The sequence below is a fragment of the Chitinophaga sp. 180180018-3 genome (genome assembly GCF_037893185.1).
GTDB lineage: Bacteria > Bacteroidota > Bacteroidia > Chitinophagales > Chitinophagaceae > Chitinophaga.
Window position 1 is genome coordinate 1,326,441 of the sequence record NZ_CP140772.1, and the last position, 56,738, is coordinate 1,383,178.

A 56,738-nucleotide genomic window follows, 5' to 3' on the forward strand; every position below is an offset into this window, starting at 1 on the left:
TTCCTTTGCAAGCCCCACAGTGAACATTGCCAGCGGAAAAAAGATCACCATAATACAAACTGTTGCCAGCGTCAAGGGACGGAGAAGTAAATACGCCGATTTCCATGCAGCGGCAGATATACCGTATCCCCTTGCACGAAGGTCCAGGAAATTATCTGCTACTACAATAGCATCATCTACCACAAGGCCCAGCGAAAGAATCAGCCCGGCAATTACGACCTGCTGTAGCGGTAACCCGATCATACTTATAATTGCAATGGCTATAAATACTGAAATTGGCGCGGCTATCGATGCAACGATCGCAGTACGAAAAGGAAGGCTTACTATGAGTACAAATGTTACTACCAGTAACACCACGAAAAACTCACCATTGAATTGCCGGATAGTATAATCAACATATGCTGGTTCACTTACTACCGTTTTAATAATTATATCATTGGGTAAATCGTTGCGGAGAGCGTCCAGTTGCCGGGTAAGCTGCTTGCCCACAGCTACCTCGTTGATATGACTTTTTAAAGTGACACCAAGCATGATAGCATTTCCCTGCGTACCGATAGCCATTTTTTGCTTTCCGTATCCTTTGCTAACCGATGCCACAGCCGAAAGAGGAATATTTTTACCCTGGCTGATTGGAATGGAGATATTTTTAATCGATTCTATCGTGTGCAACCTCCCGGTTACACTGAAAGGTAGGCTGTATGCTTGTTGTGTTAATGTGCCTCCTGCCAACGCCTGATGGTTGCTTGTAATGCCCTGTATGACCGTTTCTATGTCAAGCTGGTACATCTTTAATTGCTGCGGGTTCACCGTAATCCCAATTTCCTCCGGCTGTTCACCCATCTGGCGAACGCCCGCAACGCCATCCTGCTCTAACAACAGATGGCGTACAGAATCAGTAAACATCTTTATTTCCCGTGGTGAACGGGTTGGAGAAGATACTACCAATATTATCTGTGTAATTTCGGCCCAATCTGTTTGAATGGTGGCGCCGCTTACTGGCAATTGATTGAGGCCGTGCTGTAACTTGCTCCAAAACTCTGTCGGGTTGTCAACATCGGCTGTTAATTCGGCTTTTATATAGGAAACTCCCGGCGCAGATACGGACTGCGTTTTTTCCCGGTTGATTTGCTTAAACGTAAATAGGTAATCTTCAATCCGGTTGGTTACTTCCTTTTCTACTTCCTGTTCCGTACCTGGGGGATAGGTAGTAACAATGCTCCCTTGCAATACCCGGATATTCGGGTCTGCCTGCCGGTCCATCACAAAAAACTGGTAGATACCATACGCTACGACAAGCGAAAAAATGCTGATGACGATGCCGCGTTGACGTATTGCCCACAATGGAATGTTATTCTGTATGCGCATACTCAATATGGGTTAAGTATAGGAATGATAGGCTTGTTGTCCAGGTTATCCGCACCGGCTACCACAACGCTGTCACCTGCGGCGAGGCCCTGAATAATAAGGGCGTCTTTTTGGCCGCTGCCACCTTTTACCTCAATAAACGTTTTCTTGCAGGTGTTTTTACGAATAGCAAAAACAAACGGGCGTCCACTGTCGTCTATTCGCACGGCGGCTTGGGATACAGTAAGTCCCGACGTAAATTGTCCGGGAAAACTAACCGAAACGGCGGTAGCGGGTGGCAATGCAGTTTGCGGTATATCCATATGGATCTTTATGCGGAATTGTTTATCGATAGGGTCCGGAACGGGGTTAATGAAGGCGATCTTTCCCGCTAGTCGGGTACTGTCACCAGCCGCGATAATTTCGCACACCATGCCTTCCTTTAGTTGCCGCCGCAACCCGCTGGGCACCATGCAAACTATTTTTGGAGCAGCTTTTTTCAGGAACATAAAGGCCCTTGCACCTGGTTGTACAAGCGAGCCTATATCTACATAACGGGCAATGATAATACCGTCTGCAGGCGCCAACAAATTACATTGTTCCTGTTGCACCGTTGCCAATTTTTCAGATGCAAGTGCCGATTCCAGTTGGTGGAAGTCTTCCAGGTATTTTGCACGGGCGATGCTGCCCGTACTATCTAACTGCCGGGAGGCTGCAAAACGGTCTTTCGTTGCATCCGTTGCTTTCACAGCAATTGCCTTGGTGGCCGCAGACACGGATTGTTCCAATTCCGCCAGGCGTTGTCCACGTTTCACCAAAGCACCTTCATCTACATACAAATGTTGAATTCTACCTGGTACCGTAAATCCAAGCTCGGTGGTAAAAGGTGATTCTACTTCACCGGGTAAGGTTATTGTAGCGGCTGCGCTTTGCTGCCTAACTACGGCAACACTAACGCGGTCACCGGTAACTTTGGCAGCCTGTTCTGTTGTGGCCTTGCAGGCAGGCAAAAGAAATGCAGACAGAGCATAGCAGGAACAGATAATTAGATGAAAGCGTTTAAACATGCTTTTGGAATTTACAACATGGGTTATTGGGATCGTGGGGCCAACTATTAACGCCCCGGTATTAAGTACAATGGGGTAGAACTATTTGGGTATAAGCTGATATTTAATTCTTACAAATTATCCAACAAAATAGCAATGCTGTTAAAATAGCAGCAATCAGTATAATGATTAATAAAAATTTACGGTCCTTGCGTCTATTCTTTACTGTAGAAATTACTTCCTGCCAGCCATCAGCGCGGGACTTAGGGGTGAAGTATCCCTTTGACATGTTGCGTTGCATCCGTTCCAACTGTTCCGCCCACAAGGCAGCAACCTCCGTATCCGAAGAAATCAATTCATCTACTATGGCTTCGTCTTTTTCACTGATAACACCCGCTGCCTTTTGCATAAGCAGATCCAGTACTACTTCTCTAGTAAGTTTCATTGGAGGGTACCTGCGTTTTGATACAGCTAATCGCTTTTTGGATATATTGTTTTACGGAATGCACATTCATATGAAGCGTAGCGGCGATCTGTTTGTACTTGAAATGGTTAAAATAGGCCTCGGTGACACTTCTTAATTTTTGCGGCATGTGCAGTACAATTTCATCCATCTTTTCAAACACCTGGTCTGAAAAATGGGGTAACTCCTGTTGCCGGTGATATGCCGTGTATTCTAGCAGGTTATCGGTTTCGGTTTTCTTTTGGCGAAGAAAGTTTATCGCCCGTTGGCGGCACATCATTTTTAATAAATGTACTAAAGATGTTGAATTTTCATAATACTTTTTTGTAAAAAGAGCAATAAAAACCGTCTGCACAATGTCGGCAACGTCATCTCTATCGTCAACGAGTGCATTTACGCACTGGAAGCAATAAATATAGTACTTATCGTATATGTCTTTGAACACAGCATCCAGATCTTCACCTTTTTGAAGCCGGGCTAAAAGTTCGTTTTCTTTGGAGAACACGGGATTCAGGATTGGTTGACCAACGGAAATATACCATTAATTTTACATTGTTAACGAAAAAACTGCCGCCCGGTGTACCAACTTTTATGCCTTTGCCCCACTATAGGGAAAACGGTTAAATGAAATTTGTGCTTTTTTCCTGTATGTTGCTGCTCGCAACGGCGAGCTTCGGCCAATCCACTGCTGTAAAATTATCCGGTCACATTGAAGGGCTGGCAGATTCGGATTCAGTAGAACTATTGCTATGGACATACCTGCCCGAAATAAGCCAGGCTGTCAACCTCCCTCATGTACGCCAGGCAGTTCCTGCTAAAACCGGTGCCTTCCGGTTTACTGTTCCCGGTTTTTCTAAACCCCGTTATTTTACGCTGAATATTCTTACCCCCGAAAAGAAAACAGTCCTGCTGAATTATTATTTATTAACGCCCGGCAGTAACATTGACCTCTATTTTGCATCGAAAAGCGCCGCCTTTCGGCGCGAAGATTATCCCACCTACATGCAACAATTACCCTACGCGCTTACTGCAAAAGGAAACGGTGCCGCCGTTATAGCCGCCCAGTGGCAACTGGAAAAGCAAACCGGTAGCATGCTGTTGTCCAATAATGCAGCCGAAGTTCCTTCCATCTTCAACCCTGCCTATACAACATCCCTTTCTGAGCTTGGAAATTTTGAAAAAAAACTGCAAATGCTCGATTCCTTAAAACACCTGTCACTGGAAAATTTGCGTTCGCTAAAGAACACTACCACAAACGAAGTTTTTAAAATCACTAGTCTGAATGTCATTACTCATTTTGATTATTCAAAATTGCGGGAATATGTTACCAAAGCATGGCTTTTACGCTTGCAACAAAGGGATACACTACTTCCGGCGCTTCAAGGCATATACCGGCGCATGATCCAGACGGATACTATCACCGGTACGCTAACAGAGTATTTCCCATTTTCGCCACTATGGCAGAGTTATACGGTTGAACGAACCTATCAGAATGAAAAGCTAAGAAACCCTTCCTTTAAAATAGACAGTTTAACGGTTTTACTGCAACGCGTTCAAGACAAAGACCTACAGGAATACCTTACAACCAATCACCTTGTAACCATGTATGGTACTGGTGGATTCAAAAGGTTGGATTCGGTAGCGCTTACGTTTATGGATCGCCTGCAAAATCCTTTCCTCAAAGAAATTCTGCATCCTTACGTGCAGCTTTCCAAAGGATCATCCGCCTTTGTGTTTTCCTTACCGGATAGTTCCAATACTTACCATAAGCTGGACGACTACCGCGGAAAAGTGGTTTTCATTGATTTTTGGTACACCGGCTGCGGCGCCTGTATATCCTACTATAAAAACACGTTAAAGGAGATCGAAGCCCAATACGCCGGTAATGAGCATATTGTTTTTTTTACTGTCAGTATTGATCGCCAGGCGGCGCTTTGGAAGAAATCCCTGCAAACCGGCAATTTTACCGGCGAACATGCCATTAACCTGATTACAGAGCAAAAGGGTACAGAACATCCTATCATCAATTATTACAAAATCCAAGGGTATCCGGCCCCACTGCTGATCGATAAAAGAGGAAAGATATTTGCCAAAGGCCAGGAACTCCGTACCAAAGAAGGGCTTACAGCGAGTATCGATGCAGCATTGCAGCAGTGAGCAAGGTAAATACTACTTAATAGGTATTTTCAATTTTAGGGAAAATCTGTACTTTTAAAAAAACGCCCCAATGAAATTTACCTATACCTTATTTCCTTGCATGCTTGCCATGCTGCTATTCACACATTCAGGCAATGCGCAATCGTCTTTTTGGACAGCTCTATCCAGTAATGCAAATGTTTATAAAACAAATACTAAACTGGAAGTAAAAAAAGTGTATAAAATACAAACGAGAGAAAACGTATCAGATACAACTGTTTACACCATTGATCCCAATCCGAACGGCGGGGTGAAAAACTTTCTTCGATATGTGCTGATTGATCATGACGAAGACATTATCAGGATATTGCCACAAGTCAAAGACACTATTATTGAAGGCGAAAAGCACATTATTTACCGGCGGGATAACCAGCAACAAACGGACGATCCCGCTGATTTTTATTACAAAATCGTGGATGAAGAAACTACGCCAGCAAAGAAGTATTTGGCAAGTGAAAGGTTAATGGCAATACCTGTTACAATTCCCTTTAAAGTGCGCTTTGGCGTCTATGAAGGTGATGATAATCCGACTTTCGATGCTAACATTTCTTATGCCTTCGGTTATAGAGTACGGGTAAATAACAATCCTTATAAAAAACGATATATCAGATACCTTTTATCCTTTGGTATCAGCTCCCAAAAGTACATGCCCAAAGATTCAGTGGATTCTAAAACCTTTGAACCTTCAAATAAAGTGGCATTGACAGATGCACTCGGCGTCACCTACGAATTCGCAGATAAACTCAACTTTGGTGTATTCATCGGCCAGGACTGGATGTTTGGGGCCAATAAAAACTGGTACTACCAGGGTAAACCCTGGATCGGCATAGGCATTGGTTTCAAATTTGAATGAGTACCTCATTACCGGCCATCCGCCCGCTGCGTTATTGCCGCAGTTAAAATAGGTAACTTACTGTAAGACTTTGAAAATCACTTTGGCATATAAATGGGCTGCTTCTTTAAGCGCCCTTTTTGCTTTCTACTACATCAAAACCCCATCAGGATAAGATGGTAAGTTCGGAACAGTTTATATGTTTCCATTGCGCTCCTAAGTAGGAGTGCTTATACTGTTATGAATATATGTATATAATTGGTAACTAGATAATTATAATAAATCTGTTGTATATTTCTGATACCGAAAATGAACTAAATACGTTATATTAGCTCACCACCTTAGTAAACAGGGGAAAAGTTTTAACCAGTCTTTGTTTGTTTGTTTAGCCTAAAAACGGAATATTCCATGATAATGAACGAGTTATCTAATGTAGAAAAATGGCTTACGACGATAGTTCCCGACCAGCTAATTTCCCTGCCCGCCAATCAGCAAAGGCTGAAAGATGAATTGGCCTGGCTTGGAGCGGAGAGTTACCGCATTAAGGGGGATTTTCAGTGGCGTTTTCATGATTATAAGATCCGGCATGCTCAGGATTATATCCGTAAAAACCAAATGAGCGTACTGCGACTACTTGACCAAATAGAAGATTTTTTACAGTTAACCGAAACCACCATCGGGCCGGAATTGATGGCTTTCTACCAGGACGTGTACCTGCATCTGGAAAAGATCCTGCTGCATCTTACCCGTTATTACAACAAAGCCATTGACGATGCGCTCCCTATGCCGGCACGTTACGCCCAACACGAAAAGGCAAAGCTCTTACCTGATTTTGAGCAGTTGCTTCAACTCTATGAACATGCCGGTATTCAAAAGCAACTACTCGACGTTGCTTTCCGGCCCCTGAAAGCCTTTTTTCATCAGCATTCTTTAGTATTCACCTTCCGGCAATGGAATTACTTTAAAATATTTATAGCTGAACTGCTGCCCCTGCTGGATATTGCTTCCCGTTTTCCGGGAACAGCCAGCGGGAACCCCAAGCCTTTAAACGGACATTCCCTAACAACCGGCGAACACTTGAATGGTCACGACTTGCCTGAAATGGACGATCTTAACTGGCAATTGCACTACAAATTGCACTTTCTGAACTTCAATAACCTGGAATACCGCAACTTTTGCACCCGGCAACTGCATGCCAAACTAGAGGTAATGCCTTCACTCACCCAAAGGGTGGAACGGGTCAACTGGTACATTAGTACCGAACGCCGACAGCATACCAAGCCAGGTGTTGCCCTGGAACCCGGACTTCCAGTTATCAGCGAACAAATTTTACGGGTGATTGAAGAAGAATATAAGTACCTGCTGGAACAAGAAAGTTTATTGGGTGCCAAACCCTCACGCCCCTACGAAAATGAATATACCAAACTGAAATTGAAATTATCCTCCCTGGAACTCGCACAATTCGCTGCTGCCTGCGAGGAAGCTGGTATGCTCGAAGGAAAAAAAGTAGATATAATCAGTTACCTGGCGCGCAATTTCATTTCAGAAAATGGGGAGGAACTGAATGAAGCCTCCTTGCGTACACAGTACTATACATCCCGTACTAACCCGGCAGCCTACCAGCACATCATTGACTGGATGCAAAAAATACAGGACATATTAAGCTCTAAGATCAACAAAACTGCTTTAACGTTATTTTGGGTAATTACTGGTAATTGCCTGTGGTGGTAATCAACGGGTAACATTGCATAGGACTTTCTTTTGCGGTTATAAAGCAAACATAACCCATAAAAAGAAAAGCTATGCAAATGACCCATCCTATTTGGAATGCCCTCCAAGTAAATCTTAACCATGAACAGACCACCGAACAGGCAACCATCAACCGCATTAACCGCTGCCTCTACCTGGTACAAAACGCCCTCACTGAATTAAAAAACCTGGTCTTAGCCACAGGCTTCAAAGACCCTGCCGAAGAAATCGAGTTTTTCAAAGAGGACCTTCCCCGGTTTTATGCGCTATTCCTCCATTTTACCCGCATCCACCAGCTTGAAACCCGCATGCCGCCAGGGAAAGAAAACCAGTTGAAATTTCTGGAAAAAGAAATGAAACGACTGTCCTTTTATTTTGAGCAGCATGCTGATTGGGTACTTTATTACCGTAGCGGCGCCACCCACCAGGACGAGCGGTATTTTCTTCGCCAAACCAGCAACGGGCTGCCCACCGTATTTTGCCCGGTAGTACTCGATCTTCGTTTTACCACTTACGGTAGCTATCCCTTTTCAAAAATCCAGTCGCTGGAACTTACCCATGCGTATATCGATCAAAAGATCGCAGTGCTGCGCCATTTCCCGGTACGCACCGATGCCACCAAGCCCAAAGCCTTGCTGCGCTGGACAGGTTCTAAGTCCGACCTGATCGAGCTGCTGTATGCACTCCACTCTTCCCGGTTGTTCAACAATGATGAATTCCTTGATGTGCGCCAGATTGCCACCTGGCTTGAAACTACACTGAACATAGACCTGGGCAACTACTACCGCGTTTTCCAGGGTATCCGTATCCGTAAGAAAAACCGTACACAGTTTCTTGATACGCTTAAAGAAAACCTGATACGGCGAATGGACGATGCCGATGAAAACCCGCGTAACTAAATCTTACACCTAACAGTTCTGGTGTAAGAAACCCCCTCTCCGGCACCCCCATATTTGTGATGTAATCAGACAAAACATTGTTACATCAAATATGATCGTTATGCTGGAAAATATTTCATGGTCCCAATTCATACTTTTTACAGGAGCTGCCCTAGCCGTTTATTATGTATTGCTCGTTGTAGTGTTTGGCAAGAAAGCGGGGAAGGGCAATTCATCGGCCGGGCAGCTTCCTGTTCTATCGACCCGCAAACGTGTATGGCAACCACTCGACAATCCTGAACCCGCTGCCGAACCCTTACCGGTAGAGCAACCCACCGTCCAAACAAAGCAGGTCATTTCCGCAGAGGATGAACTCTTTGACCTGTTGGAACAATTGGCCGATGAAATTCAGGATAAGGTGAGCCAGGCCAACCGCAACGACTGGCACGCACTGCGACCGCAGTTACAACAATTGGTAGCCAGTTATCCTGCGTTACACGGGGAACCGTATCGCAAAGCCATTATCACCCACACAGAAAAGTGTGTCAAAGACTATCTCGACATGGAATTGCCTGCCGATACCCTCACGGCTGTATGGCAGCAAGACTGATACCGCTAGATCCCCATTGAAATTCTGAAAATTAAAAATAGTGTAGAATGAAAAGTGATGTTGGAAAATTTTTGAGAAGGAAAAACTTCTCCAGGGAGAATATTGCCCTAACTGTTCTGGTGATGGCTCTTTTAGTGAATTGTGCTGATGTGTATGCACAAGCCGGTGGAAACGGAAACGCGGGGATCACCGCCGCTGAAACACAGGTAAAAGGGTATTTCAGCACCGCCGTCAATTTGGTGTATGCGATAGGCGCTATTGTTGGCCTGGTGGGGGCCGTCAAAGTGTTCAACAAATGGAATTCCGGCGACCAGGATACCGGAAAAGTAGCGAGTGCCTGGTTCGGGTCCTGCATTTTCCTGGTTGTGGTAGCAACGGTGCTGAAAGGATTTTTTGGCGTGTAACCGCCACCGTTACTATCACCGATCGTAAAATGTGCGTATGCAAAACGAACGAACAATTCCGGTAGTGCATATTGAGCAAGGAAGTTTTAAAGCAACGTTTGCCGTTGATATACCAAACAACCAGATAAAAAATGTAGCGCCTCCTTTTAACACCATAGCGTTTACGCAAATGGACTATGCAATGAATTATGAGGACTATATTTTTTTGATCGACAAACAAACCGGTGAGCAATTTCATCCGCCAAAAGGCAGTCATTGTCTGCCAGATCAGGTGATCGCTGTAAAAATTCCAAATGAGCGTGTACTCGATCCCGAAGGTATGAAGCTCCATCACAACAGTTGGCCGGATTGGTTAAGCGAATATCAACAACGCGGCGAGCATAAAGCTGTAATTGTTCCGGTAGCTAAATTAGGTTATAAGCGTTTCAAACCGCGAAACATCCGGCTACCGACAAAGAATACTGGTAACGTGAAAAAGAAAACGTGATGACGGGAGTGTTTACCATCAACAAAGGCATCAACAAAGCATTAGAATTCAAGGGCATCAAGGCGCAGTACCTTGCCTACCTCCTGATTGGGTTAATCAGCTTGTTGATTGTTTTTGCGGTGTGCTATATGGCAGGAGTGCCGACGTATGTGTTAATTCCGGGTGTGTTGCTGTTGGGTATTGTGCTTTTCTCATGGGTATCCCGGTTTTCACATAAATACGGCCAGCATGGGCTGATGAAGCTAGCTGGCTACCGCCAGGTTACTCCTGCCATTACATGCCGAACTAGAAAAATGTTCTTTGAAATACTGAAAAATAGGAAGTGATGATTGTAGTTGTAGCGTGTGCGTTAGTGGCGCTTGCCGCCCTTATTTTGCATTTAAAAGAAGAGAAATCAAAAACGCTGGCACTTGAAAAAGTGCTGCCGGTATATAAAGTGGAAAGTGACCTTATACTTTCCAAACATGGTGATGTAACCTGTGCCTATAAACTTGACCTGCCGGAGATCTTCACCCTCTCCAATTCCGAGTATGATACCATTCACCAGATTTGGTTAAAAGCGATGAAGGTACTTCCGGCAGGCACTATTATTCATAAACAAGATTGGTTTTGCAAGCAGGCATACCAACCACCCCAGGATCAGCCTTCCCAAACTTTTCTGGCGCAAAAAAGCAATGCGTATTTCACGGGAAGGCCCTTCCTGGCTCATTCCTGCTACCTGATGCTAACCCGCAAAGCCGCCAACCGCAAGCCGGCCAGCTCCGTGTTTTCCAACCTACTGCGCCCTTTGCTGCATGCGCAACCTGCGAACCTCAAAGCACTGGGCGATTTTGTAGATAAGGCAGGCCAATTTCAAAAGTTACTTTCGGAAGGCGGCTTTATAAAAGTCGAACGCATGAAAGATGATGCACTCGCGGGTACAGAAGCTAGTCCTGGTTTACTGGAAAGGTATTGCTTTTTGCTTTCTGAAACCGAAGAACCCATGATCCGTGATATTGGTTTTAAACCTGAATGGAAAATCGGTGACCGCTATTGTAATATGTATGCGTTGAGCGACGTGGAAGACATGCCTGCCGTGTGCGGCAGCAAAATGGTGTATGATAAGTATTCAACCGACAAGACACGCTTTCCTATTGGATTTGCGGCACCCATCGGCCAGTTGCTTACCTGCGACCATATATACAACCAGGTAATCATTATCGAGGATACGCAAAAAACGATAAAATTGCTGGAGAGCAAAAGACGCCGCCTGCAATCATTAGCCGCTTACAGCCGGGAAAATACCTACAGCATGGAAGCCACCAATGCCTTTCTCAATGAAGCAGTCAGCGAACAACGCCAGCCAGTAAAAGCGCATTTTAATTTAATTGTTTGGACAGAGGACAGGGAACAGTTGGGCGAGCTGCGTAACCAGGTATCTGCTGCCATCGCACAGATGGATGGTACACCCAGGCAGGAAGTTCATGGAGCCCCACAGGTTTTTTGGGCTTGCCTGCCGGGCAACGCAGCAGACTGCCCCGTGAATGATACCTTCGATACGTTTGCCGAGCAGGCCATTTGCTTCCTGAATATGGAAACTGCTTACCGTTCTGCTTCCCCCCAAGACGGCATCCGTTTTTCAGACAGGCTTTCCGGTCGTCCCGTATTTGTAGACCTATACAACGGGCCGCGTAAAGCCGGGATCACCAGCAACATGGGAACGCTTGTATGTGGTACCAGCGGAGGCGGTAAAAGCATGACGGTAAACCACATTCTTCGTACCCTGTTCGACCAGGGCGCACATTGCGTAACCGTGGACATTGGCGGAAGCTATAAGGGTTTGTGTGAACTTTTGAAGGGCTATTATTTTACTTACGAAGAAAGCAACCCGATAAAGTTCAACCCCTTTTATCTTTCCGAGGGAGCTACCCTGGACACCGAGAAAAAAGAAAGCCTTAAAAGCCTGCTGGTAGCGCTTTGGAAACAGGACAATGAAAACTTTAACCGCAGTGAATATGTAGCGTTGTCCAATGCCTTGCAAGGCTATTACCTGCACCTTGAAAAGTTCCCTGAAATATTCCCCTGCTTTAACAGCTTTTATGAATACCTGGAAACCATTTACACCCAGGAGCTGAAAGCCTTCAATGTTAAGGACCGCGATTTTGACGTCAACAATTTCCTGTATGTTCTGCGGCCATTTTACAAGGGTGGGGAATTTGACTACCTATTGAATGCCACAGAAAAGCTCGATGCGTTCAACCAGCCCTTCGTTGTATTTGAGCTGGACAATGTGAAAGATCATCCTATACTTTTCCCGGTCATTACATTAATAATCATGGAATTGTTTATTAGTAAAATGCGTAAACTAAAAGGTGTACGCAAGGTGCTAACCATCGATGAAGCCTGGAAAGCCATCGCCAAATCAGGTATGGCAGAGTTCTTAAAATATGCGTTTAAAACCATCCGTAAGTTTAACGGTGTTCCAATTGTGATTACGCAAGAATTAGATGACTTGATAAGTTCACCCATTATCAAAGACGCCATCATCAACAACGCCGACATTAAAATCTTGATGGACATGCGCAAGTTTGTAAACAAATTTGACAAGCTGCAAGACGTACTGGGCATGAGTGAAAAAGGAAAAAACATTCTACTGTCCGTTAATAAAGATAACCGGGAAATATTTATCGACATTGGCGGGCAAATTATGAAAGTGTATAAAAATGAATTGTGTCCGGAAGAATATTTCTCCTATACGACCGAAGGCAGGGAACGTGTTATGGTACTGGATTATGCGGAACGGATGGGTAGCATGGAAGCGGGCATTGAACAATTGATAAAAGACAGGAAAAGCGCGTAAAAAATCGGGCGATTTTCGTTAAATTCAGGGATAAACAATTATACTATGAAGAAATCATTTTTAGCTATTGTTTTTGTTGCCACATGTACCGTCACTTTTTTTGGATGCGCCGGTAAAGGAGATCTGAAAGCCATCGAAGGTGAATATGTCCGTTACAACAAAACGGAACGGTCGGTCGTAAAAGATCAGTATTTTATTAAGCTGTTTAATGAAGAAACAGGACAGGTCAGCATTCAAAAGATTGCCAACATTACAAGAATTGTAGACGGTCAAATGCAAACGCCTTATGTCACGACGGATAAGTTTACGGGCTTTTATTTTCCCAACGAAAACAAATTAACGATAGCAGAGCGTGGACTGGACTTCAAGGTGGATTTAAAGGATAGCACCCTGTCCGTACCCAATGAAGTGTTTAAAAAAGTAAGCACCGCCACCGCTCCCTAAAGTGATCTGCTTGCCCCAACCCATGTACGCATGTAGAATGCCCCTATAGGTATCCTGCATGCGTGCATGGATCAAGCGATACCTTTCTGTTTTGTTAACCACCTCCTCTAAGCCCACACTACATCAATTTCCCCCTTCTTATTTTTTAGTATTTGACCGCACTGCGGCCAACAAGGTACCTATTGTGTCAAATGAAAATGTGTGCGAAATGAAAAAGTGTATCTGGTTATCCGTGATTGTCTGCCTGTTTACTATCATGCCCACGAAACGCAGCCATGCTATTGTTTGGGTAGTAGTAAAAGCCGCAGCAAAGAAAATTATCAAGGCCATTGACTTACAGGTGCAACGCTTGCAAAACAAAACCATCGGCTTACAAAACGCGCAGCGTGCCGTTGAAAATACGCTGTCCAAACTCAAACTCAATGAAATCGGGGATTGGATGGACAAGCAACGCGAGCAATATGCAAAGTATTACGATGAACTGCAAAAAGTGCGCAATACGATTGCCTATTACCGGCGCGTGAAAGCAATCATCCAGCGACAGATCGACCTGGTAGATGAATACAAACGCGCTTATGCACTGTTTAAGCGTGACAAGAATTTCACCCCGCAAGAGATCGAGCAAATGGGCTTTATCTACCAGGGCATTTTTGATGAAAGCATGAAGAACATCGATGAACTGTTGCTCGTAGTAAATGCGCTGTCCACCAGAATGTCAGATGCCAAACGCCTGGAACTAATTTCCGCAGCAGGCGAACGTGTTGATCGCAATTTTAGCCACCTGCTGGAATTCAACCGCAATAACGCTTTATTAAGCATGCAACGGGCAAAAGATCAAACAGAAGTAATGGGATTAAAAGCCCTGTACGGAATAAAATAGTGTAGTATGAAAATGTGTGTATTATTTCTGATCGCCCTTTGCATGGCTACGGCATCGTATGCCCAGGGCGTAGATGAATGGTTACGGCAAAAGGCCACGCAACGCAAATATCTTATCCAGCAAATTGTTGCCTTGCAGGCGCAGATTGCCCAAATAAAAAAAGGATATGAGATTGCGAAACAAGGTTACAATACCATCCATGCCATTAAGAACGGTGAATTCTCCCTTCACACCGCTTTTTTTACTGGACTGAAAACTGTCAATCCGAAAGTGAAAAAATATGCACGGGTGGCCGATATTATTGCCAACCAGGTCACCATTGTGCAGGTAGCCCATCAAAGTATCCGCCAGGCCAGAAGCAGCCCCCGTTTCGCCAGCGGAGAACTGGCAGCAGTATCTGAAATCACTGATGCCTTACTTAGTGAAGTGGCTAAAACCATCGATCAGTTATCCGCTGTTGTACTCAACGGTAAGTATGAAATGAGCGATGACGAACGCCTGCGGCGCATTGACAATTTATACCTCACCAGTACACAGCAGGCAAAAACAGCCTACACACTTTCCCAACACGTCGGATTCATTGACCGCAGCCGTTTGCAGGAACTTTCCGAGAACCGCGCTATGCGGGAACTCTACAACCTTCCTGCGCAGTAAATAAATTTTAATCAGGAAAAAATGATTTCCATGAAACGCATATGTAGTGTAATGCTTTTGTTGCTGGTGGCATCCTTTCCCTATCGTGCCAACGCACAAGCGGCAGAACTGGCGCAACTGGCGCTCAATATCGAAAAGCTCACGCAGTTTAAACAGATCCTGGAGCAGATGTATAAGGGATATAAAGTACTTACCGAAGGATACAACAAGGTCAAAGACGTTGCCTCTGGTAATTACAAACTGCACCAGGCATTTCTTGATGGCCTTTACCTGGTATCCCCGGAAGTGCGCAAGTACCAACGCATACCGGATATTGTAAATTATCAAATCGACATTCTGAACGAATACAAAGCTGCTTTTCGTCACTTCAAAAATTCCGGTGCTTTTACCGAAAGTAACCTCGCTTATCTGGAAGCAGTGTATAACAACCTGTTCCAGCGAAGTCTTGCCAACCTGGAAGAATTAACAATGGTCATCACTACCAACCAGCTACGCATGTCCGATGAAGAACGCCTAAGCGCCATAGACCGGATTTACAAAGAAATGAAGGAGAAAAGAACCTTCCTGCGGCAATTCAATGAAGAAGCGAAAATGCTTTATCTGCAAAAGCGCAAGGAGAAAGTGGAAGTTGATAACCTCAACGGCCTTTACAATTTTAAAAATTAATTCAATCGTAGGGTATGAAATATTGTGTGGGCGCCAGCTTATTGCTGCTGGCAGTGTGCTGTCCATTTCTTTCCCAGGCACAGGGAATGGCGGGTGATATTAAAAGTTTCCAGTCCGTCCTGGAAACACTGTACAAAGATATGCTGCCCAAAGTCGGCAGCCTGATAAACGTAGGGCGCGCTGTCGCTGGGTTTGCGGCTATATGGTACATTGCTTACCGCGTATGGGGGCATATTGCCCGCGCCGAAAGCATTGACTTCTATCCGCTTTTTCGACCGTTCGCCCTCGGCCTTGCCATCACGCTGTTTCCCCAGGTACTAGCGGTTATCAACGGGGCTTTGAATCCCATTGTTACCGGCACTGCGCAACTGGTGGATAATTCCGATAAAGCTATTGCCGAATTATTTAAAAAGAAGGAGGCGGAAATGCGTAAAAGTGACCAGTGGAAGGCACTCGTCGGTGAAAGCGGAACCGGTGACCGTTCACTCTGGATGGAGTATGCACACCCTGATGTGCAACAAGAAGGGTGGGTAGAAAAGATCGGTAACTCGATGGAATTTGTAATGGCAAAAATGGCCTACAACTTCACCAATGATATAAAGCGCATCATCAGTATCATCCTGCAAATTATCTATGCCGCTGCCGCCCTTTGTATAAATACGCTACGAACGTTTAACCTGATAATTTTAGCCATGCTCGGCCCACTGGTGCTCGGCATCAGCGTATTTGATGGCTTCCAACACACGCTCAACATGTACCTGGCACGCTACATCAATATCTACCTCTGGCTACCGGTTGCCAATATCCTGGGTGCTGTACTGGGCACCATTCAGGAAAACATACTAAAAATGGATTTGAAAAATCTCGCGGAAACCGGTACCACTTTTTTTAGCACCTACGACCTGGGGTATATCATATTCATGCTGATCGGCATCATTGCCTACACGACTGTACCCAGTATTGCCGACCAGATCGTACATGTGGGAGGTGGTGGCGCCCTTCAACAGAAAGCCACCCAAACTTTTAGCGGTGTAGCTTTTGGCGCACCGACTGCGGTGGCAACTGGCAAGGTTTCTTTTTAACATGAAAATTATTGTGTGACCGATAAAGTGAAGAAGATATGTTTCATCAATTAAAGAACCTGGATACCGCATTCAAGCATGTGCGCTTGTTCAGTCTTGTACTTATCCTGGCAAACATCATCATCAGTTGCTATGCACTGTTCTATGCCATGAATTTTGCCACCGCAGCCCAACAGCGCGTGTATATCATTTCAGATGGTAAAGCTATCGAAGCCTTTGCCAGTAATAAGAAGGACAACATCGCTGTAGAAGCCCGCGACCATATCAAAGTATTTCACCATCTTTTTTTCAGTTTATCGCCTGATGATAAGGCCATCACTGAAAACTTGAAAAAGGCGCTCTACCTCGCCGACAACAGTGCTAAAGCGCAGTATGACAATTTGCTGGAAAAGGGATATTACATGCAAGTGGTGAGTGCCAATATCAGCCAGGACGTAACACCGGATAGTATTGCCGTCAATACCACCAACTACCCATACTATTTCCGCTACTACGGCAAGCAACGCATAGTCCGTTCAACCTCCATCGTCACCCGTAGCCTTATAACCGAAGGGTATATACGGGATCTCCAGGAACGCAGCGACAACAACCCGCACGGCTTTCTGATCGAACGCTGGTCCACCCTTGAAAACCGCGATTTAGAAATCACCAAACGATAAGGTTATGTGGAAAAGGAAACAAAACAGACCTCCATCAGTGCTTGCCATCCGTACCTCGCAAATGTTTGCCTGGTTGCAAAAGAAATGGGTGAACTGGATGCAGCAGCGGGAAGCGCGTCTTACGATGGCTCAAAAAAAATGGAGCCTTGCCATCTTCATGCTTTGCTCCTGTAGCGGCTGCGTACTCATTTTCCTGGCGGGAATAACACCTGGCATTAACAGCTTCTCGGCACCGGTAGCAGTACAGCCTTTAAGGATGCCAGCTATTCAACCGAATACCAACGCTAACGTACAAACGCCCATCACTAGGGAGGATACGCTAACCATTCGCCGCTACCTGCAAACCATTGATAGTATGAGCCAGACCCAGGAAGGTAAAGCGCAATTAGATGCGTACTTCCGGCAACGCCCCGGTTTGTCTGATAGTATCGCTGTACTTAGAAAAATATTTTATCATCAATAACAATGTGAACATGGAACAGTGGGAAAGAAAAAAGAGATTCTTGATGGTAGTGCCGGTACTGGTACTTCCTTTTGTTGCCTTCCTTTTTTGGTCGCTTGGTGGAGGCAAAGGAAAAGTCGCACCGGTAGCAAATGCGCAAGGTATCAATGCCAGCCTGCCGTCGGCGCAGCTTCTTAAAGATGGCCCGGCAGACAAAATGAGCTTATACCAGCAGGCAGATAAAGATTCCCTGGAACTGCGAGAACAGATGCGCAACGATCCTTTCCGTCAGGATAGTGAACATGACCCGGCGGAAATCAGTCCCTTTGCCAGTCAGCCCGGCGCTTCACCCGCTCCGTATGAAAGCGATGATGCCAATGAGCGAAAAGTGCGCGAGAAGCTCACAGAACTGGAACAGCAGCTACGTACGGAGCCTCCCAAACCTGTAGCCACAGCAGCAACGGCCACCGAATCCGTCTATCAACAAAAGGACGAAGATATGGCGCGACTGGAAGCTATGATGCAAAGCCTTAGCGGTTCTACCGCCACAGCCGGGAGTGATCCTGAATTGGCGCAGTTGAACGGTATGCTCGAAAAAGTGCTGGATATTCAACATCCCGAAAGAGTGCGTGATAAACTGAAAGCTAATTCCAGCAAAGACAAGGATAAGGTCTTTCCAATACAGAACCAGGAAGAAAGCCAGCTCGATGACTTACTGGCAGAAGATTCCACCCGTAAAAAAATGCTATCCCGTATCAGCGCCGCAAGCGCATCTATTACCGGGTTTTATGGCCTTGAAGAAACAACCCCCGACTTTTCCAATAACGGCATCACCGCTGTTATCCACGAAAACCAAACTCTTGTGAGCGGTGCCAACGTAAAACTGCGCACGACGCAAGACTTGTTCCTGCAAGGTAAGCTGATTCCCACGGGCACATTCGTGGCCGGAGTAGCTACCCTGAACGGCGAACGTCTGCAAATTCATATTGAGCATATCCGCTACCAGGATGCCGTGTTCCCGGTGGACTTGACGGTTTTCTCGCTCGATGGTATCGAAGGTATTCATATTCCGGGGGCCATTTCCCGTGACGCAGCCAAGCAAGGTGCCGACGATGCTTTGCAAACGCTTCAAATGTCCTCTTTAGATCCGTCGATCACCGCACAGGCGGCATCCGCAGGGATCGAAACGGTAAAATCCTTTTTGTCTAAAAAAACAAAACTCGTGCGGGTGACGGTGAAAGCCGACCATCCCGTATTACTCATGAATTCCAATAACAATTAATCATTAAACGTGAAAAAGATGAAAGTGCTGTTTGTATTAATGATCCTGGTTTCCGGTTTTTTTAACGCGCAGGCGCAAGTGCCGGCATATCCGCAATCTATCCAGGTGGGAAAAAATACTACTACTATGCTGGTATTTCCTACTGCCATTAAAGATGCTGATCGCGGCAGTGCCGATATTATCATCCAGCCGGTGAAAAACGCCCGGCACGTATTAAAGGTAAAAGCCGTCAAAGATGGTTTTCAACAGACAAATCTTACCGTATTCACCGAGGACGATAAAATTTATACCGTCAGCGTTTCCTATAACCCATCGCCCTTTGAACTGGCGTATAATTTTACCCAGGCGCCACTGAATTTGCCGCCAGCTACAGAACGGCCGCTCAACGACCCGGAAGTACAGGCACAGTCTGAACTGATCGCCGGTTTGCTACCTATAACCCGCCATCCGGCTAAAAGATCATATGCGATGGAAATGCGCCTCGATGGTATTTATGCAAAAGGCGGTGTATTGTTTTTCCAGTTTTCTTTAACGAACCATTCCAATATACCTTTTTCACTGGCCTTTCTTCGTACCTATCACCGCGATAAGACCAAAGCCAAACGTTCTTCGCGTATGGAAAAGGAAGTATTGCCACGCTACTTCGCCCAGCGACCGGTTATAGACCCGCACACCAGTGGCCACTTCGTAGTAGCGATGGATCAGTTTACGATTGCCGACAACAAATTGTTTGTCATGGAATGCTTCGAGAAGAACGGCGACCGCCACATGGCTCTGAAAATTAAAGGCAAGCATATACTTCGCGCCCGATCCCTGCGGTAAAATCGATTTTCTCATTTTTAAATGTATTCATTATGAGCCGTATTGATGCTGCTATGGCGTCCTGGCAAGACCGCGAAAAGCATTACCGACAACGCTATGGTGAAGGTCTTGAAAACAGCCGTGCCTTCGCCAAAGTGAAACTCAAAGCCTGGAAACGAACCTTGCGCGAAACACGCGGGCTGAAACTAACGGAACAGGAGAAGGACGACCGTAACATCCTGAAATCGCAAACCCGCGACCTGGAAAGAAAACTTACACCCAATCCCGTGCTTCGATTTGTAAAACGGGTAGTAGAACGCACCCAAGAAGTTGCTGTTGCGGCCTGGGGACTTGCTGTTCGTGCTATCGAGAACCGCAGAAACAAGAATACCGCTGATGTATTGAACACCGCACAGGTAGATTATGCGCAGGGCCGTAACAATGGTACGCCTTCGCCTTCTGCGTCCAATGCTCAAACGCAAGACCAGGCGCCCAGGGAATTACCTGCTCCGGCACCAGCGCAGCATCAACGGTCAACGCCTATCACCGGATCAGATAATCCGCAGGTATCCTTTACCAATACTCACCAGAACCGCCTGGCGCTAAGAAAAACACACCGCCAACGCACCGTTCTGGCTGCGAGTACAGGTAAATCACAATCACTGTAAAAAAATAGCTTTATGGAACAGAACAGGGAAGAAAACGTGGAAAAGCTCTTGCAGGAATTTGACCGTATGGGCATTCCCCGTGCAAAATTTGAAAAAGATATACGTACAGCCATTGACGATGGCCTCGGTCAATTTGCCATGTATGAAACCTTTGAGCGCGGTGACAAATACATGGATATGGAAATCCGTGTAGACTACAATAAAAAATTGGAACGGCATAGCCTTTCCGCGGTGGAAGCGTCCATTACGGATGTTAAAGTGCCTTCGGAAATCGCTAATTCAACTCATTTCAAAGAGGTGGAATTTTTGTTGCAATACCCGCCGTCTGTTGACATGACACAACCAAACGCGCAGGAGCTCTACAATGAGCGTGCGGCTGAACATGGCCGACAGATCGCCTCTACGATGCAGATGCTGCACAACGAGGCGCCGGAAATCTTTGATGTAATTGTTGCAAAATACAATCCCATTACGCCGTTTGAAATCAGTCCCGAAAGAGCAGCAGGCATTGAAAAGGTGATCCAGGATAATACCGTAACAGCCACGTTTAGCTCATACTATAAACTACAGCCGGACGAAATGTTCAACCTGTTAACGGTGGAAAATTCCTACGTGCAAAAGCGGTTGTATAAAAAGGCACCGGAAGGCCAACCATCGAACTTCATCGGTTGGGTACAGCCCATATTGAACCAGGTGCATGAAAGCGGGGTAACACAGATGAAACTGGCAAATGATTTTCCAATTACCGAGAAACTTTTGAGCCTGAACCTGGTGGAAGTGGTGGATGCCGCGAAGTTCAAGTTCCTGGATACAGAATTGCGTAGGGGCGGCACCGTAGTGGTGAACAATCTCAATAAAACGGGCGATGCAAGAATCCTTATTAAAGCTGATCCTGATAATGGAAGCATTCAACTAACCTCTTTGAAAACCGGTAAGATCCTTCCGCATAATGATTACCGTAAAGACCAAATGGTTATAATTCAAACTGCGGAAGGAAGCGTGGTAGTGGGTAAGAAAGAAGCGCCTGAACATTTTGAGCCCAAAGCGTCAGTTACCGTACCGCGTGAAAATACCCTGCAAAAAAAAAGAGAACAACCGGCTGGCACAGCACAAAAAACTGAACCGGATGTTACTGCTAATCCCGCAGTAGGGAAGGAAGGGCCAGCGGTGGGGGCCGAAAATTCTGTAAAAACGACACCCGTGGAACAACCTCACCAGGAAGGGCAAAAAGGAGCAAAGGAACTTAATGGCCGTTCCGGCAAAAAGGTACGCGAGGTAAAAGCAGACACCGGTAGAAGCCAGCGAAAACATGCTTGATTTTTTTGGTGTCAGCGTTTACTGGCTGTTCAGCCCCCGTTGCGACGCTCCGTTCATCGTCTGCCCGCTGTTTTGCGGCGGGCAGACATTTTTTACTATTTTCCGTTTGTTGTATGTACACTTTAGCTATTCAGTTCTATCCGCATAAACCAGAAATGCCCCCGGCTACGGAAACCACGGCGCCAACGGAAACCTTCACACAATACCGCTCCCTGCATAAAGCAATGGGCGCCGTACAGGCTTTCGATATGCGTGAGTTTATTCCTGAACTTTCCCAGGAACTACGCCTTGCGCGGCAACTAAAAACGGCTGCCATCCTCGATGAAAGTGCCAACGTTCTACTTACTGTACGCTATTTTGACCAGTACGAGAATATCGGGATGCCACCCGGTATCTACCTGAACATGCGGCCTTCAATGTATTCCCTGGAGAGCTTTGAAAAACTTTCCCGTTTTCCCCTTTCTTCCTATAAGGCAATGGGGCCACGGGAAGAACATTTTCTGCTGCATACCAAAGAGGAGCTGGTAAAAAAACAGCACTCCATAATTGATAAGCATTATCATCATACGCCCCGCAAAGTAAAGTCGGATCGCAATTCGCATTTAAAACCCTAAAATGCCAGTGATGAAATATGATGTGGTATGTTCAGTGAGGAACCTGGAAAAGATGTGGTATAATGAAAAGGGTATGCCTTCACAAACCATCATTGTAGACAGCTTTCATAATTTAAAACATGCGGCTGCCTGGATGGAAAAAATTGACATGCGTATGCTGGTGCCGCAACTTGCACTCAACTTTAAACTGCCCGCTTTTATTCAGGAACTGGCACTGGCAAAACACCGTCAGGAGCTGCTGGCTACAAAACTGTATATGCCGGAAAACAAATGGCGCCACCTGCCGGAAGGAATTTACCTGAACATCAATACAAATGCTATCAGCGTAAAGGATTTTGAAAAAAAAAGCGGCCTGTATCTTTCCCGTGAGCGTAACCTGCACGGCGATGAAAAAACATTTTTAGCTACTACCACCAAAGACCTGATCCAACAGGAAATTGAAACACTTAGGAAACACCTGTTTGTGCGGCTTATACGGCCAGATGAAAATAAAGGTATAACGTTGAACTAAACTATTAGGCTCGAAGAGGACCCCGGCTCTGCAGGAGTGCAACCGGTGAAGCAATACAGCCTAATCAGGGATAAGTAAGGGCGCGTCCGAAAGGATAGCGCCCTTTTTTTATGCCTTTTATTTCACAAATGAAGATGCCAGTACCAATATATTCTAAAATGGCCTTTCACTCACCCTTTTCGCGAAGTTAATGCACGGTGGATGCCTCCGAACAAGGAGTCTTAAAAAAAATCTCCACCCCTTTCTCTCGCTCTCTTCCCATCTCTTTCACTGCGGTTGTCGCACCTCATGATGGCCCGGCGCCTTCGCCGGGTAGTATTTTTTTTAAAGTCCTCGTTCTCCAGCATCCCCCGTGAATTGGCTGGTCGCTACGGGTATGTGGAAGGCGGCAGGCGTTCACTACGGCTTTAAAAAACTTTAAAAACATCATTATGAAACGACACACTTTTTCACTCGTCGCGCTCATGCAAACAAGCTGGCAGATCCAGCGCGCGAAACATGTTTCCCGCGCTAAGGCCCTCACCAGCGCATGGGCCATTTTTCAGAATGCGGATATAATGGTTTATCACCTGGCGCGCAAGCACTCGCGCAAAGGCATTGACCCGGCCCGCACTGCTCAACACCTCACTTTGTTCACCGCATAAACCGCCCACCTCATGCAGTACTTTAAAAATTGCTCCACGATCGACGAAATAAAAGCCCTTTACAGGGAACTGGCAAAAACGCACCACCCCGACAGGGGCGGAGATACCGCCACCATGCAGGCCATTAATAGGGAATACGCGGAAGCCTGCGCCGCCATTTACCGGGGCGCTGATCTTTCCGACGCCGAGCAGGAAGAAGCGATCACCGAAACAGAGCGTTACCGCGAAACGCTCGAAAAAATTATTCACCTGGAAGGCGTCATCATTGAACTGGTGGGCCTTTGGATTTGGGTATCCGGCAACACCTACGCCGTACGCAAAGAGCTAAAAGCCGCCGGGCTTTTTTATGCTTCCAAAAAACAATGCTGGTACTACCGGCCGGAAGAATACAAATGTTTACACGGCGGTAACCTCACACTAGAGCAGATTAAAAACCGCTATGGCAGCCAAACCATCGCCCGCAACACGCGCCCGCTGCTAACCCATTAAAAACACCCTTCCATTTTTTCACTTCAAAATAATACACGATGAAAAATTTGAATCAATCCGCTACAAAAGTGTTTTGCACCCTCCTGGACAAAGCAAACAACAGTTTCCACGAATTTAAAAGCGAGGGGTTTATGCCCCTCATTCTTTCCAAAGTCGGCCCCCTGCATGGCGACGGCGAAACACACACCGCCGACATTTACCAGCTCGCGCACACCTTCTTACAATACGGCGATACAATGCACGATCCCGCTATGGATTTTATTGTTATGGGCTATGCAAAAGGCTGCAACCCTAAAACGGTAATTATCTGCCCCGCATCCTTTCGCCAGGATACTACCGGCCATTACCGCGAAAGTGTGCGCTTTAACGGCAGCAGCTTTGGCGGTTTCTATCCGCGTGAACAAGCCGACCAAACCTATTTCGCCAATATCTGGCTGCGCAACATCAAGCAACAAGGCTTTTTACAATAACAGATCCGGGGGCGCCCCGGCGCCCTCTCATTTTCTCACACTAAATAATGTAAACCATGATTACCATTTATGTAAATGCAGAACTGCAATTACCGGATAACGACCAATGGCAAAACCGGTTCAACATCAGGAGCGCCAGCTCTAACCGCCTCTATATAATCGCTCAAAACATCAAAAAAAGACATTGGGTATGTAGCTGCCCCGGCTGGAAGGCGCACCGCCATTGCAAGCACCTGGACGCTCTCAACTTACCCGGTAAAGAAATCCTTTTGAAGTCAACATTATAAACCACTAACACCATGGCAAAATCATTTTTAGACGGTTACCAAACCTACGACACCGGCGACGGCTACGGCGATGCAAACCAGTGGAAAGGGGCATTTAAAGACCGCATGAGCAAAGAAGATGCCACCGCCTTTTTTCAGGGCCAAGCGCAAACACCCCACGAAGTACTGAACATACCATCAGACGCCAGCCCCGCGGCCATAAAAAAAGCATTTCGGCAACTGATGATGCAGTGGCACCCCGACCGCAACCCGGACCGCGCAGCAGAGGCGGAAGAAATGAGCAAAAAGATCATTGCTGCTTACACCCTCTTAACCAGTTAATCCACCCGCTATGCAGAAAAACAAACAAGTCAAGCACACCCACGGGATGGAATGGTTCCGCTTCACCCTCCGCCACGACCGCGGCACGACCCGCCTAACCATCGGCCCATCTTCGGGCCTGATGGCGGCCATTGCACAACTGCTTTGCCTCGAAGGCTGCCCGCTTTGCGCCATTGAGCGCATCCGCCAAGTTCGCTCACCTAAAAAAAGGAAATGGTAACACTTAAAGCGGCCGCGCCTCCGCCGCCTACTGGCGCACTTCTTCCATGCAAACATATCATTTTCAAATAATCGTACTCGGTTACCGGACGCCCTCGGCCTTTATCCCTGCGTATTCCCGGCGCTTTAAAAGTCGCAAAAAAGCCGAAGCGCTCGCCCTTCGCACCGCGTGCTTTTACAAAGCAGAGGTAAGGCTAACGACCGGCAAACAGCCGAGCAGCGGCACTTCCCATTATTTCCGCCATCCCAATTTTTAAAACAAAAACATACATATATGAAACACAATTATCACGAAAGAAAACAACGGCGCATAGACTACGCCAGAGAGCAAGCCGCCAAAAGCGAACAGGAATCTACCCGCCGTTACAATACGGCTGATGAAATCAGTAGTTTCATTCCTCCCGGTCAGCCGATACTGGTAGGCCATCACTCCGAAAAGCGCCACCGCCGCGACCTGGAGAAGATCAACAACAACATGCGCAAAAGCATCGAAGCGACACAAAAAGCTGCCTACTATGAGGATAAAGCGGAATCCATCGAAAAAAATACCGCTATATCTTCCGACAACCCGGACGCGCTGGACCTGCTGAAAAATAAGTTAGAACGGCTTACCGCTATGCAGGAATTCATGAAGCTAACCAATAAGTATATTAAGAAAGGCGATAAAGCTGCATTCCTGCAACTCCCCGGTGCCACAGAGGCCCTTTGGACAGAGCTTACCAGTGCCACCAGCCGGTGGGATATAGGCTATCCGCGCTACCGGTTAAGTAATAACAATGCCGTGATACGCACTACCAAACAGCGTATTGCCCAATTGGAAAAACTGGCAGCCCTCACCACGCAGGAATTTACTTTTAAGGGCGTGCGCATCGTGCAGAATGTAGAAGTCAACCGCCTGCAATTGATCTTTCCCGGCAAACCCGCCGAAGCGGTGCGCGAGGCGCTTCGCCATAGTGGCTTTATATTTTGCCGGGAGGAAATGGCCTGGCAGCGCCAACTGAACAATGCCGGTTTTTATGCTGCCAAATCTTTTTTACGGGAATATAACCCCGAATAATCCAACAGCGGGCGCCGCTGCCGGTGCCCGCTGTTATTCACCTTTAAACTACATCACTATGTCAATTATACTGATCAGTTTAGCCTATTGGGAGAAAACCGTCTTACAAAAACTGGCGCCCGGCTCTAAAATATTTTTGGTGGTGCCGGTTGAAATGATCCGATCCCATACCACGGCCCCCGCCGTTGAGTTCTTTAAAATCATCAGCACCGACCCTTTGCGCTTCCAGGCCACTGTAATGTGGACCTTTGAAGGCTATGACGATGATCCCCGCGAGGTCTGCGATATTCCCGAAGTGCGGCGCTTTGTGCAATCGGTGGTGCAGGCGTTCCCGGAAATGCTGTTTTTCATGAACCAGGATGAAATTACCGGCCTGCCGGATTTTGACCACCTGTTTATGCTGATGGTGGACAGCAGCCCCGTGATGGATGCAGGACCCGCTGGCATGTACGCCATCGACCTGCTGGGAGTGCGGGAGTTCTGGCAAATGTCATTAAAAGCCATTGCCGCCATGCTGGACAAACAGCAGTTTTCTAAATCAAATATTTATCAATTATTGAGGGGCCTCCGGCAGCGTTACCACGCAACCTTCGGCCAGTGATAACAAAAATGGCGGCGCGCAGCAGATAATTTTCTGTTGCGCGCCTTATTTACGGGTTGCCGGACCGCTTGTTCTCTCTTGGAGACCACTATTTATATGGAACAGCTCTTATCTTTTGAGCAGCTTCTTTCTTGATAGTCCGTCAAGAAAGAAGCAAAGAAGCGGCTTTTGCTCGCTCTTTCATCAATCACTCATTGCCCTGCGGCGCCACCTGCCAAAGTTCAGCAGGTCACGCCCTTCAACTTCCCACAGTACTGCACGAAGTACGACAACACTGCAAACAGAATCTATAAACAGGATGATCGCGAGCCACACCGGTATTTCAGCTCCTATTTTTATGTGTTCAACATCAAAATTGGTTTTGGTGGTCAACCAATACGGGAGCCCGGCCACGATCAACAGATCCAGGAAATAACGAAGAGGTTTCGCCACTCGCAGCTTTATTTTCTGTTGCACCTGGTAAATGAACATACACAGAAGGTAAACACCCGCAATAAATAAGGGGTTCAAAAACAAAACACCACCGCCACCCTGGCGTCCACCATCAGTTTGAGTAAATAGGCAATATCCAGTGAACAAATCCATGTAACAATGTACACGGTGTGAAATACCCTTGAATAGTTCGGCTGTTCCACCTTATGCTGTTGATTGTCCATTCCCATATTTATACTGCCGTAGAGTTGAAATAAGGGCTTTTTTTGCTGTCAATTTGCACCAGTAAACGCAGGCCCCCGGACGCTATAGCAAGGACGATGAAAGCGGCTGTAAAGCCTTTCCAATCAATATTCCAGTGTAAAGGATTCAATGAGTGATAATAAAAGCACATGGCGATGTAAACAGCTATAAATCCAATTATATGCCCTGCGACAATACGCCAGGCAAATGGCCGTTTTCTTTTGCTGTGATGGTCTATTAGACGAACGACCCAAAACATGGCATATAATCCCAACAGCAGCCCAGCCTGGCCGAGCGTGAACAGGCAGTGTTCTTTGAGCGTAGGCCGGAAGTCGAACCACCATATCAAGCCGCAGTTTGCCGATTCCGCAAAGGCAATAATGAGCAAAATATTCAAGCACAACTGTTTTGTCATCTTTCAGATAATTAAGGGAGGTTACTATCTAAGAGAGCAATGGGGTATAAAATTGGGTGAATAATCAAATAAAAATACACACTGTAAATATAAAATGTTACAAGTGTGCAGAAATGCTTACTTTTCCATTTTCATAGGATAAGGTTTCGGTAAGGAACTGATTAGTAGGCCCTGTAAGGGGCCTTATTTTTTACCATACTTACGGAATGCCGCTACAAATTGGAAAATAAAAAAACCTACCACCAATTTGCCAAAAAAATCTACTGCCAGGGTGAAATGACCAAATTCCCCTTTTGTTACCAGGAAGTCATTTCGGTGTGTTAAGTCGATAAAAGCAAAATAGTAGCCGATAAGCGACGGATCAAAATCAGCCTGGCAATTGAAGATCCGCCCCAAAGTCACCAGATACAGGATATAAACAATCCCGGAACTGATCCAAAAACCCCAAAAGGCTCTTTTAAGTGATATACCGTGATTGTTGGAAACCTTGTTAATGCAGAGTATTACATTATCCCACCAGGATAAACGTTTGATCTCCCGCAGGGCATCGTTGGAAACAGCATGCAATTTCAGGGATTCCTGAAAATTGCCCGTCCCTTCCAATGCTTTGCGCAATTGTAGGAAAATCTCGTACATATCCATGTGGTAGTTGTCTTTCTTCTTGTGGGGATAGTGAATGTTTTCTACCGAACGGAAATTGTCGAACTGCCTGTAGTCATCCGGGAAATTGCAGGCCGAAAAAATAGTTTTGGAAAAGCGTGTACGGAAAAGAGAAACGCTACTGTAAGCAGCAAAATCAAAATTATCAAACCAAGCATTATCCAACGTACACTGGTGTATCTCTACCTTTGATACGTCATCCGGTTTTCCCGCCGCATCAGGGCCGGCCAAAACGTCAGCAGGTACTCGTTTTTGCTGCGTACTGATGTAGTAAAAAACCAATTCCCCTTTAGGTACCAATTTGCGCAGGTATAATCGGTCGATGGTGCATTCTTCCACATTTATTTTACCGCTGGCCGTTCCTTGCAGTGAGAGGGTACGCAGGTAAATGTTTTTTACTTCTGTTACCTTCGCCTTATCCGTACCACTGTACTTAATATCCAGATTCAGGCTCATGCTGGCTTTTTCACCAGCGGTTAGCCTGTAACGGTAACGTGAATCCCTTATTTTGTCCAGTTTCGTTTTATAGATTCCTGGCTTACCGGTAGCGTCATGCTGCGCTACAACGTGTAGATTCTCAATATCCTCCACATAGTATGCTATCTTTCGCTCTAATAGCCTATTGAACTGGTCCTTATTTCCCAATTTGCGAAGCAAGGCCCGCCAGCGCAATGGATAAATAGTCGATTCGGTGTATTCAATGCGCACCAGATCGGTGTTTTTGATGAAAAAACCATCGCTAATGCAATTTACCAGTTGAACGCTTTTCAGTTCTCCTTCCCGCATCACACCGCTGTCGATAATAGTATTATGAAAATAAACGCCCAGGTTTTTACCTACTGCGGATCGCACTTCCAGCCGTTCGATGAAGCAGTCAAGAAAAGTAAGGTCTATCAGGTCATATGCCAGGGGCTGATCGTAAATAATGGTCACCTTCTTAAACAGGCAGCGTTCCAGGAAAAGCATGGACTTACCAGGTAATGCGGTCACATGTTGAAACATGGCCGTGGTGAGCTCAATTTCAATGTCACCAAACGCTTTGTCAGCTATTGGCTGATAAGGGGTAATAGGTAGTACAGCCATAAGGAACTAAATTTCATGGTGGTAAAAGTCAATCGAGCACTGTATGTAATCCCACGTGCAACGGGCATAACATGCCACAGGCAAGGGCTTCGAGCAGTACCCGTTCACGGGCATTTGCCACAGGAAGAAACTGGAAGCTGAAACCTGTTCTCACCGTTAGATGTTTTGGTTGAAGATAATTACGTACAAAGGAAGATTGCCCGTAAATATGGTTGTTTAACCGCTGGCAAAGCCCGTCTTTTCCTGTACGGGTATTGCCAACATGCGCAACAATGTTATCCTGATAAATAATATATACGCCCTTTAGACCCGTGATATTTAACCCGCCCCGCTCCGGGAACGGGTGGAGTGGCTCGTTTACCAGCGCGTCAAAAAGCTGTCTTATCCGTAGGGTTTCTTCGCTGTTCATGTATAAGGGTTTATTGGCCCAGTGCCTTTTTTAAGCGGTCGATTTCGGCTTTGTATTCCGCCCGCTCTTTTTCCCAAAACTCCAGCAACTTATCCAAAGGCATTACATAGGTTTGCTGATTATGAATATGCGTTGCAAATTGTTGATGGGAATGATCGTGGTTGGTAAACGTATTATTAAAAACCTGAATGGCAGAATCCAGATCCAGGTGTTTAAGAACTTCCGGCGTTACTTTAAGAATTTCAGCAATATGTTGCAATAGTTCTTCATCTGCTATTTCCGGGCGATCCTCTAAATCGCTAATGAACTGCTGGCTCACCGGGTGGCCGCTTTTTTCTTCCAGCATATGGGCAAGTCCTGCCTGGGAATAATCCCACAGCAGCCGGAACCTTCTGATATTCAAGCCCACATGGGCGGTGGGTTTGGAGCTATTTACCATAAAGCGTTAATTCTGTGTATTCACAAATATATAAAATCCTGAACGTAAGATGACAAGTTGCCGTAAAGTACGGCTGTCGGCGGTAGGTTACGGCATTAATGGGTGCTAACTTGTAAACAGATGATGAAACCAATTTAGTAACCCGACAACTATCCTGTAATGAAAAAACATGACTACCTGGATACCTCGTTGTGGTATAAGGAAAAAATCAAAGATCCCTTTCAGGTGATTGCCGAAGCCTTTAGCTTCGCCGAAATCTCCTTTTACCGCAAACTCATTACGCGGGTATTGCATGCCGCCAGTTCCGAAAAAGTGTATAGCAAATGTTCTCCCTCCAACCTGCTGTTTGAAATGAAAATGCTGGAATCGGTCATCAATGCTGCTTACCTGATTTACAAAGAGAGGCGAAAAAGCCCTTTGCTTATTTCCAGCGCAGATTTACAGAACAGGAACCTTTATTACACGGGACGCCCTGGCACCGAATACGATGATATGCCAAAGTCCCTTTCCCAAAAAGAGTTCATGAACCCTTACCTGGTATTTAAACGCTCTTTTAAACGCCTTCCACTTGATAAGTTGAAAGGGCAGATTGAAGAAATAGTAGAGTACTCGCTTTCTGCTCACGCCTATGACGATATTGAAATAGACTGTTTATCCCTATACCTGCAACTTAACAAGATCGTAGAAGCCGCCCATCTTATTGATGTTCGTGAGATCATCCATGTTGACGGCCACCTGAAAAACAGGCTCAAAACCACGTATTAAATTATCTTACATGAAAACACGTAAATCCATCAGCCACCTCACGGGCAATGAACAGACCACCCTGCATGAAATAAAAAAGCAAGTGGTGAAAATGGTACAACCGCTGATTATCTACTGTTACGGCAGTGAGTTGAACACCACCATCAGGCGAAGCTGTTTTACTACGCCTGTACGGGAAGAGAGCTGGCAATTTAGTTGTGACCTCCTGGTTGTAGTTCCCGACAATCACGAACTTCCGGCTACCATTGCCACCGAAATTGCCGAGGCAACCGCACAATGGGGCCGGGTCACCGTTCGGGTTCATACCCATGAAGTCGTATCACGGCATCTGCACAATGAAAATCTATTTTTTTCATGGGTGCATAAATTTGCGATGCTACTCTATGAGCAAAATGGCGCCACTGCAAAATTGCCGCCGCCAATCAATAAGCGAGCGGAATATCAGCAGCAGGCTTTCCAGTTTTATACAGCCAATCCTGAAATGCCTTCTTACCTTACGGAGAAACTGGTAACTATCGTTCAGGAAATTCCCGTCCAGTCTACAAGAACCGAGCAAAAGCCCATTGAACTTAGGTTATTTCTTTATTTAAAAGACGGAAAACTCGAACAGGCAACGACCGGCAGTTAAAAAACATTCTGCAACATCCATCCGAAAACGTCCGTTTTTTCTTACACCTGTATGTGGTGGTGTAAGAGAAGTTCCGCTCACCGGGCCATTTTGCAGTAAAAAAACGATGGTAAATAAGGACGAACTGGTGGTAATGCGGGCTATTGCCCTTTGTTTTAAACCCTTTTTAAAGCCGGAGGAAGCGCAGGTGTACACCAACCTGGGAAAGTCACAACTGGCGAAAAAAGCACAGGAAATGGGCGTTTACAAAAACGCAAGCGGATACTATAAACGGGAGGAGCTGGATTGCCTGATGAATGGCGAAGCGTCACCATTCATCGCAGCGGCAGCCAGCCTCTCCATTAAAAAGATCAAATAATTCCCCGATAAAAAAGTATCGGAAATAAAACTCAACGATAGGCTCTCTCGTAAATTTAATGGCTGCTTTGCTTCACCTGATAGATGTTTTACAAAATTTAATTAATTAGAGGAACCCAATGAATCGTACCCCCTCAAAGCCCCCTGTAACCCGCAGACCGATTTTCCGCGTAATACCCACTACAACCTGGGAGCGGGGCAATATGCTGTTTGACTATTGGCAGAAGTTTAAACACAGAAATATTCCTGCTATTCTAACAGACATAGACGATAAACAGTTTCACTTTCTTCAACAATTGCCGCAAACGGAAAGATTACTTTTCTTCCAAACTGCCTACGACCTCGCAGAAAAGCGGGCAATCGACTGCAAATTATCGTCCAATCTGGATACGGTTTATATTGAAACACTGGCAAGTTCCAATAACTATGAGTTAAAAGTCCGTATATGGTTTTTGGACCAAAACATGGAGCCCAAACACGACTATCGTTTGCGCGTAACCGTTTGGGCCTGCAAGATGTTTCATGATTTACTGGACTTGCATTTTAAGTTGACAAGCCTTTACCATTTATACCGGAGCCGGCCATCATATATTGAACTGGTTCGTAGCGGCTTTATCAAAGATGACTATGGCAGGTTTGGGGATCTTTTATAGACTCGAAAAATAACGCAATAAGTGTCTGCAAACCCTCCCATACAGCGGCACCGACGGGCGTAAATTCTGTCGCAAACAAGGGGAATACATGGTTCTTAAAATTAAAGTAGATAAGTTTATTTATTAGGAATTGAGAAATTAATAGATTTAATTAAATTAGCACCTAACATTATGCTAAACAGATTTCTTATCCCGTAAACTCATGAGCTACATTCCCAAAACCATTAGTGAGGTTGTAACTGAATACCTCAATAAAAACACGTTTCTTCCGGCAATCCAAAGAGAATATGTATGGAACACTAAAGCCATTGAAAAGTTGTTTGATTCCATTATGGGTGACTATCCAATTAGTACATTTTTATTCTGGAAAATACGAGAGGAAAATAAAGATCAATGGACTGCATACGAATTTATCAGAGATTTTGATGGAGAAAAACCGCATAACAAAGAAGCTAACCTGGCAGGGGTAAATCAAGATATTTTTTTGGTTCTGGACGGACAACAACGATTAACTTCACTTTTCATTGGACTGAAAGGCTCCTATAGATTTTTTTATTACAAATGGCATAAAACAAGGTTGTATTTCAATCTTCTCACTCCGGTAGTTGAACCTGAAAATCCCGAAGAACTCACATACGACTTTGAATTTCGGACAGACAAACTATCCGACCCTAAAAACCCAAAGCCTCAATATTGGTATTTAGTAGGAGATATACTTAATCATGCGGATGCGGAAGATGCAAAGAAAAGCATCAAAGGCGATCTGGCAAATTTTACAGAAGAACAAAAGGATATAGCCAATACGCATATTGGTCGTTTACATTCCCGCGTCCATACACTTCGTTTGTTAAACTATTACGAAGAGAAGTCCCAAAGCTATAATAAAGTCGTTGAAGCATTTATCCGTGCAAATACCGGAGGGGTAAAACTAGGATACAGTGATATTCTTTTATCTACTGCCACTGCAAAATGGAATACATTGAATGCAAGGGAGGAAATTCACGAATTTACGGATGATATTAATAAGATTGGTAACGGTTATACGTTTGAGAAAGATTTCGTATTGAAAGGGTGCCTTTATTTAACCGACAATCTGCCTATTCAGTACAAGGTCGAGAATTTTACCAGAGCCAATCTGGAAAAGATAGAAAACAATTGGGAAGTAACGAAAAGCTCAATAGAAAAAGCGATAAAGCTAGTTGCAAAATTTGGATTTAACGATAAAAACCTTGTTTCCAAAGGCGCACTATTACCCATCGCTCTATACATCCAGCTTCTAAACAAACGTAATTTTATTGAATCTACATCAAGCGCAGATGTAGTTAATCAACTGTCAATTCAACGCTGGCTTACCGTGGCTTTGTTGAAAAATGCCTTTGGTGGGTCATCTGATAGAACATTAAAATTAGTGCAAGATGTCATAAAAACCCAACAGGATTTGTCAAAGTTTCCATTCGATGAAATAAATAAAAAACTCAATATTAACACTTCGTTCAATGAAATTGAGATTGAGCAATTACTTAGTGTTAGCTATGGAACGAAGTATAGTTATCTGCTCTTGTCATTGCTGTATCCAAATCGCGATTGGAAAGATAGCAAGTATCACGAAGATCACATTTACCCCAAATCTGAATTTACTACCGCCAAACTGAAACAACGTGGTTACAGCGAATCTGCTATTAAAGAGTATCAACGTTACTTTAATACAGTGGCTAATCTACAGCTTTTAACAGATAAAGAAAATTTTGAAAAAAAAGCCATCGAATTTGATAAGTGGATTGGTAGCCGAGATGAAAACTTTAAGAATCGCCATACAATTCCAGCCCTAAGTTCCTATGATTTCGATAGTTTTTTGGTGTTTATAGATCATCGAAGTGGACTTGTAAAAGGCATGTTGAAACAAATCATTGTGGATATAGCTACTGTGAAAGAACTGGCATGATACCAAGCAACAGATTAAGAAATGAAGTAAATAGAACAAGCCGCCCTCATAAATAGTTAAATAGCAACGCCCGGAAATCTACCGGGCGTTGTTAGTCAGATGCTTAGAAAATAAGGTAGCAATTCCGGTGTAGGTAGCTGCGCTATGGTACCTTGCTGATCCTTTGGCCGATGCCGTTTATATGTTTTCTGTACCTGCACAGTAGTCGCATGTCCAAGCAGGTAGGCAATGGTTACATCATCCACCAGCTTATCCTGCAACAGTATCGAAAAACTTAATCTCGCACATGACCAGGTGATATGTTTTTTAATGGTCGTTGCACTTACCCACTCGATAAGGATCTTATTTGCCCCGTCTGCACTAGGTAACCCGAATACAAACTGCCCACTGATGTCAGTATTTTCAGGTAAAGTGACCTCCAGGACCTTCCTGCGTTTTTCTAGGATCATACGGGCTATTGGATGGAGCGTTAACGTAACGGGCAGACCTGTTTTGGCTTGTATAATTCGGGTAGTAAGTATCGCACCTTTGATTTGGCCCCAACGTAACTGGCTTACATCCACCCAACGCAGGCCGGTATAGCAGCAGAAGATAAAGGCTTCCTGTACCTCCCTGTTAAAACAAGGGGTGTTAAGTAGCTCCAGGTATTCTTCTACTTCCAGGAACTCTTTAAGATGGGTACTCGGATTGGATTTTGCACTTACTTTCTCTGTAGGATTTTGCCTGTAGTAACCATCGGCAGTAGCGGCGGCCAACACCCATTTAAATCGGGTATAATAATCGGAAGGCGTTTCGCCTGTATATTTATCTAGTAAATAGCGGCGAAACGCTTTGCAAAGATTTTCATTTACTTCTATCGGCGCCACGTAATCTTTACCAATGAACTTTTTGAACTGGGCTAGGCTGCATTGTAAATGCCGGTTGCCTTTTCGTTTATGTGTCTTTACGTATTCTTCGTAATAATCCAGAAAATTTTGCTTGAATTTATGCGGCGGGATAAAACCGGTGCCCACCGCCTGGCTTTCTATGATTAACTGGCTTTTCTTTAATTCAATGAGTGAAAGCGCCTGCTTGTTGTGGTTCTTTTCTGTTTGGTCTTTCGGTTTGGTGTAAATAAAAATGCCGGTAGTAGGTCGCTGTCCCTTGCCTCTGCCAAAGTCATAATAGAATACGATCTTGTCGCCTTTTTTTGTCTTTCTCTCCAGGAAATTCATACTGCACACATTTTAAAGGTGATGCAATCCCGGCACAAGGATAGTGCCGTGCCGGCTTTCAAAGTCACACTGATAGCGCCATCGCAAGGAAATGGAAGAAAGGCGTCCAAAGATTTTTTTTTGTACACAACTGCCGGTGTGTCAGAAAAAAATGGTGTGTCACAAACGCGGTAAAACTGTCTGTTTTGGGTGTCATGAAAGGCACAAACGTGCTGGTCGTGTTCTCCCACCCGCACACGAATTTGGTGTGTCATTTGGTGTGTCAATTATGTGTCAACGATAGTGGGAGAAAGCGGAGGAAATGCGGAGAAAACGGAATTGACTAAAAACAAAAAAGGTTGTAAATCAATGACTTACAACCTTTTGACGTGCCCAGAACTGGATTCGAACCAGCACACCCTTGCAGGCGCTGCGACCTGAACACAGTGCGTCTACCAATTTCGCCATCTGGGCATCATTTTCCGTGTTTCAGGGTCGCAAATATAATCACCTTTTTTATTTCCACAAATTTTTTTTCCGTATACCCGTTCCCGTTACCCCCAAAAACCTCCACCGGATTTAACTTAACTTACACTCTTAAACACAGCCAGATGCAACTCCTGATCAACAGCATTGCCGCCCACGTAACCCTCACACAGGAAGCCATGCAGCGCATTCCCGCTTTCTTCGAGCCGATGGAAACCAAACGTGCCGACTTCCTCCTCAGAGAAGGCCAGGTTTGCCGCCACGAATACTTCGTGCTGAACGGATGCTGCCGCCAGTACGAAACCGATGCTGCCGGCAATACGAATATTCTTCATTTTGCCGTGGAAGGCTGGTGGATCACGGATCTCGACAGCATGCTCGCTGAAACGCCTTCGCTGTTTAATATCGATGTAGTTGAAGCAGGTACGGTATTGCGCATCTCCCAACAGCAACTGGAAGCCCTGTTCCTCGAAATACCGGCCGTGGAACGCTACTACCGCATTATCTCCCAAAGAGCCTACGCTGCCCTGCAACGCCGCATTCTCTTTCTACAGAAGCCTGCACTGGTGCGGTACCAGGAATGGCTGGCCCGTTACCCCTTTCTCGAAAAAAGACTACCTCAATATCAAATAGCCGCTTACCTCGGTATTACTCCGGAATCGTTGAGCCGTTTACGTAATAAGATCGCTAAATTCTGACATAGCATTTCTTACCAAATGTCAATGTTGGGGAAGATAAACACATAGAGCTTTGCGTTAAAATTTGACCAACATGACAACTGATCTGTTATTCCAGCCATTTCAGCTGAACGGGCTGCAGATACCCAACAGGATAACGGTAGCTCCCATGAGCCGCGCCAGCGCCACATTAGCAGGGGTGCCCTCCAATGCTATGGCCGACTATTACGAACGCTTTGCCCGTGGCGGATTCGGGCTGATCATTTCGGAAGGCCTGTACACCGATCAATTGTTCAGCCAGGCCTATCCGCACCAGCCGGGAATAGTGACTGATGCTCAGATAAACGGCTGGCGCCGGCTGAACGAAATCGTAAACACCCATGGCAGTATTTTCATCGCGCAACTAATGCATGCCGGCGCGCTATCGCAGCACCTTACGCACACCGCTGCACCTTCTGCCGTACAGCCCATGGGGCAAAAACTGAAGTCCTATGGCGGAGGCGATGGCGCTTTCCCTTTGCCGGCTGCCATGAGCCCCGAAGATATCGCCCACGCGGTGGCAGGATACGTCCATGCCGCCCGGAATGCGATGCTGGCGGGTTTCAAAGGAGTAGAGATACATGCAGCCAACGGCTACCTGCCCGATCAGTTCCTGACGCCTTATACCAACCTGCGAACGGATCAATACGGCGGTACTGTTCCCAATCGCATGCGCTTTATTGCAGAGATTATCGCGGCGGTGAGGAAAGAGGTGCCTGCAGGGTTTATCGTAGGACTACGCATTTCCGAAGGAAAGGTCAATAACTTTTCTTACCGCTGGCCCGGTGGTGCTGATACTGCCCGTGCTGTATTAACAGAAGTGCAGAAAGTAAGCCCGGATTATGTACACGTTTCTGCTGAAGGCGGAAGTTGGGCTACCACCGGTTTTTATGATTCAGGGGAGTCACTGACGGGAATGACTAAACGTATTGTGGACGTGCCTGTTATTGCTAATGGTGGACTGGAAGATACTGCCGTTGCGGGCCGGGTATTGGAAGAAGGCCATGCCGACTTTATTTCGCTGGGAAAAGGAGCGCTGGCCAACCCCGATTGGCCACATAAGGTACGGAGCGGGCAGGCATTGCTGCCTTTTGATCGTTCTATGGCTGTACCTTTTCCTCCATTAAACTAGCGAGGGCTTTTTTGTGACCGTACAAATATAAAAGTCATGGCACTTCCCAGCCACCCTAACAGTCCGCACATGGCCATTATCTTCCCATAGGTCCGGATAAAATGCTGATGATATATTTGGGTGACCAGTATCTGCTGACTACCCGGCAGCCCTTCCGGAACAGCCGCATTACCGAGGTTGGCCGTCTGCGCCATAATAGCAGCTTTCTGCGTAACCGTTAGCGGCAGCTGCTCCAGTGAATGCTGTACAGACTCCGAGAAAAATACTACCGCCAGTGCACCAAAGATCGCCACGGCAAATACGCCGGAAATCCTGGTGATGGCATTGTTCACGCCGGAAGCGGTGCCGGAAAGCTGGCTGCCCACACATCCCATCACGGTGGCGGTAAGTGGCGCTACGGTGATGGTCATGCCCATGCCCAGTACCAGGATACCGGGAAAGAAAGTCGTCCAGTAGGCGGAAGGACCTTTAGTCTGCTGCACCAGCGACAGCAACAGCATGCCGGTGCCCGCGAGAAAAGGACCAATGATCAGAAACCACCGCGGTCCGTACTTATCAGCCATACTGCCCGCCAGCCGGGCCAGGAATACCATCAGCAGCGTGAACGGAAGAAAAGACAGGCCCGACTCCAGCTGACTGTAGCCCTGTACCTGCACCATGTTCAGCGAAAGAAACAGCATGTTGCCACTAAGGCCGGCATACAGGAAAAAAGTGAGCAGATTGGTACCGGTAAACGTCCGGTTGTTAAAGAGATATAGTGGCAGCATCGGATGCTGCGTGCGCCGCTCCGTGATAATGAAAGCCGCCAGCAACAACAGTCCTGCGAGGATGCTGCCATAAGCCGGAAGACTGCTGAAACCGGATACAGGCACCCGCAGGAAGCCAAAAGTCAGCAGTGCCAGTCCGCATACAATAAGCACCGCGCCGGAATAATCCTGCGCCGGCGCATCTGCAGGCACTTCCTGTTCGGCCACTTTCCACCACAGGCATAAAAGGGCTATAACGCCAATGGGTATATTAATGAAGAAAATGTACCGCCACAAGCCGGCGTCGGCCAGTGCGCCGCCCAGGACAGGCCCGCCAATAGTCACCAATGTGGTAGCGGACGACCAGGTACCGATCGCTTTGCCTCTTTCCGCTTCATTGATGGCGGAAGAGATAAGAGACAGGCTGCCAGGGATCATCAGTGCACCGCCGATGCCCTGCAGCATCCGGAAGAGGATCAGCATAGTGACGTTGCCGGCCAATCCACAGGCTGCGGAGCCGGCAATGAAAATAAGAATGCCCGTCATGAAAATACGGCGCCGCCCCAGCCGGTCGCCCAGCGTGCCGCCCACCAGGATAAGGGCTGCCAGCATCAGCATGTAGGCATTCAATACCCAGAATAGTTCCGTGCCGGATGCATGCAGGCTGCGTTGAAGGGAAGGCAGCGCCACGTTCAGCGCGGTGGTGTCTATGAATGCCATGGCTGAAGCCAGTATGGAGGAAGTGACCACCCATCTGCCCGCTGCGCTGGAGAATGATACAGTCGACATATTACAGCCCGTTTTGCTTTGCATAACGTTCATTTGCTCCAAATGTTCCACAAAACATCTAACGGATTTTTAGCGATCTCCACTGTAAGAAGCACACCGAACTCTATAAGGTAGTGGTACTGTATCAGCTATCGCCACTTCACAGCAGAGGAGACACTAACCGGAATGGCTAAACGTATATTGTGCAACCATATCTTTTCCACCATCTTACAAAAAAGGGCCGGAATCCCGGCCCTTTTCATTATACTTTATAATACTGCTCCCAGCCTTTCCGCGGCGGAGGTCCCACCAGCAGCTCGTTGGCATGTTTGTTATTAGTAATGATCTTTTTCGTACGGTCAAATTCCAGTTTGGAACCCGTCCACTGCGCCAGCACCCCAAGGCAGAATACCTGGCTGAGCGGACCTGCAATCGCAAATGGAGACCGGGTTTGTTCTTCCCCTTTACAGGCCAGCAGGAAATTTTTGAAGTGGTTAGACGGACTAGGCGGTACTACCGGTAATTTACCGGCCATTTCCCTGGCTTTTTCCTCCGGAATGATCGAGAGGGTACTGCCATGCGAACCGCCCTTAAACGTGAGCTCTTTGCTGTAAATGATCTTCCCCGGATTCAGCTTGGCCGGTGCAATGGCGCCATTGCTCGGAGGGGGTATATTCGGATCCAGCCCGGATACGCCATAGCCTTTAGGGATAGGCGGCAGATTGTCGACCCCGTCGTACCACGTTACATCCAATGCCGGCATGTTGCCCCGTTTCGGGAATCTGAATGCCAGCGTAGACGACATCGGATAAAAGAAATCATTATGCCCGGTCAGCTTCACGGGTTCCACTTCATAAGGAAGCCCCAGATCCAGGAATTGATGCGCGGTGTCGAGGATATGCGCGCCCCAGTCGCCCAGCGCTCCCATACCGAAATCGAACCAGCATCGCCACTGGCCGTTCACGAAATCTTTATTGTAAGAATGCCCCTGTGTAGTGGTTTGCCATACATCCCAGCTCAGTGTAGCCGGAACCGGTTCTGCCGGCGGAAACGCCGTGATGTTCGGATTCCACCCGTGCCAGCGCCTGGGTGAGTTCATATGCGCCGTGATGGCCGTCACATCTTTGATAATACCGGCATCCACCCATGCTTTGAACTGGAAATAGTTGGCTTCGGAATGCCCCTGGTTGCCCATCTGGGTAACTACCTTGTCGTATTTCCGCGCAGCTTTCATCATCAGCTCTACTTCGTTGAAAGTACGCGCCATCGGTTTTTCTACGTATACATGTTTGCCCAGTGCCATCGCCATCATCGTAATGGGAAAATGTGAGAAGTCGGGCACACCAATAGAAACGGCATCTATCTGGTTGGCCATTTTATCGAACATCTGGCGGAAGTCCTGAAACCGCGGCACATTCGGGAACTGCTTCAGCGTTTCTTGGGTATGCGGTGCGCCCATGTCTACATCACAAAGCGCCACGATGTTAGCCAGACCGGTTTTATACAATGCCTGGATAATTTCGCCGCCCCGGTTACCAATACCTATACAGGCCAGGTTCACTTTTTCATTAGGCCCCAGTTTACGTGGCAGCGGCCTTGCTGCCGCCATCAGCAGGCCTGGTGTAGCCGTGGCCAGTGAGGCCAACGCTGCCTGTTTCAGAAAGTTTCTTCTGGAAAATTTACTATAGCTCATCCCGTTGTGTTATTTGTCTCCCTAAAATATTCAAAAAAAATTACCAATTCAGATTTTGTTGCAGCGCAATATCTCTGCTTATCTTTGAACGGTTATCAGCTAAAGCATGGAACAGTTCACGGAACAGATAAGAAGGATCAGTATTAAACTGCGTGAGGCAGGGAAGGCAGATCGTAAATTCAAAGTCTTCGGAGCAGACAAACACAAATATAAATTGTATAAACCGCTCAAACCTATACAGGTAGCGGAATTCGAAGCTCAATACGAGATTACCCTGCCGGAAAGTTTTAAGGCATTTCTGTTGTACATCGGCAACGGTGGCCCTTCTTATATGGAATCGGCTGCAGGCCCGTTCTATGGCATTTATCCGCTGGGGAATAATGTAGATGAACTGACCGGTACACCCAAACAACATCTCAAACTCCCGGTGGCGATCTTTCCGGGCATGAATGGCGACGATTGGAAAGCACTCACAAAAGATATCGACGAATGCGCGGACGATATTTCCGATGAAGACTTTGAAACATTGCTGGGCCATGTATATGGCGGCATTCTGCCGCTGGGTTCCCAGGGTTGTTCATATCTGCATGCCCTCCTCCTCAATGGCCCGCACGCTGGTAAAGTGGTGAATGTTGATATCGACAGGCAGAAACCCGTGTTCACCTATGAAGCTAATTTCCTTGATTGGTACGAGCGATGGCTCGATGAAGTGATCTCCGGTGACCTGCGCCAGGACAGCGCTTCCTGGTTTGGTTATTCTATGGGTGGTACAGCCGGTAGCCTGGTGGAAAAATTTTACCACTTCACTAATCCGGATGAAAAAGAAGCCTGCCTGGATGGCCTTGTGCGGAAACACCAACTGGAACCAGCGGTGTTGCAAATAGTGGAAAAAGAATGCAGGGAAGGAGAGGAGCGCTATCGGAAATTATGGCTGCAGATCCTTACGAAGGCAGACTATGCCCGTGCAAAACCTTACCTCGCAGCCTATGCAGATACTGATCTGCTGGCTGTTTTCAGCTTCGTGTACTGGTATGCTAAAAAACATGGTGCCGACTGGTACCAGACGATCGTGCAACATATCCACCGCATTAATGACGCAGAAACATTCCGTTTTTGTACTTACCTGTTAAGGGAGATGAGGGCTGGCTACGGTGAGCTCATTGCGCCATTCACGCAGCATCCCGTTGCAGACATCAGGGTAACTGCTTTTTATACCTTAGGTCAGCTGCCCCAAAAAATACAATACCTCGATCTGTTTATCGCCGGTCTGAACGATGAAGCTACAAAGGTGGTACGCACGACGCTACAGGCACTGGACGGTGTCAATAGTAAGGGCCTGTTACTGCCCTATAAAAGCCTGCTGGAGAGGTTTCCGGTGGAGCAGGATTATATCCTTTCTAACCTGCATCAACAGTTGCGCAAAATGAATATCACTGCAGCGGAATTGCGTAAAATGGAAGGCTGACAACGCCAGCTAAATGCGCCAAATAGCTTAAATTTGGAGAGCATAAATCACAGGTTATGGATACCGTTGTTCCCGATTTTCTCAAATCTGTTAACCAGGTTCCCGTACTGGAAGATTTTAATTCCTTTACAGCCAATGAAGTGCTGCAACACACTGTAAATGCTTATGGCGGCAGCTGGATAAATGACGAGGCCGCTGCATTCGGCAAACTCATGGGCAGCCACAGAATGTTGGAGGCTGGTTTTCTGGCCAACAGGCAGCTACCGGTGCTGAAAACACACGATCGCTTTGGCAGCCGCCTCGATGTGGTGGAGTTCCATCCTGCCTATCACCAGATGATGGAGGTAGCCATCAGGCATCATGTGCATTCCATCGCCTGGACCTCCGAAAACACCGGTGCTTACCTGGCGCACAGCGTATTGTCTTACCTGAAACAGCAGATAGATGAAGGTACCAGCTGTCCGCTTACGATGACCTTTGCCGTAGTTCCTTCCCTTAAAATAGAGCCGGACCTCGCACAGGAATGGCTCCCCCTGGTGCTTTCCGGCGAATACGACGAACGGCATATTCCCTACTTCGCCAAGAAAGGCGTTACATTCGGCATGGCCATGACAGAACCGCAGGGCGGCAGCGACGTGCGGGCGAATACCACGTTCGCTAAACCTGCCGGCAATGGCATCTACCGGATCACAGGCCGGAAATGGTTCTGCAGCGCCCCCATGAGCGATGCTTTTCTTGTGTTGGCGCAAACGGGAAAAGGAATGAGTTGTTTTTTGGTACCGCGCTTTACACCCGAAGGGGAAAAGAATAAAATTTATTTCCAGCGACTGAAAGATAAGCTGGGCAACAAATCCAACGCCTCTGCTGAAGTGGAGTTCCACGACGCCTGGGGTCGCATCATCGGAGAAGAGGGCAGGGGCATCGTCAATATCATGGAAATGGTACGCCATACCCGCCTCGATTGTGCCGTAGGATCCGCCGCTACTATGCAAAGGGCGCTGGCAGAAGCGGTGCATCACTGTCATCACCGCAGCGTATTCGGGAAAAAGCTGATCGATCAGCCGTTGATGAGAAATGTGCTGGCGGATCTTTGCCTGGAGTCCGAAGCAGCCACCACCCTGGCGATGCGCCTGGCGAAAGGATTCGATGATGCGCTGTTTGATGAAGAGGCGATGCACTTCACCCGCATTGCCACCGCCGTGGGCAAGTTCTGGAATACCAAAAGAGCCGTGCTCGTGCTGGGAGAAGCGCTGGAATGCATCGGCGGCAACGGGTACGTGGAAGAATCCATTATGCCCCGTCTGTACCGCGATGTACCCGTGAACGCCATCTGGGAAGGCTCCGGCAATGTACAGGCATTGGATGTGCTGCGCGCTATGCAGAAAGAACCCGCCAGCCTCGAAGCCCTCATGAATTATTTCAGGAAAGCCAAAGGACTCGATACTACACTCGATCAGCACCTCGGCCACCTGAAACAACTGCTGGCCGATCCGGCCGATCACGAGTTCAAAGCCCGTATCATCGTCGAAAAAATTGCACTGGCAATGCAGGCTACAGAGCTGATGTATCACGCTCCAGCTGCCGTAGCCGCACTGTTCTGCAGTTCCAGACTCGCTGCGAACCGGAACACCACCTGGGGCACACTGGAAAACAGCGCAGCACTGGAAGAAGTGATCAATCGCACTTATTGTACCTCAAAAGAGAAATGTTATTGAATTCAATGTTTCTTTTTTATCTTTTGAGGAACATTTACCCTGCTCATGAGAAATTGTTACCTTTTTATCCTCCTGTTACTGCCAGCTGTTGTATTTGCCCAAAACAGAAAACCCGACCGCAAGCTGCAGGAAGCCCTGCAACAGATCGTTAGCAATTTTCATGGCACCGCCGGCGTATATGTACAAAACCTGAAAACCGGCCAGTGGGCCGCCGTGAATGCGGATACTATTTTTCCTACTGCCAGTATAGTAAAGATACCTTTGCTGGTAGGATTGTTTAGCAAGATAGATAAAGGCGAATTGGGCTACCATCAAACGCTCATATACAGAGATTCCGCTAAATACGGCGGATCCGGGCTGATGCAGTTTTTCAAAGACAGCTCCGCCACAGAAGTAAGCATACTGGCCGCTTTGATGATGGCCTACAGCGATAATACCACTTCGCTCTGGAACCAGGCACTCGCCGGAGGCGGCGCTGAAGTGAACAAACTGCTGGAACAATACGGCCTGAAAGATACCCGCGTCAATTCCCGCACTCCCGGCCGGGAGGAAAACCGTAAGGTATTCGGCTGGGGACAAACCACGCCCCGCGAAATGGCCACCCTGCTTGCTAAGATCCACGCCGGCGAAGTGATCAGTCGCCCCGCCAGCGAACGGATGTACCGCCTCATGACGAAAGGCTACTACGATGAACAGGCCCTGACACAGATTCCGCCTTTTATACAGGCTGCCGCCAAAACCGGCTCTGTAGACGAGTCCCGCTCGGAAGTAGTGTTGGTGAACGCTCCGCATGGCGACTATGTGTTCTATGTGGGCACCAAAAATATCAAAGACCAGCGCTGGGAACCCGATAATGAAGCCGTTGAAATGATCCGTACTGTTTCCGCCCTGTTATGGAAACGTTTTGAACCCAAAAGTGACTGGACGCCGGTATTCCGTAAAGATAAATTCTGAGGATCTTTTGGACACCGGAAACCGTCCACATGTCAAATATCTTTTTCCATACTTCGCCGGGACGATAGGTTTGTGAAAAATTCATCTCATGCAACCTTCTTCCACCCCCCGGCAGGCCTACCTCGATTGGCTGCGCATCATTGCCATCATAGGAGTATTGTTTTTCCACTCAGCTATGCCTTATGTGGCCGGGTGGGACTGGCATATCAAGAATAAAGAAACCAGTAACGTGCTGCTCGAGTTCAACGATTTCCTGCATCGTTTCCGGATGCCGCTGCTGTTCTTTATCTCCGGCACCGTTAGTTACTACATGATGCAACGCAGAACCGGCGGGTCTTTCATTGTGCTGAGGCTGAAACGTCTTTTTATTCCGTTGCTGGTGAGTATGCTGATCATTGTACCGCCGCAGGTGTATATGGAGCGGTTAACACAGGGCTTTAAAGGCAATTTCCGGGATTTTTATCCCAGCATATTCACTACCGGCGCGTATCCGCATGGCAATATGAGCTGGCATCACCTGTGGTTTATCTGCTACCTGGTGGTATACGATATTCTGTTTGCACCTTTCTTCGCCTGGCTGGTGAGCGACAGGGGGAAACGGTTTTTACAACGTTTCAACCGGATAGCCACTGGTAGTAACATCTACCTGATTATACTTCCCGGCATCATCATCTATACAGTTATGGCGTTCAGATTCCCGGAAACCAACGATCTTGTGCACGACTATGGCTATTTCCCCTATTGGCTGACCTACGTGCTGGCCGGGTTTATCTGCATCGCCAACCCGGTGTTCATGGACAGCATTGAACGTAACCGCCGTACTTCGCTGCTCATTGCCTTTATCACCATCATCTTCATCAATTACCTGCGCTGGAACAAGCTGGAACCCTGGGTGGCGCTCGCAGATTTCAGGCATGATCCGCGTACGTATCTCTTTATGACCCTCTCCGCCATATCAGCCTGGATGTGGGTTCTGACAGCAGTAGGATACGGTAAAAAATACCTTAACAGGAAATGGTCAGGTCTGAACTATCTCAACCAGGCAGTATATCCTTTTTATATTCTTCATCAGACGGTGATCGTTATCATTACCTATTATGTTGTGCAGGCGCCGGATGGCATAGGGTTGAAATATACATTTACCGTACTGGTTACTTTCCTGGTAAGTATGGCGATCTTTCACCTGTTTATCAGGCCTTTTGCAGTGATGCGTTTCCTGTTTGGTATGAAAACCGAAAAACGGGCAAAAGCTAACACCCTCAATGCTATTGAAACGCCGGTTATACCGGCGCTATCTGCCTAATTAGTTGTAACTTTCTGAGGTTATTATGAAGCTATTCTGGAAATATATTTTCCCGCCATTATACGGTCTGCTGGTGTATTTTACCGTTCGCCTGCTGGCAGATACGGGCTCTGGTATAAAATTCTGGCACCGGCCGATAGCGCTGAACAGTATTGAAATAGGTACCAGTATGGTGATGGGCTATGTTTTTATTGGGGGCTTCAACCGCTTGTTCCGTTATTTCGATCGTCAGCGTGTCCCCGGATTTTCTTACCGGATTATCCTGAATGAGCTGTTTTATATCTTCCTCTTCAACCTGGTGGTACAGAATGCAGTATTGACGCCGATGGCAGCGCTTACAGATGACGGTTTATCATGGGAGGATTTCGCGGATATCAATGTGATACCACTGTTGTATGCACTGATTTACTACGGAGTGTGCAGAACCAATACCTTTTTGCAGGCCTATGTGGAAAACCGGCTGCAATTGGAAAAAATGATGACAGACAAACTGCAGACGGAGCTGAAATTCCTGCGGGCGCAATATCATCCGCATTTCCTGTTTAATGCCCTGAATACCATTTATTTTCAGATGGATGAAGATGTAAAGGCAGCAAAGAAAACAGTGGAAAGCTTCTCGGAGCTCCTGCGTTACCAGCTGTATGATCAGCAACAAACTGTGAATATCAGCACCGAAATACAGTATATACAGAATTTCATCGGGCTGCAACAGATAAGAGCGTCCCGGAAACTGAAGCTTCGGGTCGATTTCGACAGTCACCTGAATGGGGAACAGGTATACCCGCTGCTTTTCCTGCCATTAGTGGAAAACGCTTTTAAATATGTAGGAGGAAATTTTCTGATAGATATGCAAATGAAACGAGAGGATCAGGAGATACATTTTTCTGTGCAGAACTCAATTCCACCCGTTGCGAATGCCCGTACCACTGGCGGTATAGGGCTGGAAAACCTGAAGCGCCGGCTGGAACTGCTATACCCCGGGCGGCATTCACTGATCACTGAAACAAGGGATGATAGCTATTTTGCAGTATTAAAACTTTCTTTATCCAATGGAGCAATTAACGATACGCTGCATCATCACGGATGATGAGCCGCTGGCGGCCAGAGGCATCCAGGGATATGCGGAAAAAATACCTTTCCTGGAGGTAGCAGCCGTATGTGAAGATGCGGTGGAGCTGAATTCCATGCTGAAGCAGCAACCGGTAGACCTGTTGTTCCTGGACATAGAAATGCCTTACATCTCAGGGATCGAGTTCCTGAAAAGCATCACCAACCCGCCCAAAGTGATTTTTACCACTGCTTACGAACGGTACGCCATACAGGGTTTTGAGCTCGACGTGTTAGATTATCTCGTAAAGCCCATTTCGTTTGAGCGCTTCCTGAAGGCCGCCAATAAAGCATTTGATTACTTTTCCACCCGGAGAAATGAAACAGATCAGCCCTACTTTTTTATTAAGGCAGATAATAAACTGGAAAAAGTATTATTCAGCGAAATACTATTCGCGGAAGCCCTGGGCAATTATGTAGCCATCTACACCACCGACCGGAAGATCATTTCCCACGCTACGCTGAAATCGTTACAGGACGGTCTTCCTGCGCGTCTTTTCCTGCAACCCCATAAATCATTTCTCGTCAATATCACCCATATCAGTGCCATTGAAGGCAATACCCTGCACATCGGCCGGCACGAAGTGCCGATCAGCAAATACCAGAAGGAGGAGGTGCTGGAGCGGATTGTGAATAGCCGGCTGTTGAGGAAATGAGTTACGAATTCGTAATTCTCGGGAAAAATCCTCAAATTTGATGTTGCCAACGATTATGTGGAATTATAGTGAACTTAGTGACGCGGAATTACTTCTCTTGGTGAAGAATGGGGAGGGGAATGCCTTTAGCGAGGTGTATTCCCGCCATTTCCGGCCGCTTTACCTGTATGCCTATAATATCCTCAACAACGAAGAAGAATGCTGTGATGCCATACAGGAGATATTTGTATGGCTTTGGGAAAACCGGACGAACCTGGAAATAGCCTCCCTGAAAGGCTACCTGATGGCCTCTGTTAAGTACCGCCTGGCCCGGATTATACAAACTTCCAAACGACGGGCAGAAATCCTCGCCTCCGGCACAGCACCTGCCACCTTTGCCCTGATTGATGACGATATAGAGGTAAAAGAACTCCGCAGAGTCATTAATGAATTTACCGAAACCCTGCCAGAACGTGCCCGGGAAATATTCCGTCTCAGCCGCCTGCAACATTTTTCCAACAAGGAAATAGCCGCCCGGATGGGCATTTCTGAGAAAACCGTTGAAAACCAGATCACCATTGCCCTGAAAAAACTTCGTTCAGACCTGTCCAGAAAAATGATCTCCTTCCTCCTGATGTAAATTTTTTTTTGCCCGCCTTTGGGGGATAGTTCTCCTTCATGTCTCTTAATACATATACCAGGGCTATAAAAGTATTTCCATGAATGAAGAACGTTTAGCTTCCATTATTGCGCGTATCGCTGATAATACCGCTACAGATGAGGATCTGGCGCTGTATAATGCCTGGTGTAATCAAATGCAGCAGACCGGTCGTGTTGTCAACGATCACCACCTGGCACTCACCGAAGCACGTACCCTGGAACAGATACGGAAGCGGACGGGACAAGCCGGCAACCGGGGAGTTATTCGTCGCCTCGCTGCAGCTGCCGCCCTTACAGGGGTACTGGTGGGTGGTATATATGCCTACCACCATATGAACGGCACGCGGCAGACGCCTGCCACCAGCCAGATTAGCAACAATGATATCGCCTCCGGAAAAAATATGGCTACCCTAACCCTGGCCAACGGTAAGAAAATCATCCTGGCCGATTCCAAAGCAGGCAAACTCGCCGAAGAGAAAGGGGCCGAAGTCGCCAAAACAGCTAACGGTTCATTGGAATACCGCCCCGTTGCCAGCAACGGGAACGAGGCGCCCCAGTTTAATGTGCTCAATACCGGGCGCGGAGAACAATATCAGATCACGCTCTCAGATGGTACACGGGTATGGCTGAATGCCGCTACCTCACTGCGTTTTCCAGCCACATTCAGTAAAAATGGCAGCCGGGTAGTAGAAGTTACCGGCGAAGCTTATTTCGAAGTCACACAAGACCCATCACATCCTTTTATTATACATACACCTAAACAGGAGATAAAAGTGCTGGGAACCAGCTTTAATGTGAACAACTACCAGGATGAACCTTTCGCCAAAACAACACTGCTGACAGGAGCTGTCAGCATCAACGATAAATTGCTCAAACCTGGTCAGCAGGCGATCAGCGACAATAAGGGGATGCTGCGCATCGCTGCCGTTTCGCCGGAAGCCATAGTAGCCTGGAAGAACGGCTATTTCGAATTCAACGACGAGAACATCTATGATATCATGCGCAAAATTGCACGCTGGTACGACGTAGAGGTGGTTTATGAAGGTACCATTCCTGTCAACGGTATGGAAGGCACCATTTCCCGTTTCGAAAATGTGTCCAAAGTGCTGGGTACTATAGAAAAAGCCGGATTGTTGAAATTCAGGATAGACAAAAGAAAAATATATGTAAGCAAATACTGAGTGCCACGGAGTGAACAATCAATAATAGTGAACAATAGTAAATCCAGACAGTTATGAGGTAAACAACTAAAAGACGTTGCCATACAAAAAAACGTGAAAGTGAGGAAGCACTTCCACGTCGGCTGTAAGGCTTCAATCAAAATCAGTTTTTCGAGGTAGAAAAAATCCAAGTTCGAATCTAAAACCAAACAAGGTAAAGGTATGAAATTAAACCTTCTTCACAAGGAGGGCTGGACGAGCTATTGCCGGTCCCCAAAAATCTTCGTTTTCATGCGAATTGCAACTACACTGATGCTTACGGCTTTTATCAGCCTGTCTGCTGCAGCCAACGCTCAGAAGGTCACCCTTTCTGAGAAGAACAGTTCGCTGGCATCCGTGATACGCAAGCTTAGGAGCCAGACGGGTTACAACTTCTTCTACGTGAAAGATAACATTGATGGAGCCAAACCGGTTACCGTAGATCTGGTCAATGTGCCGCTGGCAGAGGCTTTGAAAGTCATTTTTGCTGACCAGCCGCTTACTTATCTCGTAGATGATAAGGAAATCACCATTAAAAAGAAACCCGCCGCCACAGAGCCTGCGATCGTGCTGGCAGATGTACACGGTAAAATAGTGGATGAAGAAGGCAACCCACTGCCTTTTGTAAGCATCGTCATAAAAGGTACCCAGAAAGGAGCCATCACCGCTGCCGACGGTACTTTCACCCTGCACGCCAGCAACGGCGATGTACTGCTGGCCAGCTCCATAGGATACGAGCCACAGGAGATCAAATATACCGGCCAGGCAACTATTCAGTTTACACTGAAACGTGCTACCAACAGTCTGACCGATGTAGTCGTGATCGGTTATGGCGCCGTTAAACAAAAGAACCTGACTGGCGCCGTTACTACGGTGAAAGGAAAAGACCTGGACGTATCAGCGTCTACCAGCTTCCAGTCGGCCCTTCAGGGTAAAGCAGCCGGCGTGCAGGTGGTACAACCTACCGGTCAGCCAGGTGCAGGTGTAAAAGTACAGATCAGGAGCAATCCTTCTTATGCCAATGCCGGTGTACTGTATGTGGTGGATGGTGTTCCTATCAGCGATATTTCTGCTGATCCGGGACTGAAAGGAAGCGGACAAAGGTATGGTACCGGTGGCGTGGATAAATCGCCCCTGAACTTTATCAATCCTAACGATATTGCTTCTATTGAGTTTTTGAAAGATGCGAGTGCGGCATCTATTTATGGCGCCCGCGCCGGTGCAGGGGTAGTGCTGATCACCACCAAGAAAGGTAACTCCGGTAAATCCAAAGTGGAATACTCCGGTTCCTATGGTGCGCAAAACGCTGATAAGATGTACCCGGTGTACGGCGCAGCAGATTATATGACACAGCGTAATCTCTTCGCCCAGGAAATGTGGTCGAGGAATAATAAGGTGGCTCCATATTATGGTACAGTAGATCCTGCTACAGCGCCGGCTTTCCGTCCGGTCTATTCTCAGGGTATGATCGATTCTGCCCGCGGTAACACCGCGAGAGCTACTGATGCTATCACCCGCTCAGGCTATACACAACAGCATAACCTGTCTATTTCCGGCGGAAACGGAAAAACCACCTACTTTGCTTCCGGTAACTATTTCGATCAGAAAGGGGTTATCATCGGTACCGATTATACAAGATATAACGGCAGGGTAAGCATTGATCAGGCAATTTCCGACAATTTCAAAGTAGGCGCCAATGTGATTCTTTCTAATTCAACCGCTAATAATACTGTTACCGGTGGACAAAATGAGAATGGTGGTATCGTTACTTCTGCCATTTACTGGGCTCCTGTACAACCGCTGCAGCTGCCTGATGGCAGCTATCCGCTGAGTCCATACTATCCGAATATTCCCAACCCGCTGTCTTATGCTACCGTGACCGATAAAACGGTTTCTAACCGCTCATTGAGCAGCGCGTTCGCAGAGTGGACTATCATCCCTGGTCTGAAAGCCAATGCCCGCTTTAGTTACGACAATTATACCACTAAGAGGTCTTCTTATTTCCCAAGAACATTTTTCTATGGTTCACAGGTGAATGGTGCTGCCAGCATTGCTGAAGCAGATGCTAAATCTACCCTGTTGGAGTATACCCTGTCCTATAACAAAACATTCTCCCCCAAACACGCACTGAGCGCTGTTGCGGGATATAGCTACCAGAAAACCAATAATGAAGGATTCAATGCGGCCAATCAGAATTTCCTGTCGGATGTACTGGAATATTACAACCTGGGCGCCGGTCAGGCCGACAAACCTACAGTAGGTTCCAACAGAGATGAAATTATCTGGGCTTCCTATTTTGCAAGGGCTATCTATACCTATAGGGGCAATATCACGTTACAGGGTTCTATCCGCCGCGACGGATCGTCTGTATTTGCAGCCAATAAGAAATGGGGATACTTCCCCGGTGTATCTGCCGGCTGGGTGATCTCTGATGAATCTTTTATGTCGCAGGTGAAGCCCGTTTCCTTCCTGAAACTGAGAGTGGGCTACGGGGAAACAGGTAACAGTGCCTTCAAATCGAATGATGCACAATCCAGTGCCTTCAGAAATTATGGCAGCGTTCCCATCTATTTCGGAAACGGTAATATCAATTCAGGCGTGGCACTGAACCGCGATGGTAACCCGAATCTTACCTGGGAAACAGTAGGCGAACTGAATGCCGGCGTGGATTTCGGTTTATTCCATAACCGTCTGACCGGATCCGTCGACTACTTTAATAAGAATATCCGCAACCTGATCGCCTATGTTAAATACCCGATCGGTTTCGTGATCGATGGTGTATTCCGTAACGCAGGTCAGACCCGTTCTACTGGTTATGAAATCGCATTGCAGAGCAAGAATATCGTTTCTGAGAGTGGGTTCTCATGGTCTACCAGCGTGAACTTTTCACATTACCTGAGCTATTGGGTAAAAAGATCTCCGGAAGCACTGGCTGCCTTGCAGAAGTATGAAATCCCAACCGGTAAAGATGCGTTATTCAATCCTTATTTCGGTTATCTCTCTGAAGGTATCTACAAGGGAGATAAAGGTTCCATGCCTGCCTGGATGCCGGGTATGTTGCCCGGAGGTATTATCCTGAAAGATATTCACGGCTTTGATGCTTCCGGCAAGGTAGTAGGCCCCGATGGCGCCATCACTGCGGCAGATAAAACGTATATCGGTAACCAGGATCCCCGTTTCAACTTTGGTATCGGTAACCAGTTCAGCTACAAAAACTTTGACCTGAGCATTTTCTTCTCTGGTCTTGTACAGAAGAAATGGTCGCCATACCTCGCCGGCAGAATAACTGAGAACACCATGGGGTCTTTCGGCTTCAATGCAATGCCGATATCTTCCAGCCGCTGGAGCTTCCAGAATCCGAACGGAAATTTCCCGACTTCTTTAACAGATGGTTCTTATTCTCAATACCAGAACGAAGCTAACTACTGGCTGGTAGATGCATCTTTCCTGCGTTGCCGGAATATCACCCTGGGTTACTCTCTGCCCGCCAAAGTAATGGAAAAACAGCACCTGTTTTCCGGAGTACGCTTCTCATTCGACGTGCAGAACCCGTTCACTATTACCAAATATCCGGGACTGGATCCGGAACTGAATGGCGATAACTTCTATCCGCTGATTAAAAGTTATGTGTTTGGTGTAAATGTATCATTCTAATCATCTAATCAGGAAGTAATGAAAAAGATATATCATAAACTCGTTTTACCGGTAAAAATTTCCGCTTGCCTGCTGGGTGGTGTGGTCGCTTTCAGCGGATGTGAAAAAGGATTGGAGTATAAAAGTTATGGAGACCTGAGTTCCGTTGTAGGTACCAAAGAAGGCGCACAGGCAGAAGTGAATGCTATTTACAAAGGCCTGGCAGGCGGCAGCGACTGGCAGGGTGGATGGGATGCCGGCACGTATGCCTGGCGTACACAGGCCATGATGACTACCGACGAAGGCGTATGTGCCTGGGGCGGTAACTGGATTCCGCTGCGGAATCTCAACTACAACCCGGATTTCGACTGGGTAACGCATAACTATACACGTTATATGCCTTACCTCTCACAAATCGCCATCACCCTGGCGGATGTTGATAAAGCATCTATCGATGCAGATCTTAAAAAGAGATATATCGGTGAGCTTAAAGGTCTGCGTGCGCATTTCGCAGAAATGCTGTACTTCAACTATGGGCCCATCACCATCGTAACAGATGCGCAGGTAGCAGCGAATCCTTATACTCCTTATGTGCCCCGGCCAACCAGCGATGTGGTGGTAGCACAGATCGAGAAAGATTACCAGGATGCCGCGGCTTCTTTACCCAATAAATTCACCGGGCAGGACTACGGCCGCTTTTCCAAGGGAGCTGCATTAACAGGACTGATGAAACTGTATATGCATGAAAAAAGCTGGGCTAAAGCAGTAGCCACCGGCCAGGCAATCACCCAGCTGGGATACACCCTGACTCCCAACTACGAGGATAACTTCAATATCAATAACAAAGCAGGTAAATCCAGCGAAATCATCCTGGCAGTAGTGTGCTCTCCTACAGGAGGCGATCAGTTCACCAACATGTGGCTGGCGCATTCTCTGCCTTCTGATTACAAAGATTCAACCGGTATACCGCTGACAGCCTGGGGTGGATACAAAATGCCCTGGACCAGCTACGATAAATTTGATAAAGCCGACAAGCGCCTGAAAGTACTGCTGGAATCTTATCCGGTAGATAAAACAGCCGATGGCAAAGTCATCTATAAAAACGCCAGAACAGCAGGCCAGCTGGGAGCAGTGCCGATGAAATTCGGTCCCGATCCTTCTAAAGCCAGCTCTCAGAACAGTGGCGTAGACTTACCCATATACCGTTATGCAGACGTATTGCTGATGCTGGCCGAAAGTATCAACGAAGCCAACGGCGCTCCTAACCAGGATGCGTACAACGCTATCAACGCAGTAAGGGAAAGAGCCGGCCTCGGCGATCTTTCAATGGGATTATCCAAAACCCAGTTCCTCGCCAAAATCCAGGACGAACGCCTGTTTGAGCTCTGGGGCGAAGGATGCAGAAGGGATGACCTGATCCGCTGGAATATGTTCATACAGCGTGCTGTCAACGATGGCTCCTCCACAGCTCAGTCTTACAAAGTATTGTTCCCGCTGCCACGTGTGGTGATCACACAAAGCAACGGTGTTATCAAACAAAATGAAGGGTATAACTAAGTGTGATGAAACGACTGTTCTATTTACTTTTTTTAATATCATCCGATCTGTGGGCGCAGGAAATACCTGCGCCTACTGATCTTCAGCTGACAGGCACCCGGAGCTGGGTCAAAGCCGGCTGGAAAGATAATGCTGAAAATGAAACGGGGTATAATGTGTATTGGTCTGTTAACGGTCATAAACCAGCCACTCCGTCTGCCACCCTGCCGGCCAACACTAATCACTACTATATTCAACAGGTAGCGGCCAATAAAAATTACCACGTTTGGATAGAGGCAGTAGCTGGCAATCGCCGGAGCAAAGCCCTCACCGGAACGGTTACCGCCACTACCCAATGGACACTGGATACTACTGCAGCCAGTCATCTCGATATTGCCAGCTCTGCAGCCGTACCGGAAGGTATGCAGCTCTTCTGGCACGATGAGTTCAACGACGAACTGCTGGACCGCAACAAATGGCATACCGTCTATTATTCCAATATCGATTTCCTGAAGAAGGATAACTTTCAGGAAATGCGGAATGGCACATTACCGGAAGCAGCCTATTCCTTCACCGGGCATTCCATCAATATTTTCACCAACGATTCGCTGCCGGCGAAAGCATATTACCCGGCCAATGGAAGAAAAATATCCTCCATCCAGACATACGACTGGGGTACTAATGACAACCTGCTCGATAATAGTCGCGGTGGCTATTTCGAAGTAAGGGTAAGACGCAGCTACACCGGTCATCCTGCAGGGCTGAACACTGCCTTCTGGTTCGACTCGCCCGGGCCGGATCTGAAATACTACCTG

General features: G+C 46.9%; 61 protein-coding genes and 1 tRNA gene (2 of these 62 cut by a window edge). 48 read left to right on the forward strand and 14 right to left on the reverse strand.

All coding sequences use genetic code 11. From position 1 onward, the window contains the following. The 4 genes from UNH61_RS05345 to UNH61_RS05360 form a co-directional block, all read right to left on the reverse strand. On the reverse strand, positions 1-1,365 hold the 5' portion of the coding sequence (locus UNH61_RS05345) for an efflux RND transporter permease subunit (RefSeq protein WP_326991095.1). Its footprint begins 2,958 nt before the window's first position; the window shows 1,365 of its 4,323 coding nt (coding positions 1-1,365); it begins with the start codon at positions 1,363-1,365; the stop codon falls past the left edge of the window. Positions 1,366-1,367: 2 nt separating this feature from the next. Continuing rightward, entirely contained in the window at positions 1,368-2,411 is a 1,044-nt protein-coding gene (locus tag UNH61_RS05350) for an efflux RND transporter periplasmic adaptor subunit (protein ID WP_326991096.1), read from the reverse strand. 103 nt (positions 2,412-2,514) lie between these two features. Next, on the reverse strand, positions 2,515-2,835 hold the full coding sequence (locus UNH61_RS05355) for a hypothetical protein (protein WP_326991097.1): 321 nt from the start codon (positions 2,833-2,835) through the stop codon (positions 2,515-2,517). Further along, the gene (locus UNH61_RS05360; RefSeq protein ID WP_326991098.1) at positions 2,822-3,358 is read right to left on the reverse strand and encodes a sigma-70 family RNA polymerase sigma factor; all 537 of its coding nucleotides are present in this window, start codon (positions 3,356-3,358) and stop codon (positions 2,822-2,824) included. Before UNH61_RS05360 ends, UNH61_RS05355 begins: the two co-directional genes overlap by 14 nt. A gap of 119 nt (positions 3,359-3,477) precedes the next feature. On the opposite strand from UNH61_RS05360, the gene UNH61_RS05365 reads away from it, so the two are divergent. The 30 genes from UNH61_RS05365 (at position 3,478) to UNH61_RS05510 (ending at position 26,956) form a co-directional block, all read left to right on the forward strand. Further along, positions 3,478-5,010 (forward strand): TlpA disulfide reductase family protein, encoded by a 1,533-nt coding sequence (locus tag UNH61_RS05365; protein WP_326991099.1) that lies wholly within the window; start codon positions 3,478-3,480, stop codon positions 5,008-5,010. A 70-nt stretch (positions 5,011-5,080) separates the two neighbouring features. Continuing rightward, on the forward strand, positions 5,081-5,902 hold the full coding sequence (locus tag UNH61_RS05370) for a hypothetical protein (RefSeq protein WP_326991100.1): 822 nt from the start codon (positions 5,081-5,083) through the stop codon (positions 5,900-5,902). A gap of 393 nt (positions 5,903-6,295) precedes the next feature. Next, the gene (locus UNH61_RS05375) at positions 6,296-7,612 is read left to right on the forward strand and encodes a hypothetical protein (protein WP_326991101.1); all 1,317 of its coding nucleotides are present in this window, start codon (positions 6,296-6,298) and stop codon (positions 7,610-7,612) included. Positions 7,613-7,689: 77 nt separating this feature from the next. Beyond that, positions 7,690-8,529: an RteC domain-containing protein gene (locus tag UNH61_RS05380; RefSeq protein WP_326991102.1), complete on the forward strand. Its 840-nt coding sequence runs from the start codon at positions 7,690-7,692 to the stop codon at positions 8,527-8,529. Positions 8,530-8,620: 91 nt separating this feature from the next. Next, positions 8,621-9,118, forward strand: coding sequence for a hypothetical protein (locus tag UNH61_RS05385; RefSeq protein ID WP_339070726.1), 498 nt, complete (start codon positions 8,621-8,623; stop codon positions 9,116-9,118). 122 nt (positions 9,119-9,240) lie between these two features. Then, on the forward strand, positions 9,241-9,522 hold the full coding sequence (locus UNH61_RS05390; protein ID WP_326996160.1) for a DUF4134 domain-containing protein: 282 nt from the start codon (positions 9,241-9,243) through the stop codon (positions 9,520-9,522). Between the two features lie 37 nt (positions 9,523-9,559). Continuing rightward, positions 9,560-10,009, forward strand: coding sequence for a hypothetical protein (locus UNH61_RS05395; protein WP_326991104.1), 450 nt, complete (start codon positions 9,560-9,562; stop codon positions 10,007-10,009). Then, positions 10,009-10,335: a DUF4133 domain-containing protein gene (locus UNH61_RS05400; protein ID WP_326991105.1), complete on the forward strand. Its 327-nt coding sequence runs from the start codon at positions 10,009-10,011 to the stop codon at positions 10,333-10,335. The genes UNH61_RS05395 and UNH61_RS05400 overlap by 1 nt, the downstream gene beginning before the upstream one ends. Then, complete coding sequence (locus UNH61_RS05405; RefSeq protein WP_326991106.1) at positions 10,335-12,848, forward strand: TraG family conjugative transposon ATPase; 2,514 nt, start codon at positions 10,335-10,337, stop codon at positions 12,846-12,848. Before UNH61_RS05400 ends, UNH61_RS05405 begins: the two co-directional genes overlap by 1 nt. A gap of 45 nt (positions 12,849-12,893) precedes the next feature. Continuing rightward, positions 12,894-13,292, forward strand: a complete 399-nt coding sequence (locus UNH61_RS05410; RefSeq protein ID WP_326991107.1) for a hypothetical protein — start codon at positions 12,894-12,896, stop codon at positions 13,290-13,292. A 58-nt stretch (positions 13,293-13,350) separates the two neighbouring features. Continuing rightward, positions 13,351-14,172, forward strand: coding sequence for a conjugal transfer protein TraI (locus tag UNH61_RS05415; protein ID WP_326991108.1), 822 nt, complete (start codon positions 13,351-13,353; stop codon positions 14,170-14,172). 6 nt (positions 14,173-14,178) lie between these two features. Next, positions 14,179-14,826: a hypothetical protein gene (locus tag UNH61_RS05420; RefSeq protein WP_326991110.1), complete on the forward strand. Its 648-nt coding sequence runs from the start codon at positions 14,179-14,181 to the stop codon at positions 14,824-14,826. 30 nt (positions 14,827-14,856) lie between these two features. Next, on the forward strand, positions 14,857-15,492 hold the full coding sequence (locus UNH61_RS05425; RefSeq protein ID WP_326991111.1) for a TerB family tellurite resistance protein: 636 nt from the start codon (positions 14,857-14,859) through the stop codon (positions 15,490-15,492). Positions 15,493-15,506: 14 nt separating this feature from the next. Further along, entirely contained in the window at positions 15,507-16,574 is a 1,068-nt protein-coding gene (traJ, locus tag UNH61_RS05430) for a conjugative transposon protein TraJ (RefSeq protein ID WP_326991112.1), read from the forward strand. Positions 16,575-16,612: 38 nt separating this feature from the next. After that, a complete protein-coding gene (traK, locus tag UNH61_RS05435) occupies positions 16,613-17,233 on the forward strand; it encodes a conjugative transposon protein TraK (RefSeq protein ID WP_326991113.1) in 621 nt (206 codons plus the stop codon). 4 nt (positions 17,234-17,237) lie between these two features. Further along, complete coding sequence (locus UNH61_RS05440; protein ID WP_326991114.1) at positions 17,238-17,696, forward strand: hypothetical protein; 459 nt, start codon at positions 17,238-17,240, stop codon at positions 17,694-17,696. A 10-nt stretch (positions 17,697-17,706) separates the two neighbouring features. Then, positions 17,707-18,957: a conjugative transposon protein TraM gene (traM, locus tag UNH61_RS05445; RefSeq protein WP_326991115.1), complete on the forward strand. Its 1,251-nt coding sequence runs from the start codon at positions 17,707-17,709 to the stop codon at positions 18,955-18,957. Positions 18,958-18,975: 18 nt separating this feature from the next. Continuing rightward, entirely contained in the window at positions 18,976-19,779 is an 804-nt protein-coding gene (traN, locus tag UNH61_RS05450) for a conjugative transposon protein TraN (protein ID WP_326991116.1), read from the forward strand. 32 nt (positions 19,780-19,811) lie between these two features. Then, positions 19,812-20,426 carry a hypothetical protein gene (locus tag UNH61_RS05455; RefSeq protein ID WP_326991117.1) on the forward strand — a complete coding sequence of 205 codons (615 nt, stop codon included), beginning with the start codon at positions 19,812-19,814 and terminating at the stop codon, positions 20,424-20,426. A gap of 12 nt (positions 20,427-20,438) precedes the next feature. Then, positions 20,439-21,743: a hypothetical protein gene (locus UNH61_RS05460; RefSeq protein ID WP_326991118.1), complete on the forward strand. Its 1,305-nt coding sequence runs from the start codon at positions 20,439-20,441 to the stop codon at positions 21,741-21,743. A 113-nt stretch (positions 21,744-21,856) separates the two neighbouring features. Then, complete coding sequence (locus UNH61_RS05465) at positions 21,857-22,357, forward strand: hypothetical protein (protein WP_326991119.1); 501 nt, start codon at positions 21,857-21,859, stop codon at positions 22,355-22,357. A 1-nt stretch (position 22,358) separates the two neighbouring features. Next, positions 22,359-22,868, forward strand: coding sequence for a hypothetical protein (locus tag UNH61_RS05470; protein ID WP_326991120.1), 510 nt, complete (start codon positions 22,359-22,361; stop codon positions 22,866-22,868). A 431-nt stretch (positions 22,869-23,299) separates the two neighbouring features. Then, on the forward strand, positions 23,300-23,512 hold the full coding sequence (locus UNH61_RS05475; protein ID WP_326991121.1) for a hypothetical protein: 213 nt from the start codon (positions 23,300-23,302) through the stop codon (positions 23,510-23,512). 12 nt (positions 23,513-23,524) lie between these two features. Further along, on the forward strand, positions 23,525-24,001 hold the full coding sequence (locus UNH61_RS05480; RefSeq protein WP_326991122.1) for a hypothetical protein: 477 nt from the start codon (positions 23,525-23,527) through the stop codon (positions 23,999-24,001). Positions 24,002-24,039: 38 nt separating this feature from the next. Further along, positions 24,040-24,471 (forward strand): hypothetical protein, encoded by a 432-nt coding sequence (locus UNH61_RS05485; RefSeq protein ID WP_326991124.1) that lies wholly within the window; start codon positions 24,040-24,042, stop codon positions 24,469-24,471. A 56-nt stretch (positions 24,472-24,527) separates the two neighbouring features. Continuing rightward, positions 24,528-24,758, forward strand: a complete 231-nt coding sequence (locus tag UNH61_RS05490; RefSeq protein WP_326991125.1) for a hypothetical protein — start codon at positions 24,528-24,530, stop codon at positions 24,756-24,758. A 12-nt stretch (positions 24,759-24,770) separates the two neighbouring features. Beyond that, positions 24,771-25,079 (forward strand): J domain-containing protein, encoded by a 309-nt coding sequence (locus UNH61_RS05495; RefSeq protein WP_326991126.1) that lies wholly within the window; start codon positions 24,771-24,773, stop codon positions 25,077-25,079. Positions 25,080-25,089: 10 nt separating this feature from the next. Continuing rightward, complete coding sequence (locus UNH61_RS05500) at positions 25,090-25,299, forward strand: hypothetical protein (RefSeq protein ID WP_326991127.1); 210 nt, start codon at positions 25,090-25,092, stop codon at positions 25,297-25,299. Positions 25,300-25,572: 273 nt separating this feature from the next. Then, positions 25,573-26,355: a DUF3560 domain-containing protein gene (locus UNH61_RS05505; protein ID WP_326991128.1), complete on the forward strand. Its 783-nt coding sequence runs from the start codon at positions 25,573-25,575 to the stop codon at positions 26,353-26,355. Between the two features lie 58 nt (positions 26,356-26,413). Next, positions 26,414-26,956, forward strand: a complete 543-nt coding sequence (locus tag UNH61_RS05510) for a hypothetical protein (protein WP_326991129.1) — start codon at positions 26,414-26,416, stop codon at positions 26,954-26,956. Positions 26,957-27,139: 183 nt separating this feature from the next. Here the strand turns inward: UNH61_RS05510 and UNH61_RS05515 are convergent, their stop codons facing one another. The 6 genes from UNH61_RS05515 to UNH61_RS05540 form a co-directional block, all read right to left on the reverse strand. Continuing rightward, positions 27,140-27,427, reverse strand: a complete 288-nt coding sequence (locus UNH61_RS05515) for a hypothetical protein (RefSeq protein ID WP_326991130.1) — start codon at positions 27,425-27,427, stop codon at positions 27,140-27,142. Between the two features lie 35 nt (positions 27,428-27,462). Further along, the gene (locus tag UNH61_RS05520) at positions 27,463-27,612 is read right to left on the reverse strand and encodes a hypothetical protein (protein WP_326991131.1); all 150 of its coding nucleotides are present in this window, start codon (positions 27,610-27,612) and stop codon (positions 27,463-27,465) included. 8 nt (positions 27,613-27,620) lie between these two features. Next, positions 27,621-28,046, reverse strand: coding sequence for a hypothetical protein (locus UNH61_RS05525; RefSeq protein WP_326991132.1), 426 nt, complete (start codon positions 28,044-28,046; stop codon positions 27,621-27,623). 183 nt (positions 28,047-28,229) lie between these two features. Then, the gene (locus UNH61_RS05530) at positions 28,230-29,789 is read right to left on the reverse strand and encodes a hypothetical protein (RefSeq protein ID WP_326991133.1); all 1,560 of its coding nucleotides are present in this window, start codon (positions 29,787-29,789) and stop codon (positions 28,230-28,232) included. 28 nt (positions 29,790-29,817) lie between these two features. After that, the gene (locus tag UNH61_RS05535) at positions 29,818-30,198 is read right to left on the reverse strand and encodes a hypothetical protein (RefSeq protein WP_326991134.1); all 381 of its coding nucleotides are present in this window, start codon (positions 30,196-30,198) and stop codon (positions 29,818-29,820) included. Between the two features lie 10 nt (positions 30,199-30,208). Continuing rightward, entirely contained in the window at positions 30,209-30,637 is a 429-nt protein-coding gene (locus UNH61_RS05540) for a helix-turn-helix transcriptional regulator (protein ID WP_326991135.1), read from the reverse strand. Positions 30,638-30,796: 159 nt separating this feature from the next. Between UNH61_RS05540 and UNH61_RS05545 the strand changes: the two genes are divergently transcribed. The 5 genes from UNH61_RS05545 to UNH61_RS05565 all read left to right on the forward strand — a co-directional run bounded on the left by UNH61_RS05545 (position 30,797) and on the right by UNH61_RS05565 (position 34,982). Next, the gene (locus UNH61_RS05545; protein WP_326991136.1) at positions 30,797-31,402 is read left to right on the forward strand and encodes a hypothetical protein; all 606 of its coding nucleotides are present in this window, start codon (positions 30,797-30,799) and stop codon (positions 31,400-31,402) included. A gap of 10 nt (positions 31,403-31,412) precedes the next feature. Further along, positions 31,413-32,030: a hypothetical protein gene (locus UNH61_RS05550; RefSeq protein WP_326991137.1), complete on the forward strand. Its 618-nt coding sequence runs from the start codon at positions 31,413-31,415 to the stop codon at positions 32,028-32,030. Between the two features lie 106 nt (positions 32,031-32,136). After that, positions 32,137-32,388 (forward strand): hypothetical protein, encoded by a 252-nt coding sequence (locus UNH61_RS05555; protein ID WP_326991138.1) that lies wholly within the window; start codon positions 32,137-32,139, stop codon positions 32,386-32,388. Between the two features lie 118 nt (positions 32,389-32,506). Continuing rightward, entirely contained in the window at positions 32,507-33,040 is a 534-nt protein-coding gene (locus UNH61_RS05560) for a hypothetical protein (protein ID WP_326991139.1), read from the forward strand. A gap of 202 nt (positions 33,041-33,242) precedes the next feature. Continuing rightward, positions 33,243-34,982 carry a DUF262 domain-containing protein gene (locus UNH61_RS05565; RefSeq protein WP_326991140.1) on the forward strand — a complete coding sequence of 580 codons (1,740 nt, stop codon included), beginning with the start codon at positions 33,243-33,245 and terminating at the stop codon, positions 34,980-34,982. Positions 34,983-35,077: 95 nt separating this feature from the next. On the opposite strand, the gene UNH61_RS05570 is transcribed toward UNH61_RS05565, so the two are convergent. Together UNH61_RS05570 and UNH61_RS05575 are read right to left on the reverse strand one after the other, a co-directional pair. Further along, positions 35,078-36,196, reverse strand: a complete 1,119-nt coding sequence (locus UNH61_RS05570) for a site-specific integrase (RefSeq protein WP_326991141.1) — start codon at positions 36,194-36,196, stop codon at positions 35,078-35,080. Positions 36,197-36,565: 369 nt separating this feature from the next. Further along, positions 36,566-36,649: transfer RNA gene (locus UNH61_RS05575), tRNA-Leu, on the reverse strand. Between the two features lie 137 nt (positions 36,650-36,786). On the opposite strand from UNH61_RS05575, the gene UNH61_RS05580 reads away from it, so the two are divergent. Both UNH61_RS05580 and UNH61_RS05585 read left to right on the forward strand, forming a co-directional pair. Continuing rightward, positions 36,787-37,359 (forward strand): Crp/Fnr family transcriptional regulator, encoded by a 573-nt coding sequence (locus UNH61_RS05580; RefSeq protein ID WP_326991142.1) that lies wholly within the window; start codon positions 36,787-36,789, stop codon positions 37,357-37,359. A 73-nt stretch (positions 37,360-37,432) separates the two neighbouring features. Further along, a complete protein-coding gene (locus UNH61_RS05585; protein ID WP_326991143.1) occupies positions 37,433-38,509 on the forward strand; it encodes an NADH:flavin oxidoreductase in 1,077 nt (358 codons plus the stop codon). On the opposite strand, the gene UNH61_RS05590 is transcribed toward UNH61_RS05585, so the two are convergent. After that, positions 38,506-40,044, reverse strand: coding sequence for an MFS transporter (locus UNH61_RS05590; RefSeq protein WP_326991144.1), 1,539 nt, complete (start codon positions 40,042-40,044; stop codon positions 38,506-38,508). The genes UNH61_RS05585 and UNH61_RS05590 overlap by 4 nt on opposite strands. A gap of 241 nt (positions 40,045-40,285) precedes the next feature. Then, positions 40,286-41,716: a Gfo/Idh/MocA family oxidoreductase gene (locus tag UNH61_RS05595; protein ID WP_326991145.1), complete on the reverse strand. Its 1,431-nt coding sequence runs from the start codon at positions 41,714-41,716 to the stop codon at positions 40,286-40,288. A 106-nt stretch (positions 41,717-41,822) separates the two neighbouring features. On the opposite strand from UNH61_RS05595, the gene UNH61_RS05600 reads away from it, so the two are divergent. From UNH61_RS05600 to UNH61_RS05650, 11 genes are all read left to right on the forward strand, one after another. Further along, positions 41,823-43,181: an SMI1/KNR4 family protein gene (locus UNH61_RS05600; RefSeq protein WP_326991146.1), complete on the forward strand. Its 1,359-nt coding sequence runs from the start codon at positions 41,823-41,825 to the stop codon at positions 43,179-43,181. 56 nt (positions 43,182-43,237) lie between these two features. Continuing rightward, the gene (locus UNH61_RS05605; protein WP_326991147.1) at positions 43,238-44,896 is read left to right on the forward strand and encodes an acyl-CoA dehydrogenase family protein; all 1,659 of its coding nucleotides are present in this window, start codon (positions 43,238-43,240) and stop codon (positions 44,894-44,896) included. A gap of 45 nt (positions 44,897-44,941) precedes the next feature. Then, positions 44,942-45,850 (forward strand): serine hydrolase, encoded by a 909-nt coding sequence (locus tag UNH61_RS05610; protein WP_326991148.1) that lies wholly within the window; start codon positions 44,942-44,944, stop codon positions 45,848-45,850. 88 nt (positions 45,851-45,938) lie between these two features. Next, the gene (locus tag UNH61_RS05615; protein WP_326991149.1) at positions 45,939-47,153 is read left to right on the forward strand and encodes an acyltransferase family protein; all 1,215 of its coding nucleotides are present in this window, start codon (positions 45,939-45,941) and stop codon (positions 47,151-47,153) included. Between the two features lie 25 nt (positions 47,154-47,178). Then, positions 47,179-48,240, forward strand: a complete 1,062-nt coding sequence (locus UNH61_RS05620) for a histidine kinase (protein WP_326991150.1) — start codon at positions 47,179-47,181, stop codon at positions 48,238-48,240. Then, the gene (locus tag UNH61_RS05625) at positions 48,203-48,916 is read left to right on the forward strand and encodes a LytTR family DNA-binding domain-containing protein (protein ID WP_326991151.1); all 714 of its coding nucleotides are present in this window, start codon (positions 48,203-48,205) and stop codon (positions 48,914-48,916) included. Before UNH61_RS05620 ends, UNH61_RS05625 begins: the two co-directional genes overlap by 38 nt. Positions 48,917-48,956: 40 nt before the next feature. Then, positions 48,957-49,535, forward strand: a complete 579-nt coding sequence (locus UNH61_RS05630) for an RNA polymerase sigma-70 factor (protein WP_326991152.1) — start codon at positions 48,957-48,959, stop codon at positions 49,533-49,535. Between the two features lie 79 nt (positions 49,536-49,614). Continuing rightward, a complete protein-coding gene (locus UNH61_RS05635) occupies positions 49,615-50,736 on the forward strand; it encodes a FecR domain-containing protein (protein WP_326991153.1) in 1,122 nt (373 codons plus the stop codon). A gap of 270 nt (positions 50,737-51,006) precedes the next feature. Beyond that, positions 51,007-54,408 carry a TonB-dependent receptor gene (locus UNH61_RS05640; RefSeq protein ID WP_326991154.1) on the forward strand — a complete coding sequence of 1,134 codons (3,402 nt, stop codon included), beginning with the start codon at positions 51,007-51,009 and terminating at the stop codon, positions 54,406-54,408. A gap of 18 nt (positions 54,409-54,426) precedes the next feature. Then, the gene (locus tag UNH61_RS05645) at positions 54,427-55,944 is read left to right on the forward strand and encodes a RagB/SusD family nutrient uptake outer membrane protein (RefSeq protein ID WP_326991155.1); all 1,518 of its coding nucleotides are present in this window, start codon (positions 54,427-54,429) and stop codon (positions 55,942-55,944) included. Between the two features lie 5 nt (positions 55,945-55,949). After that, on the forward strand, positions 55,950-56,738 hold the 5' end (the start) of the coding sequence (locus UNH61_RS05650; protein ID WP_326991156.1) for a family 16 glycosylhydrolase. Its footprint extends 804 nt past the window's final position; 789 of the gene's 1,593 nt are visible here — the first part of the coding sequence; the start codon lies at positions 55,950-55,952; its stop codon lies off the right edge, out of view.

What these genes read in the sequence shown, in the direction of transcription:
- UNH61_RS05485 (WP_326991124.1), top strand. Translation starts at nt 24,040, where the DNA reads ATGAAAAATTTGAATCAATCCGCTACAAAAGTGTTTTGCACCCTCCTG.
- UNH61_RS05375 (WP_326991101.1), top strand. Translation starts at nt 6,296, where the DNA reads ATGAACGAGTTATCTAATGTAGAAAAATGGCTTACGACGATAGTTCCC.
- UNH61_RS05570 (WP_326991141.1), bottom strand. Translation starts at nt 36,196, where the DNA reads ATGAATTTCCTGGAGAGAAAGACAAAAAAAGGCGACAAGATCGTATTC.
- UNH61_RS05365 (WP_326991099.1), top strand. Translation starts at nt 3,478, where the DNA reads ATGAAATTTGTGCTTTTTTCCTGTATGTTGCTGCTCGCAACGGCGAGC.
- UNH61_RS05530 (WP_326991133.1), bottom strand. Translation starts at nt 29,789, where the DNA reads ATGGCTGTACTACCTATTACCCCTTATCAGCCAATAGCTGACAAAGCG.
- UNH61_RS05565 (WP_326991140.1), top strand. Translation starts at nt 33,243, where the DNA reads ATGAGCTACATTCCCAAAACCATTAGTGAGGTTGTAACTGAATACCTC.
- UNH61_RS05645 (WP_326991155.1), top strand. Translation starts at nt 54,427, where the DNA reads ATGAAAAAGATATATCATAAACTCGTTTTACCGGTAAAAATTTCCGCT.
- UNH61_RS05615 (WP_326991149.1), top strand. Translation starts at nt 45,939, where the DNA reads ATGCAACCTTCTTCCACCCCCCGGCAGGCCTACCTCGATTGGCTGCGC.
- UNH61_RS05410 (WP_326991107.1), top strand. Translation starts at nt 12,894, where the DNA reads ATGAAGAAATCATTTTTAGCTATTGTTTTTGTTGCCACATGTACCGTC.
- UNH61_RS05630 (WP_326991152.1), top strand. Translation starts at nt 48,957, where the DNA reads ATGTTGCCAACGATTATGTGGAATTATAGTGAACTTAGTGACGCGGAA.
- traK (WP_326991113.1), top strand. Translation starts at nt 16,613, where the DNA reads ATGTTTCATCAATTAAAGAACCTGGATACCGCATTCAAGCATGTGCGC.
- UNH61_RS05580 (WP_326991142.1), top strand. Translation starts at nt 36,787, where the DNA reads ATGCAACTCCTGATCAACAGCATTGCCGCCCACGTAACCCTCACACAG.
- UNH61_RS05385 (WP_339070726.1), top strand. Translation starts at nt 8,621, where the DNA reads ATGATCGTTATGCTGGAAAATATTTCATGGTCCCAATTCATACTTTTT.
- UNH61_RS05635 (WP_326991153.1), top strand. Translation starts at nt 49,615, where the DNA reads ATGAATGAAGAACGTTTAGCTTCCATTATTGCGCGTATCGCTGATAAT.
- UNH61_RS05550 (WP_326991137.1), top strand. Translation starts at nt 31,413, where the DNA reads ATGAAAACACGTAAATCCATCAGCCACCTCACGGGCAATGAACAGACC.
- UNH61_RS05465 (WP_326991119.1), top strand. Translation starts at nt 21,857, where the DNA reads ATGTACACTTTAGCTATTCAGTTCTATCCGCATAAACCAGAAATGCCC.
- UNH61_RS05405 (WP_326991106.1), top strand. Translation starts at nt 10,335, where the DNA reads ATGATTGTAGTTGTAGCGTGTGCGTTAGTGGCGCTTGCCGCCCTTATT.
- UNH61_RS05520 (WP_326991131.1), bottom strand. Translation starts at nt 27,612, where the DNA reads ATGGACAATCAACAGCATAAGGTGGAACAGCCGAACTATTCAAGGGTA.
- UNH61_RS05500 (WP_326991127.1), top strand. Translation starts at nt 25,090, where the DNA reads ATGCAGAAAAACAAACAAGTCAAGCACACCCACGGGATGGAATGGTTC.
- UNH61_RS05625 (WP_326991151.1), top strand. Translation starts at nt 48,203, where the DNA reads ATGGAGCAATTAACGATACGCTGCATCATCACGGATGATGAGCCGCTG.
- UNH61_RS05620 (WP_326991150.1), top strand. Translation starts at nt 47,179, where the DNA reads ATGAAGCTATTCTGGAAATATATTTTCCCGCCATTATACGGTCTGCTG.
- UNH61_RS05595 (WP_326991145.1), bottom strand. Translation starts at nt 41,716, where the DNA reads ATGAGCTATAGTAAATTTTCCAGAAGAAACTTTCTGAAACAGGCAGCG.
- UNH61_RS05480 (WP_326991122.1), top strand. Translation starts at nt 23,525, where the DNA reads ATGCAGTACTTTAAAAATTGCTCCACGATCGACGAAATAAAAGCCCTT.
- UNH61_RS05555 (WP_326991138.1), top strand. Translation starts at nt 32,137, where the DNA reads ATGGTAAATAAGGACGAACTGGTGGTAATGCGGGCTATTGCCCTTTGT.
- UNH61_RS05590 (WP_326991144.1), bottom strand. Translation starts at nt 40,044, where the DNA reads ATGTCGACTGTATCATTCTCCAGCGCAGCGGGCAGATGGGTGGTCACT.
- UNH61_RS05495 (WP_326991126.1), top strand. Translation starts at nt 24,771, where the DNA reads ATGGCAAAATCATTTTTAGACGGTTACCAAACCTACGACACCGGCGAC.
- UNH61_RS05380 (WP_326991102.1), top strand. Translation starts at nt 7,690, where the DNA reads ATGACCCATCCTATTTGGAATGCCCTCCAAGTAAATCTTAACCATGAA.
- UNH61_RS05605 (WP_326991147.1), top strand. Translation starts at nt 43,238, where the DNA reads ATGGATACCGTTGTTCCCGATTTTCTCAAATCTGTTAACCAGGTTCCC.
- UNH61_RS05610 (WP_326991148.1), top strand. Translation starts at nt 44,942, where the DNA reads ATGAGAAATTGTTACCTTTTTATCCTCCTGTTACTGCCAGCTGTTGTA.
- UNH61_RS05600 (WP_326991146.1), top strand. Translation starts at nt 41,823, where the DNA reads ATGGAACAGTTCACGGAACAGATAAGAAGGATCAGTATTAAACTGCGT.
- UNH61_RS05415 (WP_326991108.1), top strand. Translation starts at nt 13,351, where the DNA reads ATGCGTGCATGGATCAAGCGATACCTTTCTGTTTTGTTAACCACCTCC.
- UNH61_RS05425 (WP_326991111.1), top strand. Translation starts at nt 14,857, where the DNA reads ATGAAACGCATATGTAGTGTAATGCTTTTGTTGCTGGTGGCATCCTTT.
- UNH61_RS05470 (WP_326991120.1), top strand. Translation starts at nt 22,359, where the DNA reads ATGCCAGTGATGAAATATGATGTGGTATGTTCAGTGAGGAACCTGGAA.
- UNH61_RS05400 (WP_326991105.1), top strand. Translation starts at nt 10,009, where the DNA reads ATGACGGGAGTGTTTACCATCAACAAAGGCATCAACAAAGCATTAGAA.
- UNH61_RS05560 (WP_326991139.1), top strand. Translation starts at nt 32,507, where the DNA reads ATGAATCGTACCCCCTCAAAGCCCCCTGTAACCCGCAGACCGATTTTC.
- UNH61_RS05545 (WP_326991136.1), top strand. Translation starts at nt 30,797, where the DNA reads ATGAAAAAACATGACTACCTGGATACCTCGTTGTGGTATAAGGAAAAA.
- UNH61_RS05505 (WP_326991128.1), top strand. Translation starts at nt 25,573, where the DNA reads ATGAAACACAATTATCACGAAAGAAAACAACGGCGCATAGACTACGCC.
- UNH61_RS05540 (WP_326991135.1), bottom strand. Translation starts at nt 30,637, where the DNA reads ATGGTAAATAGCTCCAAACCCACCGCCCATGTGGGCTTGAATATCAGA.
- UNH61_RS05585 (WP_326991143.1), top strand. Translation starts at nt 37,433, where the DNA reads ATGACAACTGATCTGTTATTCCAGCCATTTCAGCTGAACGGGCTGCAG.
- UNH61_RS05640 (WP_326991154.1), top strand. Translation starts at nt 51,007, where the DNA reads ATGCGAATTGCAACTACACTGATGCTTACGGCTTTTATCAGCCTGTCT.
- UNH61_RS05355 (WP_326991097.1), bottom strand. Translation starts at nt 2,835, where the DNA reads ATGAAACTTACTAGAGAAGTAGTACTGGATCTGCTTATGCAAAAGGCA.
- UNH61_RS05460 (WP_326991118.1), top strand. Translation starts at nt 20,439, where the DNA reads ATGGAACAGAACAGGGAAGAAAACGTGGAAAAGCTCTTGCAGGAATTT.
- UNH61_RS05420 (WP_326991110.1), top strand. Translation starts at nt 14,179, where the DNA reads ATGAAAATGTGTGTATTATTTCTGATCGCCCTTTGCATGGCTACGGCA.
- UNH61_RS05370 (WP_326991100.1), top strand. Translation starts at nt 5,081, where the DNA reads ATGAAATTTACCTATACCTTATTTCCTTGCATGCTTGCCATGCTGCTA.
- traM (WP_326991115.1), top strand. Translation starts at nt 17,707, where the DNA reads ATGGAACAGTGGGAAAGAAAAAAGAGATTCTTGATGGTAGTGCCGGTA.
- UNH61_RS05525 (WP_326991132.1), bottom strand. Translation starts at nt 28,046, where the DNA reads ATGACAAAACAGTTGTGCTTGAATATTTTGCTCATTATTGCCTTTGCG.
- UNH61_RS05395 (WP_326991104.1), top strand. Translation starts at nt 9,560, where the DNA reads ATGCAAAACGAACGAACAATTCCGGTAGTGCATATTGAGCAAGGAAGT.
- UNH61_RS05490 (WP_326991125.1), top strand. Translation starts at nt 24,528, where the DNA reads ATGATTACCATTTATGTAAATGCAGAACTGCAATTACCGGATAACGAC.
- UNH61_RS05390 (WP_326996160.1), top strand. Translation starts at nt 9,241, where the DNA reads ATGGCTCTTTTAGTGAATTGTGCTGATGTGTATGCACAAGCCGGTGGA.
- traJ (WP_326991112.1), top strand. Translation starts at nt 15,507, where the DNA reads ATGAAATATTGTGTGGGCGCCAGCTTATTGCTGCTGGCAGTGTGCTGT.
- UNH61_RS05475 (WP_326991121.1), top strand. Translation starts at nt 23,300, where the DNA reads ATGAAACGACACACTTTTTCACTCGTCGCGCTCATGCAAACAAGCTGG.
- UNH61_RS05535 (WP_326991134.1), bottom strand. Translation starts at nt 30,198, where the DNA reads ATGAACAGCGAAGAAACCCTACGGATAAGACAGCTTTTTGACGCGCTG.
- UNH61_RS05515 (WP_326991130.1), bottom strand. Translation starts at nt 27,427, where the DNA reads ATGTTCATTTACCAGGTGCAACAGAAAATAAAGCTGCGAGTGGCGAAA.
- UNH61_RS05455 (WP_326991117.1), top strand. Translation starts at nt 19,812, where the DNA reads ATGAGCCGTATTGATGCTGCTATGGCGTCCTGGCAAGACCGCGAAAAG.
- UNH61_RS05350 (WP_326991096.1), bottom strand. Translation starts at nt 2,411, where the DNA reads ATGTTTAAACGCTTTCATCTAATTATCTGTTCCTGCTATGCTCTGTCT.
- UNH61_RS05510 (WP_326991129.1), top strand. Translation starts at nt 26,414, where the DNA reads ATGTCAATTATACTGATCAGTTTAGCCTATTGGGAGAAAACCGTCTTA.
- UNH61_RS05440 (WP_326991114.1), top strand. Translation starts at nt 17,238, where the DNA reads ATGTGGAAAAGGAAACAAAACAGACCTCCATCAGTGCTTGCCATCCGT.
- traN (WP_326991116.1), top strand. Translation starts at nt 18,976, where the DNA reads ATGAAAGTGCTGTTTGTATTAATGATCCTGGTTTCCGGTTTTTTTAAC.